General features: G+C 53.0%; 40 protein-coding genes (1 of these 40 running past the window's edge). 11 read left to right on the forward strand and 29 right to left on the reverse strand.

Going from position 1 to position 41,593, the window contains the following annotated elements; genetic code table 11:
* The 7 genes from B9K09_RS22320 to B9K09_RS22350 form a co-directional block, all read right to left on the reverse strand.
* On the reverse strand, positions 1-291 hold the start of the coding sequence (locus B9K09_RS22320; RefSeq protein ID WP_087518871.1) for a TAXI family TRAP transporter solute-binding subunit. 663 nt of this gene lie to the left of the window's left edge; 291 of the gene's 954 nt are visible here — the first part of the coding sequence; it begins with the start codon at positions 289-291; the stop codon falls past the left edge of the window.
* Positions 292-668: 377 nt separating this feature from the next.
* Positions 669-2,012, reverse strand: a complete 1,344-nt coding sequence (locus tag B9K09_RS22325; RefSeq protein WP_087518872.1) for a sigma-54 dependent transcriptional regulator — start codon at positions 2,010-2,012, stop codon at positions 669-671.
* A gap of 110 nt (positions 2,013-2,122) precedes the next feature.
* The gene (locus B9K09_RS22330) at positions 2,123-3,877 is read right to left on the reverse strand and encodes an ATP-binding protein (RefSeq protein WP_087518873.1); all 1,755 of its coding nucleotides are present in this window, start codon (positions 3,875-3,877) and stop codon (positions 2,123-2,125) included.
* Positions 3,878-3,980: 103 nt separating this feature from the next.
* Positions 3,981-5,165 carry a C17 cyclopropane fatty acid synthase CfaB gene (gene cfaB / locus B9K09_RS22335; protein ID WP_087518874.1) on the reverse strand — a complete coding sequence of 395 codons (1,185 nt, stop codon included), beginning with the start codon at positions 5,163-5,165 and terminating at the stop codon, positions 3,981-3,983.
* A gap of 43 nt (positions 5,166-5,208) precedes the next feature.
* Positions 5,209-6,033, reverse strand: a complete 825-nt coding sequence (locus B9K09_RS22340) for a DNA-binding domain-containing protein (RefSeq protein ID WP_087518875.1) — start codon at positions 6,031-6,033, stop codon at positions 5,209-5,211.
* Entirely contained in the window at positions 6,024-6,869 is an 846-nt protein-coding gene (locus tag B9K09_RS22345) for a DUF692 domain-containing protein (protein ID WP_087518876.1), read from the reverse strand. Before B9K09_RS22345 ends, B9K09_RS22340 begins: the two co-directional genes overlap by 10 nt.
* A 77-nt stretch (positions 6,870-6,946) precedes the next feature.
* Positions 6,947-7,210, reverse strand: coding sequence for a hypothetical protein (locus tag B9K09_RS22350; RefSeq protein ID WP_087518877.1), 264 nt, complete (start codon positions 7,208-7,210; stop codon positions 6,947-6,949).
* Positions 7,211-7,786: 576 nt separating this feature from the next.
* On the opposite strand from B9K09_RS22350, the gene B9K09_RS22355 reads away from it, so the two are divergent.
* The 6 genes from B9K09_RS22355 (at position 7,787) to B9K09_RS22380 (ending at position 12,760) form a co-directional block, all read left to right on the forward strand.
* Complete coding sequence (locus tag B9K09_RS22355) at positions 7,787-8,287, forward strand: hypothetical protein (RefSeq protein ID WP_087518878.1); 501 nt, start codon at positions 7,787-7,789, stop codon at positions 8,285-8,287.
* A gap of 1 nt (position 8,288) precedes the next feature.
* Complete coding sequence (locus B9K09_RS22360; protein ID WP_087518879.1) at positions 8,289-8,867, forward strand: adhesin; 579 nt, start codon at positions 8,289-8,291, stop codon at positions 8,865-8,867.
* Between the two features lie 62 nt (positions 8,868-8,929).
* Positions 8,930-9,943, forward strand: coding sequence for a hypothetical protein (locus tag B9K09_RS22365; protein WP_087518880.1), 1,014 nt, complete (start codon positions 8,930-8,932; stop codon positions 9,941-9,943).
* A 58-nt stretch (positions 9,944-10,001) separates the two neighbouring features.
* Entirely contained in the window at positions 10,002-10,682 is a 681-nt protein-coding gene (locus B9K09_RS22370; RefSeq protein WP_087518881.1) for a C39 family peptidase, read from the forward strand.
* Positions 10,683-10,693: 11 nt separating this feature from the next.
* Positions 10,694-11,455, forward strand: a complete 762-nt coding sequence (locus tag B9K09_RS22375; protein WP_087519245.1) for a hypothetical protein — start codon at positions 10,694-10,696, stop codon at positions 11,453-11,455.
* Positions 11,456-11,503: 48 nt separating this feature from the next.
* Positions 11,504-12,760 carry a transporter gene (locus B9K09_RS22380; RefSeq protein ID WP_087518882.1) on the forward strand — a complete coding sequence of 419 codons (1,257 nt, stop codon included), beginning with the start codon at positions 11,504-11,506 and terminating at the stop codon, positions 12,758-12,760.
* 322 nt (positions 12,761-13,082) lie between these two features.
* On the opposite strand, the gene B9K09_RS22390 is transcribed toward B9K09_RS22380, so the two are convergent.
* The 5 genes from B9K09_RS22390 to B9K09_RS22410 all read right to left on the reverse strand — a co-directional run bounded on the left by B9K09_RS22390 (position 13,083) and on the right by B9K09_RS22410 (position 17,565).
* Positions 13,083-14,414, reverse strand: coding sequence for a sigma-54 dependent transcriptional regulator (locus B9K09_RS22390; RefSeq protein ID WP_087518883.1), 1,332 nt, complete (start codon positions 14,412-14,414; stop codon positions 13,083-13,085).
* A gap of 489 nt (positions 14,415-14,903) precedes the next feature.
* Positions 14,904-15,236 (reverse strand): DUF202 domain-containing protein, encoded by a 333-nt coding sequence (locus tag B9K09_RS23035; protein ID WP_157699382.1) that lies wholly within the window; start codon positions 15,234-15,236, stop codon positions 14,904-14,906.
* Between the two features lie 22 nt (positions 15,237-15,258).
* Positions 15,259-15,615 carry a YidH family protein gene (locus tag B9K09_RS22400; protein WP_087518884.1) on the reverse strand — a complete coding sequence of 119 codons (357 nt, stop codon included), beginning with the start codon at positions 15,613-15,615 and terminating at the stop codon, positions 15,259-15,261.
* A gap of 76 nt (positions 15,616-15,691) precedes the next feature.
* Positions 15,692-16,825: a mandelate racemase/muconate lactonizing enzyme family protein gene (locus B9K09_RS22405; RefSeq protein ID WP_087518885.1), complete on the reverse strand. Its 1,134-nt coding sequence runs from the start codon at positions 16,823-16,825 to the stop codon at positions 15,692-15,694.
* Positions 16,822-17,565, reverse strand: coding sequence for a GntR family transcriptional regulator (locus B9K09_RS22410; protein WP_087518886.1), 744 nt, complete (start codon positions 17,563-17,565; stop codon positions 16,822-16,824). Before B9K09_RS22410 ends, B9K09_RS22405 begins: the two co-directional genes overlap by 4 nt.
* A gap of 269 nt (positions 17,566-17,834) precedes the next feature.
* Between B9K09_RS22410 and B9K09_RS22415 the strand changes: the two genes are divergently transcribed.
* The 5 genes from B9K09_RS22415 to B9K09_RS22435 all read left to right on the forward strand — a co-directional run bounded on the left by B9K09_RS22415 (position 17,835) and on the right by B9K09_RS22435 (position 23,882).
* The gene (locus B9K09_RS22415) at positions 17,835-19,496 is read left to right on the forward strand and encodes a GMC family oxidoreductase (protein ID WP_087518887.1); all 1,662 of its coding nucleotides are present in this window, start codon (positions 17,835-17,837) and stop codon (positions 19,494-19,496) included.
* Positions 19,493-20,917: an aldehyde dehydrogenase gene (locus B9K09_RS22420; RefSeq protein WP_087518888.1), complete on the forward strand. Its 1,425-nt coding sequence runs from the start codon at positions 19,493-19,495 to the stop codon at positions 20,915-20,917. The genes B9K09_RS22415 and B9K09_RS22420 overlap by 4 nt, the downstream gene beginning before the upstream one ends.
* 90 nt (positions 20,918-21,007) lie before the next feature.
* On the forward strand, positions 21,008-22,054 hold the full coding sequence (locus B9K09_RS22425) for a TRAP transporter substrate-binding protein (RefSeq protein ID WP_087518889.1): 1,047 nt from the start codon (positions 21,008-21,010) through the stop codon (positions 22,052-22,054).
* Positions 22,055-22,122: 68 nt separating this feature from the next.
* Positions 22,123-22,596 (forward strand): TRAP transporter small permease, encoded by a 474-nt coding sequence (locus B9K09_RS22430; RefSeq protein ID WP_087518890.1) that lies wholly within the window; start codon positions 22,123-22,125, stop codon positions 22,594-22,596.
* Positions 22,593-23,882 carry a TRAP transporter large permease gene (locus B9K09_RS22435; protein WP_087518891.1) on the forward strand — a complete coding sequence of 430 codons (1,290 nt, stop codon included), beginning with the start codon at positions 22,593-22,595 and terminating at the stop codon, positions 23,880-23,882. Before B9K09_RS22430 ends, B9K09_RS22435 begins: the two co-directional genes overlap by 4 nt.
* 256 nt (positions 23,883-24,138) lie before the next feature.
* Here the strand turns inward: B9K09_RS22435 and glmS are convergent, their stop codons facing one another.
* The 17 genes from glmS to B9K09_RS22520 form a co-directional block, all read right to left on the reverse strand.
* Positions 24,139-25,989, reverse strand: a complete 1,851-nt coding sequence (gene glmS, locus B9K09_RS22440) for a glutamine--fructose-6-phosphate transaminase (isomerizing) (protein WP_087518892.1) — start codon at positions 25,987-25,989, stop codon at positions 24,139-24,141.
* Between the two features lie 10 nt (positions 25,990-25,999).
* Positions 26,000-26,770, reverse strand: a complete 771-nt coding sequence (locus B9K09_RS22445; RefSeq protein WP_087518893.1) for a DeoR/GlpR family DNA-binding transcription regulator — start codon at positions 26,768-26,770, stop codon at positions 26,000-26,002.
* 150 nt (positions 26,771-26,920) lie between these two features.
* Positions 26,921-28,279 carry a bifunctional UDP-N-acetylglucosamine diphosphorylase/glucosamine-1-phosphate N-acetyltransferase GlmU gene (gene glmU / locus B9K09_RS22450; RefSeq protein ID WP_087518894.1) on the reverse strand — a complete coding sequence of 453 codons (1,359 nt, stop codon included), beginning with the start codon at positions 28,277-28,279 and terminating at the stop codon, positions 26,921-26,923.
* A 132-nt stretch (positions 28,280-28,411) separates the two neighbouring features.
* Positions 28,412-28,837: a F0F1 ATP synthase subunit epsilon gene (locus B9K09_RS22455; RefSeq protein WP_010487835.1), complete on the reverse strand. Its 426-nt coding sequence runs from the start codon at positions 28,835-28,837 to the stop codon at positions 28,412-28,414.
* Between the two features lie 77 nt (positions 28,838-28,914).
* On the reverse strand, positions 28,915-30,291 hold the full coding sequence (gene atpD, locus B9K09_RS22460; protein ID WP_087518895.1) for a F0F1 ATP synthase subunit beta: 1,377 nt from the start codon (positions 30,289-30,291) through the stop codon (positions 28,915-28,917).
* A gap of 30 nt (positions 30,292-30,321) precedes the next feature.
* Entirely contained in the window at positions 30,322-31,182 is an 861-nt protein-coding gene (atpG, locus tag B9K09_RS22465; protein ID WP_087518896.1) for a F0F1 ATP synthase subunit gamma, read from the reverse strand.
* Positions 31,183-31,232: 50 nt separating this feature from the next.
* The gene (atpA, locus tag B9K09_RS22470) at positions 31,233-32,777 is read right to left on the reverse strand and encodes a F0F1 ATP synthase subunit alpha (protein WP_087518897.1); all 1,545 of its coding nucleotides are present in this window, start codon (positions 32,775-32,777) and stop codon (positions 31,233-31,235) included.
* A gap of 21 nt (positions 32,778-32,798) precedes the next feature.
* Positions 32,799-33,335 carry a F0F1 ATP synthase subunit delta gene (locus tag B9K09_RS22475; RefSeq protein WP_087518898.1) on the reverse strand — a complete coding sequence of 179 codons (537 nt, stop codon included), beginning with the start codon at positions 33,333-33,335 and terminating at the stop codon, positions 32,799-32,801.
* Between the two features lie 14 nt (positions 33,336-33,349).
* Positions 33,350-33,820 carry a F0F1 ATP synthase subunit B gene (locus B9K09_RS22480; RefSeq protein ID WP_087518899.1) on the reverse strand — a complete coding sequence of 157 codons (471 nt, stop codon included), beginning with the start codon at positions 33,818-33,820 and terminating at the stop codon, positions 33,350-33,352.
* Positions 33,821-33,876: 56 nt separating this feature from the next.
* On the reverse strand, positions 33,877-34,131 hold the full coding sequence (gene atpE, locus B9K09_RS22485; RefSeq protein ID WP_087518900.1) for a F0F1 ATP synthase subunit C: 255 nt from the start codon (positions 34,129-34,131) through the stop codon (positions 33,877-33,879).
* 142 nt (positions 34,132-34,273) lie between these two features.
* Positions 34,274-35,143 (reverse strand): F0F1 ATP synthase subunit A, encoded by an 870-nt coding sequence (atpB, locus tag B9K09_RS22490; RefSeq protein ID WP_087518901.1) that lies wholly within the window; start codon positions 35,141-35,143, stop codon positions 34,274-34,276.
* 16 nt (positions 35,144-35,159) lie between these two features.
* Positions 35,160-35,567, reverse strand: a complete 408-nt coding sequence (locus B9K09_RS22495; protein ID WP_087518902.1) for a F0F1 ATP synthase subunit I — start codon at positions 35,565-35,567, stop codon at positions 35,160-35,162.
* A 158-nt stretch (positions 35,568-35,725) separates the two neighbouring features.
* Entirely contained in the window at positions 35,726-36,598 is an 873-nt protein-coding gene (locus B9K09_RS22500; protein WP_087518903.1) for a ParB/RepB/Spo0J family partition protein, read from the reverse strand.
* A gap of 11 nt (positions 36,599-36,609) precedes the next feature.
* On the reverse strand, positions 36,610-37,398 hold the full coding sequence (locus tag B9K09_RS22505; protein WP_087518904.1) for a ParA family protein: 789 nt from the start codon (positions 37,396-37,398) through the stop codon (positions 36,610-36,612).
* Between the two features lie 12 nt (positions 37,399-37,410).
* On the reverse strand, positions 37,411-38,070 hold the full coding sequence (rsmG, locus tag B9K09_RS22510; RefSeq protein ID WP_087518905.1) for a 16S rRNA (guanine(527)-N(7))-methyltransferase RsmG: 660 nt from the start codon (positions 38,068-38,070) through the stop codon (positions 37,411-37,413).
* The gene (mnmG, locus tag B9K09_RS22515; RefSeq protein WP_087518906.1) at positions 38,070-39,962 is read right to left on the reverse strand and encodes a tRNA uridine-5-carboxymethylaminomethyl(34) synthesis enzyme MnmG; all 1,893 of its coding nucleotides are present in this window, start codon (positions 39,960-39,962) and stop codon (positions 38,070-38,072) included. The genes rsmG and mnmG overlap by 1 nt, the downstream gene beginning before the upstream one ends.
* 534 nt (positions 39,963-40,496) lie before the next feature.
* Positions 40,497-41,486: a YeiH family protein gene (locus B9K09_RS22520; protein WP_087518907.1), complete on the reverse strand. Its 990-nt coding sequence runs from the start codon at positions 41,484-41,486 to the stop codon at positions 40,497-40,499.
* Positions 41,487-41,593: the final 107 nt, after the last annotated feature.

Below are 41,593 nucleotides of genomic sequence, written 5' to 3' on the forward strand. Positions count from 1 at the left end.
TACACCGTTCCAGGCGTCAGCAACAGAGTCACCCAGCGCCAGCGCCAGCTCACCACGGCCTGCTTGCAGCAAGTTGAGGTTTTCAACCGATGCTTTGGTCGCCTGAACTGAAGTTTTCGAGCCTTCGATGCCGTTGCTGTAGATCTGAGACAGGCCAACACCAATCGGGTAGTAGACACCGCTGGTGCCGCCCGTGAGGATGTTGATAAAGGTTGGGGCTGCCAGAACTGCAGTGCTTGCAGTCAAGGTTGCGGCAGCTGCGAACAGGCTTAAACGCTTGGTCAATCGCATGGATGAATCTCCGTCGTTGTTATGGCTTTATGCAGAGTTTTTCACTGTAGACGATGCCCACCGCAAAGTGGCTGGCAGGCGTCAGATCTTGTTAGAGCGTCAGAAATAAGCTTTCGCTTACGCGAGGCATATTGCCCGGCGTACTGGAGGAGGCGTTTGCTGGTAAGCGCGGCTGGCTTAGGCAATAGGCAAGATGATTCATGGCAAACCTCTAGTCTTTCTTATTGGATTACCCGTACACAAAAACGGGTTACATCAAACTTAGCAGATGCCGTGCCAATACGTGAAAGTCCCGCTCTAGACCGGTTTTGATAAATTAACAGTCGAATACCAGCAACAATCCGCCTATAACTAGTCAAGCATAGGCGGTAATCCGCCTATTCATCGTCTTGGCTGCCCGCCGGACGATAGCTACTGCGCTGGAGACCATGGCGCTGCATTTTCTCATTGAGCGTGCGCCTTGGAAGCTGCAACAACTCCATGACTCGAGCAATATTGCCCTGACAGTGCAACAAGGCGTTATGCAAGCATTGCGCTTCAAAGCTTTCCATCTGCTCAGCCAACGACTGGCTGGCGAACGCCTCAACCGGCGCGCTCAAGCCCAATGCATGGCGCTCAGCGGCGTTTATCAGCTCACGCACGTTGCCAGGCCAGTCATGCCCGAGCAAACGTGCCAATTCAGTAGCCGGTAGCGGCGACACTTCCCGACCATGGCGCTGCGCTGCTTCTTGGGCGAAGTGCTCAAACAGCAGCGGAATGTCTTCACGACGATCACATAAGGCTGGGATCTGCAGGGTTGCAACGTTTAGCCGGTAGAACAAATCCTCACGGAACCGACCTTTACGCACTTCATCGAGTAAATCCGGTTTAACGGCGCTAATCACCCGCAAATCCACTTGAATGCTGCGATTTGAACCCAGCCGTTCAAGGGTCTTTTCCTGCAGCACGCGCAACAGTTTTACTTGCTGAGCCAGTGGCAGACTCTCAATTTCATCAAGAAATAGAGTGCCGCCGTCAGCGTGCTCGATACGGCCAATCCGCCTGCCTTGCGCCCCCGTAAAGGCACCGCTTTCGTGGCCGAATAACTCACTCTCAAACAGATTCTCTGGGATCGCCGCGCAGTTCAACGCCACAAACGGCTTGCCCGCTCGCGCGCTGAAATCATGCAAGCAACGCGCAACCCGTTCTTTGCCGCTACCGGTCTCGCCGCGAATCAGGATATTCACCGAGGTGCCGGCCAACTCAAGAATCTGCCGACGCAGATTTTCCATCGGCCGCGAAACGCCGAGCAACTGACTTTCAATTCGGTCTTTGTTGGCAAATTGTTGGCGCAGCTCACGGTTTTCACAGACCAAACGCCGCTTTTCAAGGGCGCGGCGCACGCTGTCGAGCAGACGTTCAGGGGTAAATGGTTTCTCGATGAAATCATAAGCGCCCTGATGCAGGGCTTGCACAGCCATCGGCACATCGCCATGGCCCGTGACCATAATCACAGGCAGATCACGATCAAGCTCGATCAACTTTTCCAGCAGTTGTAGGCCGTCAGTACCAGGCATGCGCACATCGCTGATGACTACACCGGGGAAATCCCGATCAACCAATGCCAACGCCTGAGCGGCGCTTGAACAGGTTTGCACACTGAAACCAGAAAGCTCCAGCCACTGCTGCACGGCTTCGCGGATTGCCACTTCATCATCAACAACCAACACCTGACTGCTCATACAACCTCCAACTTGAACGCGCGCAGTGTATCGCCATGAGCCTGACTTAGTAGTCTCGATTTGAATAATCCGCTGAAACTGTGAGCAGGTACCACTGGATAACGCCAGCCTTAAGGCTCTGGCGCAACCGGCAGTTTCAGGGTGAAAACCGCGCCCACAGAGCTGTTAGATACTTCTAGCGTGCCGCCTAATTCCTGGACGATGCCGTACGACACGGCTAAGCCCAAACCCAGGCCTTGGCCGACTGGCTTGGTGGTAAAGAACGGATCGAACACATGGCTCAAGTTATCCCCAGCAATGCCACCACCATTATCGGCGACCGTCAGCACGCATTGCTCAGCACAACGCTGGATAACCACCTCAAGCTGTGCATTTTCAGTTTGAGTCATGGCATCCAAAGCGTTATTGAGTAAGTTGAGCAACACCTGCTCAAGGCGAATTGCATCACCCAGAACATGTACGTTGTAATCAACTTGATTGCAAAGTTGCACGCTTTCGCTACGTATTCGCGGTGTTAACAGCTGTAGTGCCTGATCCAGAACCTCGCCAAGCTGCAAGCGCTCACTGAGCCCGGCCGGACTCTTGCGGGCAAAGGTTTTCAAATGACTGGTCAATGAAGCCATACGCTCAAGCAAACCATCGATACGTTGCAAGCCTGCATACACATCCGTTTGGCGCCCGCTGTCGAGTAGCAAGCGTAAGCTTCCCAGTTGCATGCGCATGGCTGTAAGCGGTTGATTGACTTCATGCGCCATCGCCGCAGACATTTGCCCCAAGGCTGCCATTTTCGCCGCGTGTACTAAACCGTCCTGGGCCTCGCGCAGCTCTGCTGTACGCAGGCTAACCTCCTGCTCTAAACGCTCACGGATACTCGCTTGCAAGCGATGATTTTTACGCCGCTGAAGCAGGAACAGCAGTAAAAATGCCAGGGTCATCCACACACCTGCGGCGGCCAATCGATAGCTGCGCACACTGTCGACCACACTTTGGGGCTCAACCAGCAAGTACAGATTCCAGCCTTCGTCCGCCAACGGCTGGCTCTGCCAGAGATAATCCTGCTTACCGTCCGGGCCATCGACGGTACGCCATTGTGATTCGGGGTTAATCTGCAAGCGTAACTGGCTGGGAAGAGGTTTTAGCGCTTGTTCTGCATATTTTCGCACCTCAATCAGCTCATTTCGCGCTTGATCACTCAGTTCACTCAGTGTTCGAAAACGCCATGCTGGGCGATTACTCAGAATCACTACGTTATAAGTATCCGCCACCAGCAAGATGCCCGATTGCTCGACCCATTCGCGCTGCAGCTCTTCGAGCTCCAGCTTGACCACCAATACGCCAATGACTTGACCGTGGTCGTCGAGCACCACATGCGAGAGAAAGTAGCCGGGTATCCCGGTCGTCACCCCTACCGCAAAATAACGCCCTGAAGATTGCTTTAGCGCGTCACGAAAATAGGGGCGGAATGCATAGTTATTGCCGACAAAGCTGCTCCACTCACGCCAGTTACTGGCCGCTAGCGTGTCACCCTCAACGTTAAGTAGATAAAGCACGTTTGAACCGGCAGCCCGATTCAATTGCTCCAGCCGATGATTTAGCGCTGCTCGCAGCAACAGGTCATCCGGCGAACTGAGCACCGCTTTGATATCGCTGTCGAGTGAGAGCACCTCAGGTACCGAGCTAAAACGCTCAACCAGGGTGTGTATGGATTGCGCATACAGCTGTAACTGACCGCGCGCCTCGACGCTACGTTCCTGCCAGGCACGTTGCTGTGCATAGCGCCCGGCCAACCACATACTGCCAAGCAGGCCAATGGCAATCAGCAGAACGGTAAGTCCCACACGGTATCGAAGAAAAAAAGCTGGCATGCACCGATCATCTCAACAAGATTGCAGCATGTTAAGACAAACGCGTCGCTAACGGTGCATTAGCGCCAGCGACGCGGCCCACGCAGGGGCTTTATATCTGCGCTCAAGAATAGATATCTGCACGCGACCACGGCAAATCGTGACCGCCATTCAAAAGTGGCTTAACCGCCAATATTTGGTGCAAGTTCATCCAGCCCTGGGCAAAACCATACGCGCACCCCGCCAGATACAAACGCCAAATTCGCAGCGCTTGCTCTGGAACCATTAGCGCAGCTCTATCCAGTTGCGTTTCGAGCCTTTCACTCCAAAAGTTCAAGGTCCGCGCGTAATGCAGGCGCAGGCTTTCGACATCGACCACTTCCAATCCTGCATCACTCAGTGCAGCAGTCATGACAGAAAGATGGGGCAACTCACCATGTGGAAAAACATATTTGCCGATAAAATTACCCGCCCCATGGCCAACCGCACGACCATCTGTATGCCGCGCGGTAATCCCATGATTCATTACCAAGCCGCCGGGTTTGACTGCGCCATACAAGCACTGGCAATACTCCGGCAGATTGGCGTAACCCACATGCTCGAACATACCGACACTGACCACTTTATCGAATCGACCATCCTGCGGCAGGTCGCGATAATCCATCAGTTGTAGCTCTACCTGGTTGTCCAGGCCTTGCTCCGCAACTCGCTCGCGCGCTAATTTCAGTTGCTCGGCACTGAGGGTAATGCCGTAAACCTTTGCGCCAAACTCACGTGCAGCCAACCGTGCGAAACCGCCCCAACCACAGCCGACATCAAGCAGTTTGTCACCAGGTTGCAGGCGCAGCTTTCGGCACAGCAAGCGTATTTTTTCCAATTGGGCTTGTTCCAGCGACTCACTGCCGGTTGCAAAATAGCCGCACGAATAGACCATCTCCGGGTCGAGCCAGAGCGCATAAAACTCGTTGGACAGGTCGTAGTGATAGCTTATGGCGGCAGCATCAGTGGCTTTGTCATGCAGCTCATGTTCAACCGCGGCGGGGTTATCGTCAGGCACCAGCGCCTCACTGAGATCAACACCGACCTTAATGATGTCGCTCATCTTGCCTTCTAACTCAACACGACCCTCAACGTAAGCGCCCCCAAGAACATCGAGACTTGGATTACTCAGTTGCATTACGAGGCTGGGATCCTTGATCACCAGCGTAACCTGCGGCCGAGGGCCGAGATCAAGCTGATTGCCGTCCCATAATTTCAAGCGCAACGGCAATTGCAGGCTTCGTAATACCGGCGGTATAAATTGAATCATGTGAACCTCCGCTTTTTGCTAACAACAAAAAGCGTAGCTCAGCTTACTGATTGATGATGCTATCGACCTGATAGACGACTGGCTCACCAATGTGACGCTGCAAGGTTCCGTCAGCCAGCCACTGGCGAATCCATGTGATGGCCTGACCCATTGCGTGATCACCTAGAGGTGTAAGATCAGCGCAGAGCTCGGCAAAACTGCCACCTTGCACGGCCATTTTGTAGAGCGCACTGGCTTCATCAGGTGCAAGTGTACGATAGCGGCTAATCAAGCCATTACGCCAAATCAAACAGACTGACTCTTGCTCCAGCGCATGACTGCCCGGAAATTCGCTATCGTCTTTCAGGGCGCGCCATAACGCCAGGGTGTTGTAGCGCAGAGTTTGCCACTGCACACTTGGCAACAAGCGTGTTTGCAGATTTGGCCACTCATCAGCCTGCAAACTGGCGAGCAAGGCTTCTGTTAGCGGCTGACCATCTGCTGCATCGAATGACAGGGTGAAAGCCCATTCAAAACGCGCAAGCTCCGCTAATGGTTCGGCCTGCTCAGGGATAAGATGAGCCTCGATAAACTCGGCAAATCGAGCACCCAGCCAGCGCAAGCTGAAATGGTCTGGCGGATAGGCATTGATATAGGCCAGGGCCAGGGCATCAAACTCTTCATCGCCCATCCAACCGTGCACAGCGCTGTAATCGCCGCGCAAGGTTTCAATCAGCCGGGCACGATAGGCGTTGTGATAAATCGCCAACCCCATATCGACATCAAGATTCGCGCTGCCCACCAATGTGGCGCGTAGTTCAGGATTGGCGACCGACTCATCCCCTAGCAAATAGGTTTCAATCTCTTGCTGCCACTGATTCAGCCGCATAGTGACTCCGCCTGAAGGGCTTTCGCGCCTAACTCGCGGGCTTTTTGCAGCTCAGCCATCAACTCGGCAAATGGCGGGTAGTGATCATCACGCTCGATCATGGTCGCGACCGGCCCCAGATGTTTGATAGTGCGTTCGTACAACTGCCAAACGGGGTCACATACTGGGTGATCGTGAGTATCAATCACATAAGTGCCGTAATCGGTATGCCCGGCCAAATGCAGCTGGCGGATCTTATCCACAGGCAGGCTGCTGATGTAGGTCCACGGGTCAAAACCATGATTACGCGCGCTGACGTAAACATTGTTTACATCCAGTAGTAAATCGCAGCCAGTGATTGCTGTCAGTTCCGAGAGAAACTCCCACTCGGTGAACTTGTCGCCAGCGGTGCGGATATAGGTTGAAGCATTTTCCAGCACCAGCGGACGCTCAATGACGTCCTGTACCTGGCGAACGCGCGCCGCTACGTGCTGCAAACTTTCATCAGTGAAAGGCAGTGGTAGCAAATCGTGCAGGTGATGGGCATTACCGCGACTCCAGCACAGATGGTCAGATATCCATTGCGGTTTGACCCGATCTGCCAGCAGCTTTAGACGTTTGAGGTAATCGCGATCCATCTCGTGTGGACCGCCAATCGACAACGATACACCGTGCATCACTACTGGATAGTGCTCAGCGACCGCGTCTAAGTGATAAAGGGCTTTGCCACCCTCAATCATGAAATTTTCAGAAATCACCTCGAACCAATCGACATCAGGTCGTTGTTCCAGGATTTCTTGATAGTAGGGAATTCGCAGTCCTAGGCCGTAGCCAAGACAGTCTGACTTAGCAGGCATGCCAAGCTCCTTGGTTAGATTCGGACAGTAATAAAGGAGCAGCCATCAGCCGATGGCTGCTCCCTGTTGCTCTAGTCTTACTCTTCGCCAACACGGCCTTTGGCAGCATTGCAATCAGCCAAAGACATAGCTTTGAAGCCATGGCCTTTGCAGATGCCTTGGCCTTTGCAGGCGTTTTCAGCGGTTTTGCAGTCATTTTGACCTTTGCAGGCGTTAACACCAAAGCATTGAACAGGCGAATCTTCAGCGACAACAACAGTGCTGGCCATGGTTGCAAACATGGTTGCAGCAGTGAACGCGATAGCAGCACCGGTTGCAGCAAAAGTAGATTTAGTAGTCATGTGTACATCCTCGGATTATTTGTTTTACGCCAACCGCACAGCATTTATTTGTGTACGACCTGTTAATAGAGAGGGATAGACCATATTCGTTACAACGTCATTTTAAAAAACGGCAGCATCCGCTTTTGACTGCACTGCGGCCTTGACCGCAAAACAGTGCGCAACCGCTCTACACCAGCCAATCACACCGAACTTGTCGATTTAAGTGCGCTCACACATAAAACGCTCTCATTGGTTGATCGCGCCTGTATCAGCCATGAAACACATCCGCGAGTCAGCACCTGCGGTTTACACAGCTTTGCCATGTTTCCTGCGGGACTGTTTCATCCGTGTAACACCCCGTTAAGTCCACGCTTGGCTTGGTCAGGCACGGATAATCCTCATACACCTGAGCAGCAGTGTCTCACCGGTGAAACACTGCGCTTCGCCCTGCCTGCTACAAAAAAATCTAACTTGCTGATATTCCTAGATAAAACAATTCCGGCACGACTCCTGCGAACACTTAGGCAAAACCAACCGCAGAGTTGCATTGCACATCTTCAATGCGCAAGAAGATATGTAGAAGGAATTGATGTCATGGAACGTAGAAACAGTTCAGGGTCATTCCAATCGTCATTACTGGCGGTAGCGCTTGTGATGCTTTCAAGCGTCTGCGCTACACCTGTACTCGCTCAGGACGGCATTATCGTATTGGGCCGCCAGGTTCAGCCGCGCCTTGCAACGCATCCCACTGATATCCCCGACCCCAATCCAACGGTGGTCAATACCAACATCTCGCGACAAGTTGTCTCGACAGTCAATGGCAGCCTTGGCAATGCGCAAATGGGCGGTGAGCTGGCGGATGCAGATTTTGCCAACATCACCACGGGCTCCAGCATCAACTCAATGATCATGCCCAACGGCAGCCTTCCTGGTTTCAACGCTCTAGGCACCGACCAAGCCAACCACCAAGGTGCGACTAACACCGGCTCAGCCGGGCATTCAGGCGGCAACTCAGGGAATGGTTTGAGCGGCACCATCAACAGCACCATTCAACGCGGCCTTGCGCCATTGAACATACTCAGTGGGGGCAAGTGAGATGAAGAGTCTGCCGTTGCTAATAGCGCTTGCGATCTCAACCACGGCTTTGGCCGATGGATCGCCAGCATCCATGAGCCAAGCCACTATTTCCAGCAGCGCCAGCCACTATCAAGGCGTTGTTTCAGTTAACCAGGCAGCGGGCGAATGGCAACAGCAAAGTAATGCAAGAGCGCTGGCAGTGGGTAACGGCGCCAGCGCTTCGACCCAACAAATTCAAAACCTGAATATTCATAACGTCGACAGATCTCAAGCCGCAGACGTGGCCATTGAGGCGGGCGCATTTAACTCAGGTAATGGTGTCCTCGGTATCAACCAATCCGCCGGGGCAGGAACTCAACAGGCCAATGCAATGAGTATCAGTGTGAGCTCCGGGCTTATCAGCCTGGATGACTCAATGCTGTCGCAGAACGTGGCCATTACACAGATCTCAGGAGCAGTTGCACCCTCCACTGGGGAGCGACGCGTAGCGACCGATGACACTGCGTTTGTCGGAAGCCGTGGAGTTGTGCAATTGAACCAGAGTGCTGGGGTCGGGAACCGCATGGGGAACAACCTCAGTATCAGGGTGAGTGATTAGCCCTGAGCTCAACACAAGTGAGTAAGTCCTAAGTCCAACACAGCAAGGCAAGGAGATACACCATGAAAACTAAAATGGTAGTAATGACGCCGCTGGCAATCGCTTTGGCAGTCGCCATGGCAGCGACAACAGTACAAGCTGACCAGAAAAAATCTTGGTTCCCAGAAACAGGTGCATCCGCAACTGTCGACGATACCCAGATCATCAAAGGTAACGGCGTACTGAACGAAGGCACTGAAAACGCAGCAGGCGTTGATGACGTTGGGGCAGGCGCCTCGGGTAACGTCGGTATCAACGTTGTTGCAGGTACCAATAACCAACAGGCCAATGCCGCAGCACTTGCCAGTGCTGATGCTAGCTTTGTCTTTGGTACCGCCGAATCGTCAACCACTGTTAACCAGAAGTTGACCAACAACGGCGTGATGAACTATTCCAACCCAAGCACAGCAGCGCTCACCAACTCGCTTAACGGCGCCAGTGGTAACGTCGGTGCCAACGTTGGAGCGGGTACTTATAACCAACAGAAAAACGACATGGCTGCTGCGGTCTCTGCAGGCGCGTTCTCAACCGCCAGCAGCACAGCCACTCAGTCGATCACAAACAACACCACCAACAACAAAGCCACGCTTGAATATGGCTCTGCAAAAGTCGCTCTGAAAATGGGCGCTATTGGTGGCTACAAAGGCCAATCTGACCAGATCGGTGATGTCTATCTCGACTCTTGGGAAGGTGAAGGTCACCCAGGTGGCACCAACACTGGTCACGTAGATCTTGATAGCAACGCACAAGGCGCTACAGACCTTAACGGTGACGGCGGCGCACTGGCCTTCAACGAAGAAGGTGTGATCGGCCTGCTCGGTGTAGTGACCGGCAATATTCCGGTTGTAGCTGGCTTCAACGCTCCAGTGGTCAACACTGCAGTACTGAGTGGCTCGCTGAACTACGTATCGGGTAACGTCGGTGTCAACGTGGCGGCTGGTGCTGGTAACCAGCAAAGCAACTCTCTGTCGATTGCTGCAGGCTGCACCTCGTGCCCAGCCGGCGGTACTGGTGGCGGCGAATCGCTTCGCTACTAAGGAAAGTCCTGGGGGTTCCGGAGGTTCGGAACCCCTTTTCTTTTCCAAGGACTGACTTATGCGCGCCCTTCTCGTTGTCCTGATCATGTTGATTTGCCCTGCGTCCTACTCGGCTCAGCTGGGCTTTCCGGTACTACCGGGCGGAGCCTTGGCATTTAAGAACGTCGAAAGTTTTCGCGAACGGCGCTTCAGCAACCTGATCGAGCAAAAAACTGATTTCAGCTGTGGCGCTGCATCTCTGGCGACCATTCTGTATCAGGGTTATCGCTTCGATATCGACGAACAAACTGTCATTGAAGGAATGCTTCAACAAGCAGACCTTGATCTTGTACGCAGCCAAGGTTTCTCAATGCTCGACATGAAACGTTATGTCGAAGCCATTGGCTTACGCGCCCGCGGTTATCGCATTCCTGCTGAACAACTTGAGCAAATCAAAGTCCCGGTGGTCGTACTGCTGGATGTTCGCGGCTACAAGCATTTTGTAGTGCTGCAGAAAACCGAAAGCAATTGGGCCTACGTCGGCGACCCGGTTTTGGGCCACAAGCGCTACAAGCTGGACGATTTCAAAGCAGGCTGGAACGGTATTGTTTTCGCGGTAATTGGCGCTGGCTATGATCGCAACAATCCGTTAACAGACCCGCCGCAGCCACTGACTGCGCGCAACCGTCTGGACCGCTTCAAACCAGTCAATGATGCCGAGTTGATGGAGTTCGGCTTTATACAAAGTGACTTCTTTTAATGGAGCACGACATGAAGACTCAACTGTGTGTGGCAACCATTTGTTTGGCTGCCAGCCTGCCACTCCAAGCCACAGGACTGTTTGCACCTGCAGAGCTGAGTGACCAGGAGTTATCGCAACTACGCGGCCGATATGTACTGCCAGGAAGAATTGTGAATTTTGGTGTGACCATGGCCAGCACGTGGCAAAACGCGAGTGGCCAGGTACTCGGCGCCAAGGTCGATATGCAAATCCAGCAGAGCATCAAGCCGGTGTTCAACATCACCACATTTAAGCAGGGCAACAATGATGCAGCGGCCGCAACTATCGCCGCGGGAGTGGGTAACTCGCCCGCCCAAGGCACCGGCCAGCTAAGCGGTGGTAACAGCCTCAATAATGTTCAGGGTGTGGTGCAAACGACCCGTTCTGCCGGTGACCTAAACACCAGCTACAACAACCTTAATATCGATGTCAGCCACGGCAATACAGCACCTGCTGTGATGTCCGGCTCACAGCTAGTAAGCAGTGTGCAGCAAACCAGCGACGTCGGCACGGTAAGGGTCAGTCCAATGGGTGGCGGCTTGCAGTTGGCCATCGATGCCAACGGCCAAGGCGCTAGTCTGCAGCAGCTTGGAGCAGGCGGCGCAGTTCAACGTAGCGACATTTATGGCTCAAGTAACACTGTTACCAATTTCGCCGCGCTCAACGTATTGCTGAAAGAAAATATGCCGACCGCGAACGGGTTGAACTGTAATTGGAACCAACTTAACAATTTGCGTCCAACAGGGCTGTAAATATGGTCTAGGCTGGATTTGTGACCGATCTGAAATGGATATTTTCCTATGCCGAAGCACGTATCTCTAGGCTTGGCTATATGTGCGGCTAGCGCTCTTGCCGCGCCTACATTGATGGCCGCGACCGACGCTGAAGTAGACGCATTAAAACAACAACTCGAACTACTTAAACAGCATTACGATGCTCAGCAAAAAGCTTTGATGGTGCTCGAACAACGACTTAAACAAGTTGAGTCTCAACCCGTTCAAAAACCACTGCTGCGCCCTATCCCTGCAACCGGACGCAGTGAGACGGTGGCCAAATCTGGGGAAGCCGGTTACGGCACCAGCCTGCAAGATGATGCAGCGCCAGCACGCAGCGTTGAGAATATTTACAACGAGGCCAGCGGCTTCTTCGGCACAGGCACCTTCAGTTTTGAAACAGGCCTGACTTACAGTCACTACGACAGCAGGCAACTGTTTCTTAACGGTTTCCTGGCCCTCGACACCATCTTTCTTGGCAACATTGGTGTCGACCAAATTAACTCTGACACCTTAACCCTCGATCTGACTGGCCGGTATAACTGGCATGACCGTTGGCAGTTCGACCTCAACGTGCCTGTGGTGTACCGCGAGACTACATTTGAATCTGCTGGCGCAGGCGGCGCGAGCACATCCATCTCTGAAGAAACCGTCACCCGCAACCCTGAAATCGGTGATATCAGTGCCGGTATCGCTTATAAGTTCCTGACTGAAACCGAGAGCCGTCCAGATGCGGTCCTCAGCCTGCGGGTCAAGGCACCTACAGGTAAAGACCCTTACGGCATCAAGCTTCAGCAAGTACCTGGCAACGACAACTTGACGGTTCCAGAAGAGCTGCCAACCGGCAACGGTGTGTGGTCAATCACTCCTGGCATATCGTTGGTCAAAACCGTCGACCCAGCCGTGCTCTTCGGCAACCTTTCATACACCTATAACCTGGAAGAGGACTACAGTGACATCAGCTCTACGCGCGGGGTCAAGCAACCCGGCACAGTAAAGCTGGGTAACTGGTTCCAATTCGGCTTGGGCATGGCCTTTGCGCTAAACGAGCGCATGAGTCTGTCGATGTCTTACTCGCAGCTGCTTTCGCAAAAAAGCAGAGTCAAGGCTGAAGGCCAAGGCTTCACGTCAGTGCCCAGCAGTGACGCCAATGCCGCGTACTACAACATCGGCATGACCTATGCGTTCGATGAAAACCTAAGCATCGTGCCCAACCTATCCATCGGCCTGACACCCGATGCCCCCGACTTTACTTTCAGCGTCAGATTTCCTTACTACTTCTAACCAGAAAGCTTAACTTATCCACAGACCTAACCGCAGCGTGTTCCGGTTAGGTCTTCGTGCGCCTACTGTGCCTATTATGCAGTCCATCCAAGCACACGAGGTTGTTGTGGATACTCAAGCAATGCTCTGGGGATTAGTATTTGGCTCGGTCGGGCTGAGTTTTTTTATCTACGGGCGAAAGCACAGTAGAACCATGCCTTTTATTTGCGGATTGGGGCTGATGGTGTTTCCGTACTTCATTAGCAGTACTTTGCTGATGGTTGCGATAGGTTGCTCACTTATGGCTCTGCCCTATTTTGTCAGGCTCTGAGCCTAAGCAACCTCAGCGAATCTGGTGCTTATGCAGCAAGCGATAAAATGTCGGCCGTGAGATACCCAAACCGCGTGCCGCCTGGCTACAGTTCTCAGGATACCTCGCCATTGCATCGCTGAGGGCCTGAATCTCTGCTTTGCGCTTGTAGTCTTCCAAGGTTCTAAGCCGTTCAATAAGAATGCTGCCTGGTTCAAGACCAAGATCCTTGGCCTCAATCTGGCGCCCCTCTGCCAACACCAAACCTCGCCGCACTCGATTCGCCAACTCACGGACATTGCCGGGCCATTTGTGCTCAGCCAACTGCTTCAATGCTTCTTCACTAAAGCGCTTGGCCCGCCGGCCAGTTTCGGCGCTGTATAAACTGGCAAAGTAATTTGCCAACATTGGAATATCCGCCACTCGCTCATGCAAAGCGGCGGTATGCACTTGCAGTACATTGAGGCGGTAATACAGGTCTTCTCGGAAACTGCCGTTATCGATCGCGGCTTCAAGATCGATATGGGTTGCAGCCAGAACCCTGACATCAACCGATATTGGCTGGCTCCCTCCCACCCGCTCTATTTGTTTCTCTTGCAGAAAACGCAGCAGGTTAGCTTGCAACTCAAGGGGTAAATCGCCAATTTCATCGAGAAACAGGGTGCCGCCGTCTGCCGATTCAATCCGGCCGATTTTACGTTGATGTGCGCCGGTAAATGCACCCTTCTCGTGACCAAATAACTCTGACTGAATTAGGTGCTCAGGAATTGCCCCGCAGTTGATCGCAATAAATGGCTTACCTGCTCGGCTCGAACGGTGATGCAAGGTTCTTGCGACTAACTCTTTACCCGTACCGCTTTCACCACGGATCAATACCGGGGAATGGGTCGGTGCAAGTTTGGCCAGCAATTTACGTAAATCACGGATAGGTGTGCTCTGTCCAAGCAGCTCATTTTCATGATCATCAATGATGCCGCTTTTCCGCCCACGTAACCTTGCCATCCCGTAGGCTCGGCCCAAGGTCACATGCACCCGAGACACGTCAAACGGCAAGGTGTGATAGTCAAAAAACCACTCACCCACAAACTCACCAAGGGTATTAACCGAAGACAGCAAGTCAGGACTAAGCACTGCAATCCACTCAGCACCACTGCGGCTTAACAGTTGCTTGATTGCGGCTGGGCGACGCAAGTGCATTTCATTGAGCCGGATCAAACCGACATCGCAGTCACGCTCCTCCGCATACTCAAGCATGCAGCCTTCCACGGTCCATCCTGCCTCTCGAAGGCTTGGTAATAGCGACCGGCAATCATCACAAGGGTCGACTACCAAGAGGCGCCGCGGTGTACTCGTATCATTAAGCATACCTTTCCTTGGCGCCAAATAATTAACGTTTTTAATCAAAGGGTTAGGCGCGATTACAGTTACCCTAGCAATACTTTCGATAGCGACTTGGAACAATTCACACTAAGGCGCTATCGCTAAATAACTAGCCGTTCAAAACACGCTTATTTGGAGGTTAAGTCGGTGAAATAACTGCTTTTTTTGTGACGCAGTTCCGCTTTGGGAACACCACAGAGACGGCTCATCTGCCGGTGACAAGGATTTAGCTATTAGACCAACCAAGCCACGGCCAAGAGCACGGGTTATTTCATCTGCAAAAGGTTGGGAAGTTGCCTGCTGAGACTTAGTGCCCAGCCAAGCGAGAATGCTCATTACAGAGAAGTGTCTGGCGATCAGGGAATGTCGCCGATTCGAACTCAAGCGCTAGCTTGGAGTAAGACCATTTTTAGTGCTCGCCAGAGCTAGGGTTCATGCCACATCAGATACTGACTTTGTACATCGCCTGGCTTTCTATGAATTCACCAAATCCTGCAGCAGGGACAGGGTGTATGTGCATACAACGAATACGATGCTAATCCCCAGAGAAAAAACTGCACGGCTGGCAGGCATAACAACCTCTTCATTGATACCGGTTGATTGCCGAAAATAACGTGCACGCAGGGAAGCCATAATAATGGCAGCAGAAATGACGAGAATCATCATTAGCCCTAGCGATCGCCAGAGATGATCTATTAATCCGTGTATCAGAAAGATGCTAACGACTAAGCAGGACATCATAGTTCGCGCCCAAGCCATAAGGGTGCGTTCTGGTTGAAGCCCTGGATCCCCGTGCAGAGCGCTCATTTGCGCAACCTAAACAGTGCCATCAGTAAAGCCACCCTGCAAACACCAATGTGATTACCACTACGCCAGCAGCAGTGAGCGGAATATGCAGCGGTAACGTTAACGGCTCCTTTAGTCGAAGTGCTCGCTCAATGGCAAGCCAGCGAAAACAGGCCCATGTGCTAACGACCATTGCGAGCAGCAATAACGCAAGCGCCATAAAACTGCGTAATGAGGGTGTGAGGGAGTTGCTTGCAAATGCCTCAATAGCAATCCCACCGGCCATCAATGCCAGAGAAGTCCGTATCCAAGCCAAAAAAGTTCGTTCGTTGGCCAAGGTAAAGCGCGGGTCCGGATCGGTACCTACTCGCAACGAAAAACGCGAAAACCGAGGGTTCATATTAAAGACTATGCCTCATAATAAAAGCGTGGTTACGAGTCGACAAAGCTTTATCCATCAACTTGTGAAATGAGAATTAGAAAACAGCAGTTAGGTATTGCTCGATAACGGCGATACCTTCCAGATTGCCGATCCCCGGCTCCAGGCCAAGAGAAGTAGTGCCATCGCATACGTTCCTTAACGCTGGTGATAACTCAGTACGCAGTAGGTTCGGATTCGAGTCCACCTCAAGTGCGCCATCCCCACCTGCAGCAGCAAGCAGATGAGCAGATGCCATGAGTCCTACACCGCCGCCGAGGTAATGAGGGAAATAACATGCACCGGAAACGTTGATCGCTCTCGCGAGCGGTAATCCCTTGCTGATACCACCCCACTTAGCAGCGTCAGGCTGTACGATCGAGAGCGCCTTGCTGGCAAGCGCCTTCGCAAATGCAGGCTCACCCAAAATATTTTCACCCGCTGCTAGCGGAATATCTATATGACTCTGAATGTCCTGCCACTCAGACCAAGACGCCGTACAGCGTATTGGTTCTTCGACCCACTTGAGCCCGAACTGCTCGAAGTGAGGCAATAGTGTTTTAGCCTCCTCCAGTGTCCAACCCTGATTGACGTCAACCATTAGCCCAACGTTCTCGCCCAGCGTACGACGTAGTGTATTTAGGTTCTCGATGTCCCGGTCTAAGCCAAAGCCTATTTTCAATTTAAAGCGTGTATAGCCATTATCTTGCATGCTCTGTGCGAGCACCTCTGGCCGGGTTGGATTCAGACCGCTTGCATAGACCTGAATGCGATCGCTTTGCCCCCCAAGGTAGCGCCATAGCGGCTGCTCGACACGCCTCGCGCAGAGATCCCAAATGGCTAAATCAATACCCGCGATGCATTGAGCGAAAGGCCCCGGCTCAGCCGATTGCAGCGCCAGTACTTCGGAACGTTGAGTTAAGGTCTCAAAGACCTGCTCGGGAGAATTGAAAGAAACGCCCATAAGCAAAGGTTTAAAAACACTGGTCACAAGACGAGCTCGATGCTCAGCGCCAACCATTGGGAAGTTACACCAGACCTCACCCCAGCCCTGGTGACCATCATCATCGGTGACGCAAACGAGCACCATAGGACGATCCTCCATCGTCCCAAACGAGGTCTGTACAGGCGTTTCCAATGGGCAGCGGTAGACGAATGCGGCGACGTCTCGAACAGAGATCTGATTGTTCATTTTTTTAGATCCATTTCTAAGTGGATGTAGTCACCCCGGTAGGTAGCCTCGGCAACATAGATGACTGTCTGATCTGGGGCGGTCAGAATGCGGCGAATATTGGCAATCGGATCCCCCAAAGGAACACTGAGCAGCCTGGCGGTCTCCAAATCAGCCTTGGCAATGGTGATGCTTTGCTTCGCTCCCGCTATTTCCACATCTTCCAGAGACACCAACACCGGGAGAATCACTTCAGTGCGAAAGCGCTCTTCAGCTAACTTGAATACCCGCTCATCTAGATAAATAGAGATGACGCAGTACTTCGTACCTTCGCGGGTATGAACACGCCGCAAGTGCTGGTAGGACGGGGCAGGCGTACCGTCTTTTTCGGTTAAACACAGAGGAGAACTAGAGTCCGAGATGTTGGTTAGCAGCGGCTTATCTCCACGATAAGCTTCTACCAGAGCATCCAAGTTCGTCTCAACCTTCAGAGGAGTCGGCCGTGCAGGGCTTTTCAGGACAAAAGTTCCAATGCCACGCTGTATCTGAACCAATCCAGAACTACTGAGTTGGTGCATGGCCTGGCGGACGGTCACTCGCGAAACCGAAAACTCCGCCATCAGCACTTCAATGGTTGGAAGCAGAGTATTTTCTGGCCAGATCTGACGTTCGATACGGTAACGAAAAATGTCCGCTAGCTGGACGTAGAGAGGGATAGGACTCGAATCAAAGAATTTCTGTTTTCCACTCTGCTCAGTCATTTGCGACCTTCATTTACCAGACTCCCACTACGCTAGGGCAAAGAAGTGCCTCTCGGCACTGCATCGACGAATTTCTTCGGCCAGGCCACGGCTGCTTGCACGCCACCAAAGCACAAAAATGTTGACAGCAAAGCTATCATGCGCAAAAGTCCTATACAAGAGACGTCCTAATATTAGGACTTTATAACTATACGATGCACCGCCCGCTTGATGGTAGGTAGCGCACCCCGAACAACAACATCGATCCGAACAGTCGAGGAAATTAAACGATGTCTAATACGTACGATTACATTGTGGTAGGGGCCGGGTCGGCAGGCTGCATCGTCGCCAATCGCCTATCCGCCAACCCCGAAACACGAGTTCTGCTATTGGAAGCGGGTGGCTGGAACCGCAATTTCTGGCTCCACTTACCCGTTGGCTACTTCCGATCAATCTACGATGCGCGATTTTCACGCCTATTTGACACGGTCCCCTCGGTAGGCAGCGGTAACCGCAATATCATCTGGCCGCGTGGGCGCGTCATGGGAGGGTCGAGCTCCATCAACGGGCTCATCTACATTCGAGGTCAAAAGGAGGACTTCGACAGCTGGTCTATCAATGGAGCTACCGGTTGGTCCTACAAGGAGGTACTCCCCTATTTCCGTCGCATTGAAACGTACTGCAAAGGAGAGAGCACATTCCGTGGTGGAGCCGGGGAAATGCACGTCTCAGACTTGCGGCACGATCACCCCTACTGCGCTGCTTGGGTAAAAGCGGCACAACAATACGGGCTACCCTACAACGCTGATCTGAACGGCGGGAATACAGCCGGTGTTGGCGCCTATCAACTGAGCCTGAAAGGACGTTGGAGATGCAGCGCCGCAACCGCGTTCATCAACCCCATCCGAAATCGTCCAAACCTAACGATTCTTACCGGAGCAAATGCCACACGAATTATCTTCGAAGGGCTACAAACCAAGGGCGTCGAATGGCAGCAAAAAGGAGTACTGAATCAAGCCACAGCTGCTCGCGAGGTAATCCTTTCAGCAGGTGCAATTCAGTCTCCGCAGCTACTCATGCTTTCTGGGATAGGCCCCTCTGAGCATATTAGTGAGCACGGAATAACACCGGTATACAACTCTCCCGAGGTTGGCGGCAACCTACAAGATCACTACCAGATGCGCGTCACCTATCGACTGCGAAAGAAGGTTTCGCTCAACACTGATATTCGCAATCCATTGAAGCTCGCCGAGATGGGTATGCAGTGGCTCTTCAATGCTTCAGGGCCATTGACTGTAGGTGCAGGCCAAGTCGGTGGCAGTGCCTGCACACCCTACGCCGATGGTGATAGACCAGACGTCCAGTTCAACGTCATGCCACTGACTGTCGACAAGCCCGGAGCGCCACTGCACCGATATCCCGGCTTCACCGCTTCGGTCTGGCAGTGTCACCCCCGCTCCCGTGGGACTGTGCGCCTCACATCGTCAGACCCGAGTGCCAAGCCAATTATCGACCCAAATTACTTTTCGAATCCATTCGATCGCAAAGTGATGATCGAGGGCATCAAGATTCTGCGCGAAATTGCCAACCAACCCGCCTTCCGTGATCTATGGGAATGCGAACTGGAGCCGGGGCTAGATGCTGCGACCGACGAGCAGATTTGGGAGGCTATTCGCAACCGTGGTGGCACCGTTTTCCACTGCGTCGGCACCTGCCGTATGGGTAACGATCCTAAGTCGGTGGTAGATCCGTACTTAAGGGTTCGCGGTGTCCAAGGGCTGCGCGTCATCGACGCTTCTGTCATGCCGATCGTGACCTCCGCCAATACCAATGCGACGTCGCTGATGATCGGTGAGAAAGGCGCCGATATGGTGCTTCGCGATGACGCTGAATCGAACATCACCCAGACGAATATACAAACAGTACATTCGATAAAGGAAGCAGTTAAATGAAATTCGATTATGCAAGGAACGATGAGCAAGGTAATAAATTCGAGAGCCGCAACCCTGCTCGCCCGGATGAGTGTGTCGGCCGCTACAGCGAAGTCACCGATAGGGTCGTAGTCGATGGAATGATCGAAAAAGCGCGACGCGCGCAAGCCGAGTGGGCAAAAGTCCCCGGCGTACAGCGCGGTGATCTACTGAATAGCTATTTGATTACTGTAGAGCAAAACGTCGACCGCATTGCCGAGTCAATTACACTTGAACAAGGCAAGACTATCGTTGAAAGCCGTAATGAGATTCTCAAAGGCTGCGCAGAAGGTCGTTTCATAGCATCTGAAGCTGCCCGCCAGCAGGTTCAGACGATAGCATCGGCGAGAAGTGACGTGCGCAATCTTATTCTGCATCGGCCACGGGGTACGATATTCGCCATCTGCCCATGGAATTTCCCGGCGATGACCCCACTGCGCAAACTCTGCCCGGCCATCGCCTTCGGCAACGCCATGCTGATCAAACCTTCGCAGTTCACTCCAGCGGCAGCGTTCATGCTGGCTGAGATTGCTGAAGACTTCTTCCCAGAGGGCCTGCTCCAAGTGATGCCCTGCCCTGGGCGGATGGCTAGTGAACTGGTGGCATCTGCCCGTTTTGACGGAGTGAGTTTCACCGGTTCGGTGGAAATAGGCCGAAAGGTTGCCGAAGCTGCAGCTACCAGCCTAGTACCAGCTCAACTGGAGCTGGGAGGCAAGAATGCGGTAATCATCAACGATGTAATTGACCTCGATAGCTGTCTAGACCAAGTCTTCGCCGCCTCCTTTCAAACCAGCGGCCAGCGTTGCACAAGTATCAGCCGAGTCATAGTAAAGCGTGATCTGCACAGCGCAGTTGTCGATGGACTGGCCGCGCGCGTACGCAAACTGTCACTTGGTGACGGAATGGCCGCAGGCACCGGGATGGGGCCACTATGCCACCAAGAGCATTGGCAGTCGGTCAGGGATATGACAGCCAAGGCCATCACTGAGGGCGCCGAACTGATAGTCGGTGGCGACATTGATGTTTTGGAGACCTGTCCTGGAGGTTACTTCTACAAAGCAACGATCCTGAACAATGCGGACCGTTCGCCCACCGCCAGCCGAGAGGAAATTTTCGGGCCAGTACTGTCAATCATGTCTTACGACAGTTTTGATCAAGCATTGAAATTGCTGAACTCAACTCGTTTCGGACTGACTTCGAGCCTGTTCTCTGACTCTCATTGTCTTATCCAGCGGTTCCTTCAGGAAAGCCAGCACGGCATGTTGCATGTCAATAACGGCACTGTGCCTGATGTAAACATGCCCTTTGGTGGCATGAAAAGCTCAGGCGTTGGCTCATATTCGGTAGGGGCTTCAGTCGCAGCGTTCTACACCGTCGAGCAGTCAGCCTATCTCGCATGGTGACATAAAACGAAAACTTGTATTTCCAGGGCTGACAGAAAGCAGTCCTTAGTTCGATATAAAAATAAAGACAGGACGAATACAGTGAAACTAATGAAAATACTGACAGGTTTTTTCCTGCTGTTGCTGACCGCCGCAGCTCAGGCTACGACTCCTAACCCATTTGACTGGTCGTCAGTACCCAAACAGGACGACCAGATCATTATGCGCCTGGCTCATTCTTTAAACATGGAATGGAGCTCGCAAACCGTTACGTTAAAACGCTTCGGTGAGTTGGTCGCCGTCTACTCCAATAATCGCATCAAACCGCAGATCTACCCGGGCTCGCAGCTAGGCGGGGAAAAAGAGATGCTCCAGCAGACTCGTCAAGGCGTTATTCAAGCGACCATTCCTGCGACCAATAACATGGCGCCGTTAGCACCCAGTCTAAATGTACTGCTGCTGCCTTATTTGACTCAGAGCACTGACGAGTCGAACTACCTGTTGGACAAAATTACGCCGTTTTTGGTACCGAGGGTCATCAATGAGGCAGGAGTACGGATAGTAGGCTGGGAGAATACAGGATGGCGAAACTTCTTCTACAACGCTGATCAGCCTATTCAAAAGCCAGCAGACCTAGCCCCGTTAAAGATGCGCGTTCCTCCGAACGCAATCATGCTCGGCACCTATAAAGCATGGGGCGCATCACCGGCACCAATAGCCTGGAACGAGTTGTACAGCGCCTTGCAACAGGGTGTAGTCAAAGGCGGTGACAGCCCGATCTCCGACATACTCGGGATGAAGTTCGATGAGGTCATTACGCGCGTTACTCGGTTGCACTACACAATTCTTACCCACCCAATCGTCGTCTCCGAGCACTGGTTCCAAAAGTTGCCGCCAGATTTACAGGAAGCCGTGCTCCGCGCTGGAAGGGAAACCACGGATTACGTGCGCTGGTGGCAACCTCTCGACGAAGCTCGCTGGTGGAAGCAAGCGAAAGAGGCGGGCCTGAAGATCGACACGATCGAAGATGAATCGGAGTGGCGTGAGAAAGCGCAAGCGATATGGCCGCGCTATTACGGACTGATTGGTGAAGATGGGGCCGAGGTGGTGAAAGCTGCCACTGACATCCTCAAGACCTACCACAACAACAATAACTAATGGCGCTAAAGCGTCTAGCGAACATCGGCTAGTGCCGCCGCTCGCAAATCAGTCTGCGGAGTGTGGATATGCTGGACATCATTCGAAAAATTCAATTAATGCTATGCCATCTGCTGTTGTCGGCGATGGTACTTGCCCTTTTCTTCCAAATTATTGCCCGGGGTTTCAATTTCGGCGTGGACTGGACCGAAGAACTTTCTAGATTTGCGTTCATTTCGTTCGTGTTCATCAGTGCAAGTTATTCAGCGCTGATGAAGGCAGACCTACGAATCGGGTTCTTATCCGACTGGCTTTGTCAGCGCATCGGCGAGACGCCAGTACAGCTGTTCATTACGGTAATACTAATGAGCTTCGATTGCCTTATGGTCGTCTATTCCTTTGAAAACGTGTTAGACGGTCGCAAGTACCCCAGCGTATCGCCCGTGCTTGGATTCAATACCAGCTATCTCTTTCTGGTGCTGGTTTTTGCTTTCGCGATGTCAGCAGTTGCGCGAGTTATAGGCTGGCGTGACCGTGCCGTTTCGGTGGAGGACGCCGCATGAGTAATGTGCAGCTAGTACTGGCAATTGTTCTGCCATTGTTGCTTCTGTTGGGTGTGCCTATATATGCGGCGCTAGGGCTTACCGGGTTTGCTGCTGCCTACCTATTGGACGCACAACTGGTCTTCGCACCCCAAGCAATATTCAATGGAGTCGATAACTTCGCGTTATTAGCCATTCCGGCTTTTATTCTTGCCGGTAACATCATGGAAAAAGGTGGATTAACCCATGACATTATTCGGATCTTCCGCCGCGCATTTGGCAACATCCCCGGAAGCCTGGGCATTGTCACAATTTTTTCCTGCATGTTTTTCGCCGCAATTTCTGGCTCGGGTCCAGGAACGGTAGCAGCCATTGGATCAATAATGATCCCATCAATGATTCGCTACGGTTACCCAGCACCATATGCTGCATCAGTCACAGCCACGGGAGGAACGCTAGGCGTTCTTATTCCGCCAAGCAACCCAATGATTATTTACGCGGTGATCGCTAACGTCTCTATAGCTGACATGTTCGCCGCTGGGTTGATCCCTGGGTTGATCCTAGGGTTCGTTCTAGCATTTACCGCCTACATAGTGGCCAAGAAGTCAGGCGCGGTTGTTAATAACTTAGTGGATATGGAAACAGAGAGCGTGCCAGCACTTGTCTGGAAGGGGAAATTCGCTCTTTTCCTGCCTGTCCTTATTCTTGGCGGCATCTACTCCGGCATGTTCACCCCGGTTGAAGCGTCAGTAGTGGCAGTCGTTTACTCACTGCTGGTTGCCCGGTTTATCTATCGCAAGCTAAATCGAGAAGCCTTGTCGTTAGCGTTTGAGCAGACACATCGGATCGGTGGGGCACTGATGATAGTGGTTGCCTGCTCCACCCTGCTGGCGACGACTATTACCCTCGAAAATATCCCGCAGCAGATCAGTGAAGCGTTTTCCGGCATTTCTACCAACCCGTTGGTCATACTGCTTTGGATTAACATTTTTCTGCTGTTTGTCGGGACCTTCATGGAGACTATCTCCGCTATTATCATCCTAGCCCCGATTCTTGTGCCTTTGGTAACGGCCTTTGGAATCAACCCGGTGCATTTCGGCATCATCCTAGTCACCAATATCCAAATAGCATTCCTGACCCCACCACTGGGCGTGAATCTATTTGTTGCCAGCCAAATATCTGGACTGCCTGTCGAAAAGATCATTCGTTCGATTTGGCCATTCCTATTGGCATTACTAGGCGTGCTGACACTGGTGACACTTGTACCGCAATTGAGTCTGTTCCTACCGTCTCTGCTGCGTTCCTGACTTCTCAGCGATGGGCACCGACTACATTTGTATCGGTGCCTCGACTGCAGCAGGTTTCAAAGTTTTTGACCTGAAGAGATTAAACTCCTCTCTTTATTGCAGTCTTTACTGGGGTTGCAGAGTGGCCTTCCCCTAGGTCTACCAATGCTAAATGTAGTGCTCGCCAGAGCTAGGGTTCAGGCCACATCAGATAAGGAGACACCCATGGTGCCTCCGAACAGAAACAGTGTTTACACCTTGGTATTAGCGCCAGCCGTCACTCAACAGTGACAGACTTGGCCAGGTTACGGGGCTGGTCGACGTCTGTGCCTTTAAGCACTGCAACGTAGTACGACAGCAGTTGCAGCGGGATGGTGTAGAGAATCGGTGCGAGCGCATCATGGATGTGTGGCATGTTGACCACGTGAGTGCCTGCGCCATTGCTCATGCCGGCTTGTTCATCGGCAAACACGATCAGCTCACCGCCCCGTGCACGTACTTCCTGCAGGTTGGATTTAAGTTTCTCCAACAACTCGTTATTGGGGGCAACGGTAACGACTGGCATATCTGCATCAACCAACGCTAATGGGCCGTGCTTAAGTTCGCCTGCCGGGTAGGCTTCAGCATGGATGTAGGAAATCTCTTTGAGCTTCAAAGCGCCTTCCATCGCCACCGGATACTGCGCACCGCGCCCCAGGAACAGGGTGTGGTGCTTCTCGGCAAAGTGCTCGGAAACTTTTTCCACAATAGCGTCCATCGCCAATGCTTCACCCAAGCGGGTTGGCAGGCGGCGCAGTTCAGCGACCAACTCAGCCTCAAGCTGTGGATCGAGCGTGCCACGCACGCGGCCCATGGCCAGCGTCAGTAACATCAGCGCGACCAGTTGCGTTGTGAAGGCTTTGGTCGAGGCCACGCCAATTTCAGGGCCTGCCAACGTCAACAAGGTCAGGTCTGACTCACGGACCAACGAGCTGATACCAACATTACAAATCGCCAGGCTAGCCAGATAACCGCCCTGCTCTGGAGACAGGTCTTTGGCGTTGCGCAACGCAGCCAAGGTGTCAGCGGTTTCACCGGACTGGGAGATGCTGACAAACAGTGTGTCGGCCTGCACCACAACCTTGCGATACCGGAACTCGCTGGCCACTTCGATCTGGCACGGAATACCGGCCAGTTCTTCGAGCCAATAACGCGCAACCATACCGGCGTGATAGCTGGTGCCGCAGGCAACGATCTGAATGTTTTTAACCTTGGCGAAAATATCGGCAGCTTGCGGGCCAAACGCCTGTACCAGCACGTGATCTTCGGCCAGACGGCCTTCCAGAGTGCGCTGTACAACAGCTGGCTGCTCGTGGATTTCCTTGAGCATGAAGTGGCGATACTCACCTTTGTCAGCTGCTTCTGCGCCTTCGTGATATTGCACCTGCTCACGCTTTACTGCTTTGCCGTCAACATCCCAGATCTGTACGTCATCACGGCAAATTTGCGCGATGTCGCCTTCTTCCAGGTACATGAAACGGTCAGTCACCTGACGCAGGGCCAATTGATCAGATGCAAGGAAGTTTTCACCAAGGCCCAAACCGATCACCAGCGGGCTGCCACTACGCGCGGCAACAATACGCTCGGGTTGCTTGGCACTAATAACGGCCAAGCCATAAGCGCCGTGCAGTTGCTTGACCGCTAGCTTCAGCGCAGCGCAAAGATCCAGCTCGGTTTTTAGTAGGTGATCGAGCAGGTGCACAATCACTTCAGTGTCGGTGTCGGAGCTAAAGGTGTAACCCTGCTCTTTGAGCTGGTCACGCAGAGCATCGTGGTTTTCAATGATGCCGTTGTGCACAACCGCGAGCTGATGCCCGGAGAAATGTGGGTGTGCATTGCGCTCGCTCGGTGCGCCGTGAGTCGCCCAGCGGGTGTGTGCGATGCCGACGCGCCCAGGCAGAGGCTCTGCCTTGAGCGCCGCTTCAAGTTCACTGACCTTGCCAACCCGACGGCGGCGATCGAGCTCGCCTGCCTCATTTAACAAAGCCACACCCGCGCTGTCGTAACCCCGATATTCGAGGCGCTTGAGGCCCTCAACCAGCACAGCGGTGATATTACGTTCAGCTACGGCTCCGACGATTCCACACATAATTGGCTCCTTACGACTCTAAGCTCGCGCAGATCAATTTGATCCCACGCGACTGCAATTGGCTACGAGCGTCTTTATCCAGACGCTCATCGGTTATCAGGGTATGTACACGTGCCCAAGGCAATTCGAGGTTGGGAATCTTGCGACCTATCTTGTCGCTCTCCACCATCACAATCACTTCACGGGCAACTTCAGCCATGACTTGGCTCAAGCCCAGCAATTCATTGAATGTTGTTGTACCGCGTGCCAAATCGATGCCATCAGCACCGATAAACAGCTGGTCGAAATCGTATGAACGTAGCACCTGCTCGGCCACCTGACCCTGAAACGACTCTGAATGCGGATCCCAGGTGCCGCCAGTCATCAACAACACAGGTTCGTCTTCCAGCTCGCGCAGCGCGTTGGCAACGTTGAGCGAGTTAGTCATTACCACCAGACCGGGCTTACGCCCCAGTTCAGGGATCATCGCTGCGGTCGTAGTACCGCTATCGATGATGATGCGTGCATGTTCGCGAATACAGCTCACTCCCGAGCGGGCAATGGCTAATTTGTAGCTCGATACCGGCTGGCTGACGTCGACCATCAGTTCTTGCGGTAATTGCACGGCGCCGCCATAACGGCGCAACAACAGGCCGTTCTTTTCAAGCGCGGCCAGATCTTTGCGAATCGTGACTTCTGAGGTCGAGAAACGTTTCGCCAACGCGTCGACACTCACTTCGCCCTGCTCGGTGAGCAAGGCAAGAATTGAATGACGGCGTTGCGGGGTGTTGCGTTTCGACATGCTGTAAGTTTCGATTCGAAAGATAAGTTCGTGAATCAAAACCTAATGAAGCTTTTAGGTCAAGTAAAACAGCAAAAAGGCCGCCAAATGGCAGCCTTTTTCAAGTTATCAACAGCCCAAACGAAAGTTAGCTCGTTAGCAGCCCTTGATTCATTTCTTGGTAGGTCGTTTCCAGCCTTCGATATTGCGCTGTTTGCCGCGTCCCACTGCGAGGTTATCCACAGGCACGTCGCTGGTAATCACCGAGCCTGCGCCCGTAGTGACTCGATCACCCAAATTTATGGGCGCAACCAGTGAGGTATTCGAGCCGACAAATACATCTTCACCCATAATCGTGCGGTGCTTGTTAACGCCGTCATAGTTGCAGGTGATAGTGCCAGCACCAATATTGGTCCGCGCGCCGATTTCAGCGTCGCCCAAGTAGCTCAAATGTCCGGCTTTAGCGCCTTCACCGAGCACAGCGTTTTTCAGCTCTACAAAGTTACCCACATGCGCCTTGGCACCCAGTACAGTGCCCGGACGCAAGCGCGCGAATGGCCCGCAATCGGCGCCCTCACCTACTTCGGCGCCATCAAGATGGCTGTTGGCCTTGATGATCGCGCCTTTGCGCAGGGTGCTGTTCTTGATGATGCAATTGGCGCCGATCTCGACGTTGTCCTCAATCAGCACTTTGCCTTCGAGGATTACGTTGATGTCGATCATGACATCACGGCCGACGGTGACGTCACCACGCTGATCAAAGCGCGCGGGATCACGCAGGGTCACTCCTTGCGCCATCAACGAGCGAGCAGCGCGTTGTTGATAGTGACGCTCAAGTTCGGCGAGTTGACGACGATCATTGGCGCCTTGCACCTCCATCGCATCCAAAGGCTGCTCAGTTGCAACCACTAAACCGTCCGCCACGGCCATGGCTATAACGTCGGTCAGGTAATATTCGCCCTGGGCGTTGCTGTTTGAAAGGCGCCCCAGCCAGTCGCCCAGCTTGGTTGCCGGTACCGCGAGAATACCGGTGTTGCCTTCATTGATCAGGCGCTGCGCTGCGCTGGCATCCTTATGCTCAACAATGGCTTCAACCTGGCCAGCGGCGTTGCGCACAATACGGCCATAACCGGTCGGGTCATCCAGGGTGACGGTAAGCAAACCGAGCTGTTGATCGTTAACCTGCAGCAACAGACGCTCAAGCGTACTCTTTTCAATCAGCGGAACATCACCGTAGAGAATCAACACGCGGTCGCTGGTCAGCGCAGGCAATGCTTGGGCGACGGCATGGCCGGTGCCCAGTTGCTCGGTCTGCATCACGAAATTCAAATCATCTGCAGCAAGGCGTTCGCGCACAGCATCGGCGCCATGCCCAACCACCACATGAATGCCTTGGGGGTTGAGCTCACGGGCGATATCGATGACATGACCGAGCATCGACTTACCAGCAACCGGGTGCAGCACCTTGGGCAAGGCGGAACGCATGCGTGTGCCCTGACCTGCTGCAAGAATGACGATATCAAGTGACATAACAAAAGTTACCATTGGTTAAAGACGGAATTCCTTTCCATACACTGCATTGCGCAGTTTTTGGCGCAGCAAAGAAAAAGGGTAGCCTAGGCTACCCTTTTACTTATCTGCAAAAAAGTCTGACTGCTGCGATTAGCCGCCGAACTTCTTACGCAATTGCTGGACGGTGCGCAGCTGAGCTGCAGCCTCGGCCAGACGAGCAGCAGCAGAGCCGTAATCGAACTCGGCGCCTTGCTCGTTCAACGCTTTCTCAGCAGCCTTGACGGCTTCCTGAGCAGACGCTTCATCAAGATCGGCAGCACGCTGCACAGTGTCGGCCAAAACCTTCACCATGTTTGGCTGCACTTCAAGGAAACCACCAGAGATGTAAAACACCTCGGTTTCGCCACCTTGCTTGATCAAACGGATTGGACCCGGCTTCAGGTCAGTCAGCAACGGCGCGTGGCCTGGAGTGATACCGATATCACCCAAGTTACCGTGCGCAATTACCATCTCGACCAGTCCGGAAAACATCTCCGCTTCTGCGCTGACGATATCGCAATGGACTGTCATAGCCATAACCTTGCCTCACATTACAGGTTGTGGATAAGTTTTATCCACAACCTGATGCGCCCGTTTCCAGGCGCATACGGTGATTACAGTTTCTTCGCTTTCTCTACCGCTTCTTCAATGCTGCCGACCATGTAGAACGCTTGCTCTGGCAAGTGATCGTAGTCGCCCTTGAGGATGCCGCTGAAGCCTGCAATGGTGTCTTTCAGGGAAACGTATTTGCCTGGAGAACCGGTGAAGACCTCGGCCACGAAGAATGGCTGAGACAGGAAGCGCTGAATCTTACGAGCACGGGATACCAACTGCTTATCGGCTTCGGACAATTCGTCCATACCCAGAATAGCAATGATGTCCTTCAGCTCTTTGTAACGCTGCAGTACGTACTGAACGCCACGAGCGGTGTCGTAGTGCTCCTGACCAATCACCTGCGGATCGAGCTGGCGAGAGGTGGAGTCCAACGGATCCACAGCTGGGTAGATACCCAACGAAGCGATGTCACGGGACAATACGACGGTTGCGTCCAAGTGGGCGAAGGTGGTCGCCGGGGACGGGTCAGTCAAGTCATCCGCTGGTACGTATACGGCTTGGATCGAAGTAATCGAACCGGTCTTGGTCGAAGTGATACGTTCTTGCAGAACGCCCATCTCTTCGGCCAGAGTCGGCTGATAACCTACTGCCGACGGCATACGGCCGAGCAGTGCGGATACTTCAGTACCGGCCAAGGTGTAACGGTAGATGTTGTCCACGAAGAACAGTACATCACGGCCTTCATCACGGAACTTCTCAGCCATGGTCAGACCAGTCAACGCTACGCGCAGACGGTTGCCCGGTGGCTCGTTCATCTGACCGTAGACCAAGGCTACTTTGTCGAGAACGTTGGAATCCTTCATCTCGTGGTAGAAGTCGTTACCCTCACGAGTACGCTCACCCACACCAGCGAACACGGAATAACCGCTGTGCTCGATGGCGATGTTACGGATCAGTTCCATCATGTTTACGGTTTTACCAACACCGGCACCACCGAACAGACCAACCTTACCGCCTTTGGCAAACGGGCAGATCAGGTCGATAACCTTGATGCCTGTTTCCAGCAGTTCGTTGCTGCCCGCTTGTTCAGCGTAGCTTGGCGCAGGACGGTGAATGCCCCAACGCTCTTCTTCGCCAATCGGGCCAGCTTCGTCGATTGGGTTGCCCAGCACGTCCATGATACGGCCCAGGGTCTTAACCCCAACCGGTACCTGGATGGTTGCGCCGGAGCTGTTGACGTCGAGGCCACGTTTCAGGCCTTCGGTCGAACCCATTGCAATTGTACGAACCACACCGTCGCCCAGCTGCTGCTGAACTTCGAGGGTGGTTTCAGCGCCGACTACTTTCAACGCTTCATAAACACTCGGCACATGATCACGCGGGAATTCCACGTCGATAACGGCGCCGATGATTTGAACGATACGTCCGCTACTCATCTTTGGTTCCTCTGAATATTTGAACCGTTCTTAAACCGCGGCAGCGCCGCCGACGATTTCCGAAATCTCTTGGGTAATTGCTGCCTGACGCGCCTTGTTATAGATCAGTTGTAAATCACCAATCAAATCACCGGCGTTGTCGGTGGCGTTCTTCATTGCAATCATCCGTGCAGCTTGTTCAGCCGCGTTGTTCTCAACCACTGCCTGGTACACCTGCGACTCCACGTAACGCACCATCAAGCCTTCGAGAAGCTCTTTGGCGTCGGGTTCGTACAGGTAGTCCCAGTGATGCTTGAGCTCTTGATCCGGAGTCGCCACCAATGGAATCAACTGCTCCACTGTCGGCTGTTGCGTCATGGTGTTGATGAACTTGTTCGAGACCACGGACAAACGATCGATACGACCTTCGAGGTACGCATCGAGCATTACCTTGACGCTACCAATCAGATCATTGATCGATGGTTCTTCGCCCAGGTGGCTGATCGCAGCAACAACATTGCCACCAAAGTTACGGAAAAACGCCGCACCTTTGCTACCAATCACGCAGAGATCAATCTCTACGCCTTGCTCGCGATTGCTCGCCATGTCTTTGACCAGAGCCTTGAACAGGTTGGTGTTCAGACCACCACACAGACCACGGTCACTGCTTACCACTACATAACCTACACGCTTTACTTCGCGCTCGATCATGAACGGGTGGCGGTATTCCGGGTTGGCGTTGGCCAGATGACCAATTACCTGGCGGATACGCTCCGCGTAGGGACGGCTAGACGCCATGCGCATTTGTGCTCTGCGCATTTTGCTTACCGCCACCTTCTCCATGGCGCTGGTGATCTTCTGCGTGCTTTTGATGCTCGCAATCTTGCTGCGAATCTCTTTTGCGCCTGCCATTTGACACCTATCAGGTTAGCAAGCGAGGGCTGCAAAGCCCTCGCTGCGGCTTACCAGGTTTGGGTGGCTTTGAACTTCTCGATACCGGCTTTGAGGGCCGCATCGATTTCGTCGTTGAAGTCACCCTTCACGTTAATCTTCGCCAACAAGTCAGCGTGATCACGGTTGAAGTAAGCAATCAGGGCCTGCTCGAAAGCACCAACTTTGGCGACTTCGATATCCCGCAGGAAACCACGCTCAGCTGAGTACAGCGACAGCGCCATGTCAGCAATCGACATTGGTGCATATTGCTTCTGCTTCATCAGCTCAGTGACGCGCTCACCGTGTTCAAGCTGCTTACGAGTGGCTTCGTCCAGGTCAGATGCGAACTGGGCGAATGCCGCCAATTCACGGTACTGAGCCAGAGCGGTACGGATACCACCGGAAAGCTTCTTGATGATCTTAGTTTGAGCCGCACCACCTACACGGGATACCGAGATACCAGCGTTGACCGCTGGACGGATACCGGAGTTGAACATCGAGGTCTCAAGGAAGATCTGACCGTCAGTGATCGAAATCACGTTGGTTGGTACGAACGCAGAAACGTCGCCAGCCTGGGTTTCAATGATTGGCAGAGCGGTCAAAGAACCGGTTTTGCCAGTCACAGCACCATTGGTGAACTTCTCAACATACTCTTCGGATACGCGCGATGCACGCTCCAACAGACGGCTGTGGAGATAGAACACGTCACCTGGGTAAGCTTCACGGCCTGGTGGACGGCGCAGCAACAGGGAAATCTGACGATAAGCCACTGCTTGCTTGGACAGATCGTCATAAACGATCAGCGCGTCTTCACCACGGTCACGGAAGTATTCACCCATGGTGCAACCGGAGTAGGCAGAAATGTACTGCAGCGCTGGGGATTCAGAAGCCGAGGCAGCCACCACGATGGTGTTGGCCAAGGCGCCATTCTCTTCCAGCTTGCGCACCACGTTAGCGATGGTCGATTGCTTCTGACCGATTGCTACGTAGACGCACTTAATGCCGCTGTTTTTCTGATTGATGATGGCGTCAACTGCCAAAGCAGTCTTACCGATCTGACGGTCACCAATGATCAGCTCACGCTGGCCACGGCCTACCGGGATCATGGCATCGACTGACTTGTAGCCAGTCTGTACCGGCTGATCAACCGACTTACGCCAGATCACGCCCGGTGCAACCTTTTCAACAGCGTCAGTTGCGACGTTGTTCAGCGGGCCTTTACCGTCGATTGGATTACCCAATGCGTCAACAACACGACCCAGCAGTTCCGGACCAACCGGAACTTCGAGGATACGGCCGGTGCACTTCGCGCTCATGCCTTCTGCGAGCGTGGTGTATGCACCCAGTACGACTGCACCAACGGAGTCTTGCTCCAGGTTCAGTGCCATACCGTAGACGCCACCCGGGAACTCGATCATTTCGCCATACATAGCATCGGCGAGACCGTGAATACGCACAATACCGTCAGATACGCTGACGATAGTGCCTTCGTTTCGGGCTTGGGAAGAGACGTCGAGTTTCTCGATACGTCCCTTGATGATTTCACTTATTTCGGAAGGATTGAGTTGCTGCATAGCTCTGCTGCCCCTTCAAACTCAAGATTTCAATGCTTCGGCCAGTTTCGCGATTTTGCCGCGAACTGAGCCATCGATAACCAGGTCGCCGGCGCGAATGATGACACCACCTATCAGGGCGGCATCCTCCGCGGCGTGCAGACGCACTTCTCGACCGAGCCGTGCACTGAGAACCTTGGCGAGTTTGTCTTGCTGTTCATCGTTCAACGCAAAAGCACTGGTCACATCAACGTCTATCGACTTTTCCTGCTCAGCCTTATACAGCTCATACAGGTCAACGATTTCCGGCAACAAGGCCAGACGATCGTTTTCAGCCAATACGTGGATGAAATTGCTTACTTGTGCGTCAAACTTGTCACCACACACTTCAATAAAAGTGGTGGCCTTGTCTTTACTCGTCAAACGCGGGGCCTTGAGCACGCGCTGAATGGTATCGTCTTCCGATACCGCAGCAGCCAGGCCGAGCATGGCTGACCAATCGGCCAGTTGCTGGTGGGCCTGAGCGTACTCGAAGGCAGCCTTAGCGTAAGGTCGGGCCAACGTGGTCAATTCTGCCATGATCGCGCCCTCGCTTAAATTTCCGCTGCCAGTTTAGAAACCAGCTCCGCGTGCGCGTTTTGGTCGATTGAAACGCCCAAGATCTTCTCAGCACCGCCGACAGCCAGAGCACCCACTTGGGCACGCAGCGCGTCTTTGACACTGTTCATTTCTTGTTCGATCTCAGCCTGAGCCTGAGCCTTCACACGGTCAGCTTCAACGCGAGCCTGTTCACGGGCCTCGTCGACAATCTGGGTACCGCGTTTCTTGGCTTGCTCAATAATTTCTGCTGCCTGTGTTTTAGCTTCGCGCAGTTGTTGACCCGCTTTCTCTTGGGCCAACTCCAAATCACGAGCTGCACGGTTGGCAGCGTCCAGACCTTCTGCGATCTTCTTTTGACGTTCTTGCAAAGCAGTGATGACCGGAGGCCATACGTACTTCATGCAGAACATCACGAAGATGAAGAAGGCAACGGCCTGGCCAATCAGGGTTGCATTAATGTTCACGCCAACACCTCGCTCGTTCGTTGTCTATCAAACCAGTCACTCGAATAATCGAGTGATTACAGGATTTGACCAACGAAAGGATTCGCGAAGGTGAAGAACAGTGCGATACCAACACCGATCATGGTCACGGCGTCGAGCAAGCCGGCGACGATGAACATTTTCACTTGAAGCATTGGCACCATTTCTGGTTGACGCGCAGCGCCTTCCAGGAATTTGCCGCCCAGCAGGCCGAAACCAATGGCAGTACCAAGGGCGCCAAGACCGATTAGCAGAGCAACAGCGATCGCAGTTAAACCAACTACAGTTTCCATTTTTCCTCCCGACTTTTATGTCGTATTGGTTAAGTGTTTCTAAGGTTAAGCGGTAAAGCTAAATCGTTTGTCCAGCATGCCCTCACGGGCGCCCACCGATATCGTTGCGCACTGTTCTATCTGGAACGGTGCGCAAACGCTATTAGTGGTTGTCTTCGTGAGCCATCGACAGGTAGACGATGGTCAGCATCATGAAGATGAACGCTTGCAGCGTGATGATCAGGATGTGGAATATAGCCCACGCCAAGCTCAGGGCGACGCCCAAGGTGCTTAGCAAGAACATGCCACTACCGAATATCACGGCAATCAGAATAAAGATCAGCTCGCCTGCATACATGTTACCGAACAGTCGCAGTGCCAGAGAGATAGGCTTAGCGATCAGGGTCACAAGCTCAAGCAACAGGTTCACCGGAACCAGCAGCGCTTGAAGCAGAATGTTCTTGCTGCCAAACGGGTGCAGGGCCAGCTCGCCAATAAAGCCGCCGATACCCTTGACCTTGATGCTGTAAAAGATGATCAGAGCAAACACCGACAGGGCCATGCCCAGTGTCGCGTTTGGATCGGTGGTTGGTACCACGCGGAAGAATGCATGCTCGTTACCAGAGATTTTCTGCGCCAGAACAGGCAGGAAATCCACCGGAACCAAGTCCATCAAGTTCATCAGGAAGATCCAGACGAAGATGGTCAAAGCCAAGGGTGCGAGCAGCGCGTTACGGCCATGGAACGTATCTTTGACGTTGCCATCAACGAACTCGACCATCACTTCAACGAAGTTCTGCAAGCCGCCCGGTTGGCCACTGGTAGCACGCTTGGCTGCCATGCGGAAAATTAGAATGAAAATCAGGCCAAGAACCACGGACCAACCCAAGGTATCCACGTGGAATGCCCAGAAGCCCATTTCTTTAGCTTGTTCTGCTGTGTGAGCGAAACCCCAATCACCTGTAGGCAGTTTCCCAAAAGTCAGGTTCTGCAAATGGTGCTGGATATAGCCCGAAGCGGTTTGTTCTGCCATGTTTGCCTCAAACGCCCTAAGGTCTAAAAAATCTTGTTCTAGTTAGCAGAGGTGAAAACCAGTTGACCAATTGGGTCAGAAGGAAAACGCCGAAGACCGCCAGCGCATCCAATGGCTTCACACCTGCAAACGTCAGTGCAAACAGCACTGCCGTTAGAATTAACTTGCCCGCTTCGCCGGCATAAAAAGACCGGACGATCGCTTGAGCAGCCCTGGCACCGGAAAACCGAAACGCCTTGTGGGCAAAATATACATTTGGCAGCCATGCAATCAGGCCACCGCACAGTCCGGAATACCCGGATATGCTACCTCGCCACTGCCAAAGTACAGCAGCTGCAATTAATACAACCATCAGTTGGACTACAAGCACCGGAAACACCGGTAAACGATGGAACGGCAGGCGATTCGGCGTGCGTACTTCCATCATTGCTTTCCTAAAATCTGATGTTATCCGGCAACTGCCCATTTAATAAAACTTGGCATAGTTTGTGCCGTCGAAATGCGCGCAGAGTATAGGGGCGCAAGCGGCCCCATTCAACTGTCAGGTAGTCATTTCCGACTAGTGCTACATGTTCAATTGTTTCAACGAATGTGAGCGAGCACACCTTGCAGCTCATCGAGCGAGCTGTAACGGATCACCAATTGGCCTTTGCCCTTCTGACCATGCTTGATTTGCACCGGAGAGCCTAGCCGCTCAGCGAGGCGCTGTTCAAGGCGACTGATATCTGGGTCAGCTTTAGCCGTCGTTTTAGGTTGCTCTTTGCTACTCAACCACTGACGTACCAAGGCTTCAGTCTGGCGCACGGTTAAACCACGTGCGACAACATGTCGCGCCCCTTCGATCTGTTGTTCGGGCGGTAAACCCAGCAGTGCACGGGCATGGCCCATTTCCAGGTCGCCATGGGAAAGCAGGGTTTTAACCTCTTCGGGCAGGGCAATCAACCGCAGTAGGTTAGTGATGGTCACCCGCGACTTACCCACAGCCTCTGCAACTTGTTGCTGCGTCAGCTGGAATTCTTGCTGCAGGCGTTGCAGCGCCATGGCTTCCTCAATTGGGTTGAGGTCTTCACGCTGGATATTCTCAATCAGCGCCATGGCGATTGCGGCTTCGTCCGTTAATTCACGGACCATTGCCGGAATAGTATCGAGACCTGCTTGCTGGCTGGCACGCCAGCGACGTTCACCGGCAACAATCTCAAACTGACCTTTAGCAACCGGACGCACCACAATGGGCTGCATCACACCGTGGGACTTGATCGATTGTGCGAGTTCTTCAAGTGCCGTCGGGTCCATATCCCGGCGCGGCTGGTATTTGCCACGCTGAATCAGGTCGAGCGGCAAGTACTGTAATTCACGGCTATCGACCTTGGCCGCTTCTTCCTGCAATGCGTCAACACTGGTGCCACCCAGCAGCGCATCCAAGCCTCGTCCTAGCCCTCGTTTCTTGGCGGCCATGCAGAAATTCCTTATGCAGTAACAGTACGGGCGCGTGAGCGCTGACGGCGAACTAACTCACCAGCCAGTGCCAAATAAGCGATGGCACCCCGCGATTGCTTGTCATAGACCAACGCCGGCATGCCAAAACTCGGAGCTTCGGCTAAACGCACATTGCGCGGGATTACAGTTTGGTAAAGCAGGTCGCCAAAATGTTCCTTGAGTTGCGCAGAAACATCATTGGTCAAACTGATGCGTGGGTCGTACATGGTGCGCAACAGACCTTCAATTCTCAGTGACGGATTGAGCAACTTGGCGATGCGCTGAATGCTGTTAACCAGATCACTCAGGCCTTCTAGCGCATAGTACTCACACTGCATTGGAATGATTACACCGTCGGATGCGACCAAGGCGTTAACCGTCAGCATCGACAGGGCCGGTGGGCAATCAATCAGGATGTAATCGTAATTCTCGCGGATCGGCGCCAATGCGTTGAGCAGGCGACTTTCCTTCATTTTCATTTCCAGCAAGCCAACTTCAGCGGCTGTCAGGTCACGGTTAGCTGGCAGCAGTTGATAGCCACCATGCTCTGAGAACTGCATGGCCTGGCCCAGATCGCTCTCGCCGATCAACACATCGTAGATCGAGTGTTCCAGTGCATGCTTATCAACACCGCTGCCCATGGTTGCGTTGCCCTGCGGGTCCAGGTCGATCAACAGCACGCGGCGCTTGGTTGCAACCAGTGAGGCAGCCAGGTTCACGCAGGTGGTGGTCTTGCCCACGCCGCCTTTCTGGTTAGCTATTGCGAATACTTTTGCCATGCTGCGTTCCCCTTAGACCGAGCGACGCAGTATCAACAGATGTCGCTGGCCTTGGCAACCGGGAACCTTGAGAACCTGCGTATTAACCAGAGTGAAATCTGCAGGCAATTCTTGCAGTTCATCATCTGGATGGACACCTTTCATGGCCAGCCACTGGGTTTTGTCGTCGCCGAGATGACGGGTCCAGTCAGAAAAGTCTTTCAGTGAGCTAAATGCCCGAGAGCTAATTCCGCTGAACGGCTGCTCAGGCGTATATCCTTCGACCCGGCTGTGGATAACTTGCAGGTTAGCCAGTTTCAGTTCCAGTTTTACCTGAGTCAGGAAGCGGGTTTTCTTACCGTTTGAGTCGAGCAGGGTAAATTGCTTGTTGGGAAACAGTATGGCCAGTGGAATACCCGGCATACCGCCGCCACTGCCAACATCCAGCCAGTTATCCCCAGCGTCACTGACGTAAGGCGCAACACTCAAGCTATCGAGCAAGTGGCGCGAAACCATTTCATCCGGGTTGCGCACTGCGGTCAGGTTGTAGGCTTTGTTCCACTTGATCAACAAAGCCAGATACGCCATGAGCTGCGCTTGCTGCTCGGGTGATATTTCTACACCTAGCTCAACGGCACCTTGAGCCAACTCTGCGGCGTGACCTTCAGTCACCAACGGCGTTCCCCCTGACATCAAGCGCTCTGCTCCAACTGCTTACCCGCTCCACGTTTTTTAAGATGAATCATCAACAGCGATATCGCTGCCGGAGTGACTCCTGGGATGCGACCCGCCTGGCCGAGGGTTTCAGGCCGTGAGTCACCCAGTTTGTGCTGGATTTCTTTGGATAGACCAGAAATCGTCGAATACTCGATATCCACAGGCAACTTGACGTCTTCGCTGGCACGCATGCGCGAGATTTCATCTTGCTGGCGGTCAATGTAACCGGCGTATTTAGTCTTGATCTCAACCTGCTCAGCCACTTGTGGGTCTAGCGCACCGCCACCGGTGACCTCAACCAATCCGAGATAATCAATCTCCGGGCGCGATAGCAAATTGAGCAGATTGTATTCATGAGTCAGTGGTGTGCCAAAACGCTGGGAAATAGCATCGCCATCAGTTGTGTTTGGCCGGACCCAAGTGCTTTTCAAACGCTGTTCTTCTTGAGCGATGGCCTCACGCTTGGTTTCAAACGCAGCCCAGCGTTGATCATTGACTAAACCCAGTTCGCGGCCTTTCTCGGTCAGGCGCAAATCTGCGTTGTCTTCACGCAAAATCAATCGGTACTCAGCCCGTGAGGTGAACATGCGGTAAGGCTCTTGCGTGCCCAGCGTAATCAGGTCATCGACCAGCACACCGATGTACGCTTCATCGCGACGCGGGCACCAGGAATCTTTACCTTGAGCACGTAGTGCAGCGTTGGCACCTGCGAGCAAACCTTGTGCACCGGCTTCTTCGTAACCAGTGGTGCCATTGATTTGGCCTGCAAAAAACAGCCCGTCGATCACTTTGGTTTCGAGGCTGTATTTCAGATCACGCGGGTCGAAGTAGTCATATTCAATGGCATAGCCAGGGCGCACGATGTGAGCGTTTTCCATGCCGACTATCGAGCGAACCATCTGAATTTGCACATCGAATGGCAACGATGTGGAAATGCCGTTGGGATACAACTCATGCGTATTCAGGCCTTCAGGCTCAATGAATATCTGATGGCTTTGCTTATCCGCGAATCGATGAATCTTGTCCTCGATAGACGGGCAATAGCGCGGACCGACCCCTTCAATCACACCTGAGTACATCGGCGAACGATCAAGGTTGGCGGCAATGAGTTCGTGAGTCCGGGCGTTGGTATGGGTAATCCAGCAACTAACTTGCTGCGGATGTTGTTCTTTCGAACCCATAAACGACATTACCGGAATCGGTGTATCACCTGGCTGCTCAGTCATCACTGAGAAATCTACAGAACGACCATCGATGCGTGGCGGTGTACCGGTTTTCAGGCGACCCACGCGCAGCGGTAGTTCACGCAAGCGTTGAGCCAAGGCAATCGAAGGCGGATCACCAGCGCGACCACCTGAATAATTCTGCAGACCAATGTGGATAAGTCCGCCGAGAAAGGTGCCGGTGGTTAATACCACTGAATCAGCAAGCAAGCGCAGACCCATCTGAGTCACAACGCCTTTGACTTCGTCGTTCTCGACGATCAGATCATCCGCAGCTTGTTGAAATATCCACAGATTGTCTTGGTTTTCCAGGGTTTCGCGAATAGCTGCTTTGTACAGCACACGATCCGCTTGTGCTCGAGTGGCACGAACGGCTGGGCCTTTACGGCTGTTCAGAACGCGAAACTGAATCCCACTTTTGTCAGTGGCTTCAGCCATGGCACCGCCGAGTGCGTCGATTTCCTTTACCAGATGGCTTTTACCAATCCCGCCGATCGCAGGGTTGCAACTCATCTGGCCAAGGGTTTCCACGTTATGGGTCAGCAGCAGAGTTTTTACACCCATGCGTGCAGCTGCAAGCGCAGCTTCGGTGCCGGCATGACCACCGCCGATAACGATCACCTGAAAACGGGAAGGGAAATCCACCACGCACCTCGTGTTAGTTCTGAACAGCTGTGTTCTGAAATGGGGGGCTTTTGATACGAGCACAGACACAAAATTCAATGTGTCCGGCACAGAAAAGCTAGCTAGCCGATAAGTATAGGCAGTTAGGCGTAGGTAAAGAAGCCTTTTGCACAAAAAATAGCCAATTGGTCTGTGCTTTCTCCAGGCTTCCAAGCTCGAAAGGAGTCGGTCAGTTAATAAATATAGAAAAGTAAGAATCTTTAAAGATCTTTATTTTTATGTTTATAAAGTAACAGGCGGTTTTCTGTGGATAGATTAACGCAGGCCAATAACCATCTACTGTACAGCGATGTATGGTTCTGTGTAGAGCCTGCATTGAAACTGTCAGATAGCAGTCACTAAGCTGTGGATCAAACAGCACTTTATCCACAGGGTGGTTTGTACCCAGCTTTATCACCGGGTTATGGACTGGGCTTAGGGATGGTTTTCCACAGGGTTTATGCACAGCTGACTATTCTGTGGATTGATGCTTGAACGCGGCATCTGGCGTGGTATTTATTGAGGAATAAGCCAGCTGTTCAGGTAAAAACCGCCACACAGCAAAACCACAAACAAGATGGCAGCCAGCAACATGGGTTTGAAGCCAGCCTGTTTGATAACACGCCATTGCGTCTGGCTGCCCAGCGCTGCCATCGCCATTGCGAGGGTCAGTTGGCTAAGTAGTTGCAGGCTGTGAATAACTTCAGCCGGTAACGCAGCCCAGCTATTGATGCAGGCCGCAGCGATGAAGCCGAATACGAACCAGGGAACGGTGATTTTGGCTTTCGACTGGCCTGGTGTTTGCTCATCGCGAAATACCAGACTGCTCAGGATCAGAATGAAAGGTGCCAGCAACATCACCCTGATCAGCTTGACCACAACTGCAGATTGCAGCGCTTCACCACCCACTGAGTCGCCGGCGGCAACGGCTTGAGCGACTTCATGGACGGTGCTGCCGATGTAGATCCCGAAGTTATGCTCGGTCATACCGCTTATGTGAAATACCAGCGGGTAAATAAACATGGCCAAGGTGCCAAATAGCACCACCGTCGCGACTGCAATGGTCACGTATTGCTGTTTGGCCTTGAGTACGGGTTCACTGGCCAGCACTGCTGCAGCACCGCAAATAGCACTACCGGCGGAGATCAGCACAGCCAGGTCTCTTGGCAGCCCAAACAGTTTTATCCCCAACCAGGTGCCGAGTATCAAGATGCTGCTGGTTACAGTGATATCCAGAACTACAGCCTGCCAACCGACTTGCACGATCTGTTGAAAACTCAGGCTGAAGCCAAACAGAATAATGCCGGTGCGCAGTAGCTTCTGTTGGCAGAACCTTGTGAATAACTTTTCAGGTTGGCTCGGTTCACTCAGGTTGAAATGCCCGTAAACGGCACCGAGGACAATCGCCAGTGGTAAAGCGCTCAGGCCTAACTGACTGATTGCCGGTATCTGGGCCAGCAATAAGGCGCTAATGGCGATGACGGGTAGAGCGATGATTGTGCGCATGGCGATTCACATCTATCCATAACAGTTGCTATGGACGACATACTCAGGCACAGGTAATGTTTATAAAAATGCATTGTTCTTATCCTGTGCATAAGTAAAACCGAACG

The organism is Pseudomonas sp. M30-35 (assembly GCF_002163625.1).
In the GTDB taxonomy this organism is placed as follows: domain Bacteria; phylum Pseudomonadota; class Gammaproteobacteria; order Pseudomonadales; family Pseudomonadaceae; genus Aquipseudomonas.

Coding starts and splice junctions, on each gene's coding strand:
- B9K09_RS22325 (WP_087518872.1), bottom strand. CDS start 2,012: ATGAGCAGTCAGGTGTTGGTTGTTGATGATGAAGTGGCAATCCGCGAA.
- B9K09_RS22330 (WP_087518873.1), bottom strand. CDS start 3,877: ATGCCAGCTTTTTTTCTTCGATACCGTGTGGGACTTACCGTTCTGCTG.
- cfaB (WP_087518874.1), bottom strand. CDS start 5,165: ATGATTCAATTTATACCGCCGGTATTACGAAGCCTGCAATTGCCGTTG.
- B9K09_RS22340 (WP_087518875.1), bottom strand. CDS start 6,033: ATGCGGCTGAATCAGTGGCAGCAAGAGATTGAAACCTATTTGCTAGGG.
- B9K09_RS22345 (WP_087518876.1), bottom strand. CDS start 6,869: ATGCCTGCTAAGTCAGACTGTCTTGGCTACGGCCTAGGACTGCGAATT.
- B9K09_RS22350 (WP_087518877.1), bottom strand. CDS start 7,210: ATGACTACTAAATCTACTTTTGCTGCAACCGGTGCTGCTATCGCGTTC.
- B9K09_RS22355 (WP_087518878.1), top strand. CDS start 7,787: ATGGAACGTAGAAACAGTTCAGGGTCATTCCAATCGTCATTACTGGCG.
- B9K09_RS22360 (WP_087518879.1), top strand. CDS start 8,289: ATGAAGAGTCTGCCGTTGCTAATAGCGCTTGCGATCTCAACCACGGCT.
- B9K09_RS22365 (WP_087518880.1), top strand. CDS start 8,930: ATGAAAACTAAAATGGTAGTAATGACGCCGCTGGCAATCGCTTTGGCA.
- B9K09_RS22370 (WP_087518881.1), top strand. CDS start 10,002: ATGCGCGCCCTTCTCGTTGTCCTGATCATGTTGATTTGCCCTGCGTCC.
- B9K09_RS22375 (WP_087519245.1), top strand. CDS start 10,694: ATGAAGACTCAACTGTGTGTGGCAACCATTTGTTTGGCTGCCAGCCTG.
- B9K09_RS22380 (WP_087518882.1), top strand. CDS start 11,504: ATGCCGAAGCACGTATCTCTAGGCTTGGCTATATGTGCGGCTAGCGCT.
- B9K09_RS22390 (WP_087518883.1), bottom strand. CDS start 14,414: ATGCTTAATGATACGAGTACACCGCGGCGCCTCTTGGTAGTCGACCCT.
- B9K09_RS23035 (WP_157699382.1), bottom strand. CDS start 15,236: ATGAGCGCTCTGCACGGGGATCCAGGGCTTCAACCAGAACGCACCCTT.
- B9K09_RS22400 (WP_087518884.1), bottom strand. CDS start 15,615: ATGAACCCTCGGTTTTCGCGTTTTTCGTTGCGAGTAGGTACCGATCCG.
- B9K09_RS22405 (WP_087518885.1), bottom strand. CDS start 16,825: ATGAACAATCAGATCTCTGTTCGAGACGTCGCCGCATTCGTCTACCGC.
- B9K09_RS22410 (WP_087518886.1), bottom strand. CDS start 17,565: ATGACTGAGCAGAGTGGAAAACAGAAATTCTTTGATTCGAGTCCTATC.
- B9K09_RS22415 (WP_087518887.1), top strand. CDS start 17,835: ATGTCTAATACGTACGATTACATTGTGGTAGGGGCCGGGTCGGCAGGC.
- B9K09_RS22420 (WP_087518888.1), top strand. CDS start 19,493: ATGAAATTCGATTATGCAAGGAACGATGAGCAAGGTAATAAATTCGAG.
- B9K09_RS22425 (WP_087518889.1), top strand. CDS start 21,008: ATGAAAATACTGACAGGTTTTTTCCTGCTGTTGCTGACCGCCGCAGCT.
- B9K09_RS22430 (WP_087518890.1), top strand. CDS start 22,123: ATGCTGGACATCATTCGAAAAATTCAATTAATGCTATGCCATCTGCTG.
- B9K09_RS22435 (WP_087518891.1), top strand. CDS start 22,593: ATGAGTAATGTGCAGCTAGTACTGGCAATTGTTCTGCCATTGTTGCTT.
- glmS (WP_087518892.1), bottom strand. CDS start 25,989: ATGTGTGGAATCGTCGGAGCCGTAGCTGAACGTAATATCACCGCTGTG.
- B9K09_RS22445 (WP_087518893.1), bottom strand. CDS start 26,770: ATGTCGAAACGCAACACCCCGCAACGCCGTCATTCAATTCTTGCCTTG.
- glmU (WP_087518894.1), bottom strand. CDS start 28,279: ATGTCACTTGATATCGTCATTCTTGCAGCAGGTCAGGGCACACGCATG.
- B9K09_RS22455 (WP_010487835.1), bottom strand. CDS start 28,837: ATGGCTATGACAGTCCATTGCGATATCGTCAGCGCAGAAGCGGAGATG.
- atpD (WP_087518895.1), bottom strand. CDS start 30,291: ATGAGTAGCGGACGTATCGTTCAAATCATCGGCGCCGTTATCGACGTG.
- atpG (WP_087518896.1), bottom strand. CDS start 31,182: ATGGCAGGCGCAAAAGAGATTCGCAGCAAGATTGCGAGCATCAAAAGC.
- atpA (WP_087518897.1), bottom strand. CDS start 32,777: ATGCAGCAACTCAATCCTTCCGAAATAAGTGAAATCATCAAGGGACGT.
- B9K09_RS22475 (WP_087518898.1), bottom strand. CDS start 33,335: ATGGCAGAATTGACCACGTTGGCCCGACCTTACGCTAAGGCTGCCTTC.
- atpE (WP_087518900.1), bottom strand. CDS start 34,131: ATGGAAACTGTAGTTGGTTTAACTGCGATCGCTGTTGCTCTGCTAATC.
- atpB (WP_087518901.1), bottom strand. CDS start 35,143: ATGGCAGAACAAACCGCTTCGGGCTATATCCAGCACCATTTGCAGAAC.
- B9K09_RS22495 (WP_087518902.1), bottom strand. CDS start 35,567: ATGGAAGTACGCACGCCGAATCGCCTGCCGTTCCATCGTTTACCGGTG.
- B9K09_RS22500 (WP_087518903.1), bottom strand. CDS start 36,598: ATGGCCGCCAAGAAACGAGGGCTAGGACGAGGCTTGGATGCGCTGCTG.
- B9K09_RS22505 (WP_087518904.1), bottom strand. CDS start 37,398: ATGGCAAAAGTATTCGCAATAGCTAACCAGAAAGGCGGCGTGGGCAAG.
- rsmG (WP_087518905.1), bottom strand. CDS start 38,070: ATGTCAGGGGGAACGCCGTTGGTGACTGAAGGTCACGCCGCAGAGTTG.
- B9K09_RS22520 (WP_087518907.1), bottom strand. CDS start 41,486: ATGCGCACAATCATCGCTCTACCCGTCATCGCCATTAGCGCCTTATTG.